Source organism: Nocardia sp. CDC153, from assembly GCF_035818515.1.
Lineage (GTDB): Bacteria > Actinomycetota > Actinomycetes > Mycobacteriales > Mycobacteriaceae > Nocardia.
The window spans coordinates 1,673,212-1,730,188 of sequence record NZ_JAYKYU010000001.1 but is presented as its reverse complement, the minus strand read 5'-3'; the positions used below and the strand labels follow the sequence as shown (position 1 = coordinate 1,730,188).

Genomic DNA, 56,977 nt, shown 5'->3' with positions numbered 1-56,977 from the left:
CTCCTCCGGCTTCCAGCCCAGCTTCTTGAAGTCCTCGCCCGCGCGGGTGCCGACCTCGGTGCCCATCTGCGTACCGCTGAATCCGACGCGCGGCACCAGATTGTCCTTGTTGCAGGAGGCCGGATCCGGGCCATTGGTGCAGACCTGGTCGTCGGAGGTGAGCAGGGCGACGCCGCCGGACTTGGCCAGCTGCGCGACCTGCGGCCCGACCGAGGGATCCGGGACGACCACGATGACGCCGTTCGCCTTCTGGTTCACCGCGTTCTGCACCTCGGTGACCGCCTTGTTGGCGTCATTGCCGAGATTGACCACCTTCAGGTCGACGCCGAGCTCCTTGGCCTTGGCCTTGGCGCCGTCGGCCTCGCCGATGAAATATTCCTGGTCGCCTTGTTTCTGGGCGTAGACGAGATTGATCGAGCCCGTGGCGTGCTGTGGGCCGGCGTTGTTCGAGCCCGAATCCTTGCCCGACGAGCAGGCGGTCGCGGCCAGAATCAGCGCTGTTCCGCAGACTATCGCGCTGGTCCATCGGCGTCGGTGGGTCCAGGACATGGGTACTCCTAGGTGATCTGCCACACAGTAGGCATCGGTGGTGATGCCGGTTACAGTAGGACTTCGGATAACTGTTGTAAATACTGTTGGCAGAAGTCATCTCGCGGAGGCTCCGGTACCTTCGCGGCAGCGGGCGAAAGGAGTGGGCACAGCCGTGTACCAGCTGACCGCGCGGGATATCAGGCGGCGCAACAGGTTCTGCGTGCTGCAGGCGGTGTACGCCGCCGCCGGGCACACCAGTCGCCAGGAGATAGCGCGGACCACCGGGCTGTCGTTCGCGACGGTCGGCAATATGATCGCCGAGCTACTCGAGGTGGGCGTCCTCGCCGAACTCGGGTACGAGGCCGCGGGTATCGGGCGGCCGCGCGCGCAGCTCGCCATCAATCCCGGGCGCGGCGTGCTGATCGGCGTGGATATCGCCGAAACCAGTATTCACGTGGATGTTTTCGATCTCGCCATGTCGGTGCTGCGCTCCGCGGAGCTGCCCGTGGACCCGGCCGCGACGGCACCGGCCGATATCGTCGAACTCATAGTGCGCGGCATCGACGAGGTGATCGGGGATGATGCCGGGAAGGTGCTCGGCATCGGGTTGAGCGTTCCGGGTCTGGTCGAACCCGAGAGCGGCACCTCGGTTTTCTCGCCGTATTGGCATTGGCACGATGTCCCGCTCAAGTCGCTGCTCGAACAGCGTTTGTCCTACCCCCTGTATCTGGACAATCCGCTGAAAGCCAGTACGGCGGCGCAGCTTTGGTTCGGGGCGGGCCGCGATGTGGACGATCTGATCGTGGTCACGCTGCGCGCGGGTGTGGGTATCGGTGTCGTCATCGACGGGATGCTCTATCGCGGTGTCACCAATAGCGCCGGCGAATGGGGCCACACCAATCTGGTTCTCGACGGCCGCCCCTGCACCTGCGGCCGCAACGGCTGCGTCGAGGCGTATGTCAGCGCGCCGGGAATTGCCGCGACCCTGCGTGAAATCGATTCCGCAAGCGCCCTGCTCGCGGCCGACGACGCCACCACCGTCGCCGCCATCGCCACGGCCGCCACCCACGGTGACGCCACCGCCCTGGCCGTCATCGACAAGACCGGCCACTACCTCGGCGTGGCCATCGCCAATCTGGTGAACCTCTTCAACCCGCGCCGCATGGTGTTCGGCGATCTGGTGGCCCGCCAGCTCGGCACCCCGCTACTCGAGGCCACCCGCCGCGCCGCCGCCCACCACGCCATGTCCGATCCCTTCGCCGCGGTAACCCTCGAACTGGACGCACTCCCCCACAACCCGTCCAGCCTCGGCGCGGCGACCTTCGCACTGGAGGGATTCCTCGCCGACAGAGAGACTTTCACCTCCGTGGCCACCCGCCGCGCCCGCCGCACCGACAGCCCGCCGCTGACCCCCGCCTAGCCGTGTACCCCGACCGGCAATCCGGTCGGGGTACGGGCCATCGTCCGCTGCAGGCTTCGTCGGCTACAGGCTGGTGGACGCCGTGGCGAACTCACCCGCGCTCGCGAGCGCGACGTCTTCCTCGACCTCGTGCTCGGTCAAGCGACGGCCGGGCTTGCCCAGACCGAACCCGGCCAGCAGGGCGGCCACCGCGAAAAAGGCCGCGCCCGTGAGGAATGCGATGCGGTAGGCACCCTCGGCGGGCAGGGAGACGACCATGCCGTTGGGCAGCTTGTGGGCCAGGGTGTCGCTGGTCAGGATGGTGACGACCAGGGCGGAGCCGATCGCGCCGCCAACGGTTCGCATGATCGAGTTGATCGAGTTGGCGATGCCGGTCTCCTGGGGCGCGACATTCGCCACGAGCAGGGCGGGCATGGCGGCGTAGGCGATCGCGATCGCGGCGTTCGCGACGATCAGTGCCGCGATGACTTCCGCGGTGGTGCTGTGCAGCAGCGCCAGGGAGATCAGGGCCAGCAGGCCGATGACGCTGGCCAGCAACAGCACGAAGCGCGCGCCGATGCGGCCGACCAGCTTTCCGGCGATCGGGCCCATGAGCACCGAGACCACCGCGCCCGGCAGCATGAACGCCACGCTGGTGCGCAGCACGGAGGCGTCAAAACCGAAGCCCGCCAACGCCCGCGGCGTCGCCACGAAGTAGGTCGAGCCCAGGAACACACTGAACATGGCGAAGCCGACGCAGAAGCTGGCCATATTGGTCACCGCGACCGGGCGGTGCGCCAGCAGCGCGGTCGCCACCAGCGGCGAGCGCAGCTTCGACTGCAGCAGCAGGAATCCGGCCAGCACGACGGCCGAGGCGATGAACAGGCCGATCACTCGCGCACTGCCCCAACCCCATTCGTGGCCCTGGGAGATCGGCAGCAGCAGGCACACCAGGCCCAGGCCGAGGACCGCGGCACCGAGGTAGTCGACGCGACCGCCCTGGCCCGCGCGGCGCGGCAGGATGGCGAAGGCCAGCACCAGGACCAGCACGGTCAGCACGACGCACAGCCAGAAGATGCGGCGGTAATCCGCGCCGCCCTGGGTCAGCAGACCCGTCGCCACCAGGGCGACACCGCTGCCCACACCCAGTGTCGAGGCGGTGACGGCCAGCGCACCGGTCAGTCGCGCGACCGGAAGTTCATGGCGCAGCACGCTGATCGCCAGCGGGAACAGGCCGAAGCTCGCGCCCTGCAGGGCGCGGCCGGCGATCAGCAGATCGATGCTGTGCGCGGTGGCGGCGAGCAGACTGCCCGCCAGCGTCACCACCAGGGTCGCCAGGATGACCGGCTTGTGTCCGTAGACGTCGCCGAGGCGGCCGAGCAGCGGGGTGAACGCGGAGGCCGCGAGCATGGTCGCGGTCGTCACCCAGCCGACGGTGGTCGCCGAGACGCCGAGCTGCAGTCCGATCTGCGGCAGCGCCGGGACGGGCAGGGTCTGTGCCATGGCCAAGAGAAACACCGTGCCGGCCATGGTCAGCACGATCGCGGTCGGCGAAGGGGTGCGCCGAGACTCGAGCGGGGAGGTCATTCGTGGGACTCTACGACTAAATCGACACAGTGTCGATTATGATTGACGCCACGTCAATTGCCGGAATGGAACTCGCATAGGGTGAGTTCATGGCGCAGAAAGGCGGACGTGAAGTGAAGACGCGAGCCACGACCGACGGACTGCGCCGCCGCGGCGCGATGTCGAAGGGCGATCAGCGCGAGGCCCAGATCCTCGACGCGACCCGGCAATTGCTCACGAAGAAGCCGATGGCCAGCCTGACCGTCGACGACATCACCAATGCGACCGGCATCTCCCGTACCAGCTTCTATTTCTATTTCCCGTCCAAGCAGGCCGTGCTCGCGCGCCTGATGGAGGACGTGAGCGACCGCTACGCCCAGACCCACGTGTGGCTGCCCTCCACCGGTCCGCAGCGCGAACTGCTGCGCACCCAACTCGCCGGTGCCGCGGAGATCTGGCAGGACAACAGCACGATCCTGGTCTGCTCGCTCGAGGGCTACGACACCAGCTACCCGCCCCTGACCGAATTCATCGCCACCATCCAGACCCGCTTCACCAGCGCCCTGGCCGCCAAGATCGAACGCGACCGCGCCGCCGGACTCGCCCCGGAGGGCATCGACTCCGCGACTCTCGCCGGTCTGGTCACGCTGATGCGCGACGGTCGACTCTCACAGCTGTCCGCCGCTCCCCCCGCCGAAGTGGCCATCGGCATCGACGATCTCGCGGAGGCGATCCTGCGGCTGATCTACGGCCGCCTCACCTGAGTCACCCCGACGAGCATGCAATCCGGCAGGCGTCTTCTCAACGTTTGCCTGCTGGATTGCATGTTCGTGGGTCAGTAGATCTGGACTAGGCAGAATTCGTGGTTTTCGGGGTCGGTCATGACGACGACTACGCCCTCGTCGTACTCGTGACGTTCCCCGGTGGCATGGCCACCCAGGGATTCCACCTGGGCGATGGCCGCGTCGATATCGTCCACCTCGATGTCCAGATGCAGGCGGACCTTGCCGCGCTTGGGTTCTCGGACCGGTTGGAAGACCAGGCGCGGTAGCGGATCGTCGCGGTGGCCGAGGTAGATCCAGCCCGGCTCGGAGGGGCCCTCGGGGCGGTCTAGCAGGGCGCTCCAGAAGCTCGCCACGCGTTTCACGTCGATGCAGTCGATTGTCACTCCGGACCAGCGGTTCGCCACGGGATCAGTGTGCGTAGTCGAAAGTGACTGTGCGCGTGGCGGGGTCGGCGGTTTCCAGGCGCACCTTCACGTGTTGGCCTTCCGGCGGGCCGCCGGTGCACTTCGCCAGGACCGGTGGGTCGGCGATGAAGATCTCGGCGGGACGGCTGCCGGTCGCCTCGCGCAGGACGACGGCGTCGAAATCGGTTCCGACACGGGGCGAGAGGATCGTCGCCTCGGTGAGGTCCACGCAGGCGCGTTCGACCTTGCCCGCCAGGGCGTCGGTGCGGCGCATGGTGTCGGCGACCGGGGTCAGGCCGTCCCGAACCCATTGCGGTACGGCGGTTTTCGCGCAGTGGGCGAGGCAGATCTCGGTGGCGTAGCGGTCGGCGAGGCGGCGCAGGGGCGCGGTGACGTGCGCGTAGGGTGCGCCGATCGCGCTGTGCTGCAAGGTGTCCGGGGCCTGGCCGTTCAGGATCGTGTACGACGCGCCGCGCAGCAGGCCCGTCGCCTCGGACATGAGGACGAGGGCGGCGGGGGAATTGGAGTCGAGATCGGCGAGCATGCGGGCCGCGGATTCGTCGGCGGGCCAGGCCACGCCGACCGCGGCGGCCGTGCGGCGCATGGAGTCGATGGCGGTGGGCGCGGGCGGCGGCATGGTGCGCAGCAAACCCACGTGGTCGGGGTTGCCGGAGCCATTGGAGTTATTGCCATCGAGCATGATTCGGGCCGCACACATGCCGGTCAGCAGGGAGACCTGTTCGTTCCAATCGTCGGCGGCGGTGCGCGGTTCGATGGCCAATTGCCAATGGTCGATTCCGGTTTGCTCGCCGTCGCGAATGACCGTTTGGGTGGGCAGGCGCAGGGTGATCGCGCCGCGGCGAATTCCGGCCTCGATGCGCAGGCGGCCGAATTCGGGGAGGGCGGCGATGGAAGGGTGGAGGCGTCCGGCGTCGGCGTCGGACTGCACACCCGCGTAATCGAGGCGGGCGCGGGAGCGGACCAGGGCGCGGGTCACCGAATAGCGCAGCGGCGCGGCGTTTTCATCGCATTCGATGGTCCACAGCGCGGCGGGGCGGTCCACCTCCGGCAGCAGGGAGGCGCGGTCCTCGGACAGCACGGGCGGGTGCAGCGGCACGGTGCCGTCGGGGAAGTAGAAGGTCTGGCCGCGGGTCAGGGATTCGCGGGCCAGGGCACCGCCGGGCGCGACGAGCGCGGCCACATCGGCGATGGCGTAGTAGAGGAGAAATCCGCTCGCGGTGCGTTCCAGGTACAGCGCCTGGTCCAGATCCATGGCACCGGGGGGATCGATGGTGACCAGCGGAATCTCCCGCCGATCGGCTCGGGCACCCGCGAACGCGTCGGCCGCGTCGCGGGCCTCCGAGACAGCCTCGGACGGGTAGTCCGGGGCCAATCCGAATTCGGTTCGGACGGCGCCGAAGTCCACCGGCGCCGAAACGATCCGTTGATGCAGTTCCACTGCGGAGGGGTGTCCCTACTCGAGGGCCATCATGGTGCCGTTCAGCTCGTTGAACGGACCGTAGACGGTGAACACGACGCGGCCGTCCGGGTACTGCGACGACAGGGCCGCCGCCGAATCCAGGGCCTCACCGAACGAGGCGGCCGACGGGTGCGGCAGGCCCGCGATAACCTGCCCGAAGTGGTTCTGCGCGACCCACTGGGTATCCGCGGGGGTGAGATCCACCTGCAACCCACCCGGCAGCGGGGTGACCGCGACCGCGGACGCGGACCCGGAACCCAGCACAACCGAAACGGAAGCGGCAGCGGCAAGAAGCGCACCCACTGCCAGTTTGCGAGCAATTCGCATTTAGACGAGACCTGCTTTCCGACGTTTGTCGAGCCCTTCGCCCGTTGCGACCGCAACGGAACTTTCCAACGCGCAACACTTTATGACGTCGATCACGTTCGGTGCCAGTTCACGGCAGATAACCCGCCCGACACGCCGAGCCGCGCCGATACACGCACGTGGGCGCGCCGCAATTCTCATCCAACCGAGGGGTCTGCGCACGCGAAGGGAGAGCGGCGTCGATCACGTCGCTCTCCCGGTCGGGTCTTCGGCTACTTTCCGCGCAGCCCCTCGGGGAACTTCGCGCTGAAGAACTTGAACCCGTAGGCGATGCCGAACAGCACCACGATGGCCAACGGCTGAATCACACCCGCCATGACTTACTTCCTCATCTTCAATCCGCCGGACGCGCCCGGGCCCGGTGCCCGCGCCGCGCCGACATCTAGCCCGCGCCGAGTGGCCCCGCCGCGTTCGTCTTGTGTTGCGCCCCGGCGATATCCGATGGCTCGGCGGGGGCCGGTGTCGCGTCCTTGCCTGCGACATTGCCCGCGTCCTTGCCCGCGCCGCGCGGCTCGAGGGCGGCGAGCGCCTCTTGGATCGCGGGCTGCGCCAGAGTCGACATGAGTTCGTGCACGGCCGCCGGGTCCAGGGTCGCGGGCTGCCCTGCTATCGCCGACTGCCCAGCCACTGCCGACTGCCCGGCCTCCGCGGCCGGCCCGGCTACCGCCGGTTGCCCGGCCTGGTTTGTGCCGCGTTCCAGAAATCGGAGTAGCTCCACGGGAAACGGGAGCACCAGTGTCGAATTCTTCTCCGCCGCAACCTGAACCACGGTTTCCAGGAATCGCAGTTGCAGTGCGGCCGGGGCCTCGGCCATATTCGCCGCGGCCTGCGCGAGTTTCTGCGAGGCCTGCAACTCACCCTCGGCGGAGATGATGCGGGCCCGCCGCTCACGTTCGGCCTCGGCCTGGCGAGACATGGAGCGCTTCAACGCATCCGGCAGCGCCACATCCTTGATCTCGACCCGATCGATGTGCACGCCCCAGCTCAGCGCCGGGTTGTCGATCATCAATTCCAGGCCCTTGTTGAGCTGTTCGCGATTGGACAGCAGATCGTCGAGTTCGCTCTTGCCGATGATGGACCGCAGCGAGGTCTGCGCGACCTGGGCGACCGCGAACAGGTAGTCCTGCACCTCGATCAGCGCCCGCGCCGGATCCACGACCCGGAAGTACACGACCGCGTCCACCCGAACGGTGACATTGTCGCGAGTGATCCCCTCCTGCGCGGGCACCGGCATGGTGACCACCCGCATGGAGATCTTCTGCATCTTGTCCACCCCCGGAATCAGCAGCCGCATGCCCGGCTCCTTGACCTCCCGAACCCGCCCCAGCCGAAACAGCACCCCCCGCTCGTACTGCGCGACCACGCGCACCCCCGAAGCCAGCGCAACCCCGCCAATAACGACGATCGCCGCCAACCACGCAATCAACAGATACAGAACATCCATTGTTCACTCCGCGAAACTATTTCCGCGCCACCGGAACTCCGATGGTGTCCCCCCATCATCCCACCCAAAGATCGCCCCGGCGAAGAGATAACAACCCCGCAACATCCCGCCCGCGAAAACCAAGCCCCGAGCACAACGCTCCAGCTGAATACGCCACCACTCCCGATCCGGCTTCCGGACTTGCCAGGAGTTCGGCGAATTCAGGGCCTTGCCCGCGCCCCCTCGCCTTCGGGGTTTCAGGGGCTCACCTCCGAGCCTTGCCCCTTTCGGGTTTCAGGGGCTTGCCCCTGAGTTTCTCCCCTCTTGGGGTTTCAGGGGTTTACCCCTGAATCTTCTTGCCCAGCTGGGCTGGGCGGACGAGTCGGTCTGTAAGCCGGATCCTGTCCCGGCGTCGAGACGCCGGTGGCGACCATCCATCTGGACACACCGTTGCCGGGTGCCTCGAGCGGTCCACCCGCAGGCTCGGGCGAGCAGCCCTCAGGCACCTGCGCAGTCGCACTCTCGCGAGTGCGACCTTCGACCTTGCTCCGGGCGGGGTTTACCTAGCCGTGCCGATCACTCGGCGCGCTGGTGCGCTCTTACCGCACCGTTTCACCCTTACCGGCGGTGCACTTCTCGCGAAGTGCGGCCCACCGGCGGTCTGTTTTCTGTGGCACTGTCCCGCGGGTCACCCCGGGTTGCCGTTAGCAACCGCCCTGCTCTCCGGAGTCCGGACTTTCCTCGGCGTAGGGCGGCGGCACTGTCCGTGCCCGTTCCCTGCGCCGCGGCCGCCCGACCGACTCGTCCGCGGCCACCAGGGTACGGTAGAGCGCCATGGAGCGTGTCGAGGTGGGGTTCCCTTCGGGTGGCGAGCAGTGTGCCGCGTGGCTGTATCTCCCGGATGGACCGCCCAAGCCGCGCCCGCTGGTGGTCATGGGTCACGGGCTGGGGGCGGACCGGGAAATGGGGTTGGACCGGTATGCCCGGCGCTTCGCGTCGGTCGGAATCGCCGCGCTGGCATTCGATTACCGGCATTTCGGGGCCAGCGGCGGTGAGCCGCGGCAGGTGATCAATATCGCCAAGCAGCGCGAGGACTGGCATTCGGCGATCGCCTTCGCCCGCACCATTCGCGGCATCGACGCGACGCGAATCGCGCTGTGGGGCAGTTCCTTCGGCGGCGGGCACGTGCTGGCCGTGGCGCCGGACGACCACTACATCGCGGCCGTGGTGGCGCAGTGCCCGTTCACCAGCGGCTGGGCCTCGGCCAAGGCGAAGGGCCCGCTGAGCCTGCTCAAGACCGGCACCATCGCCGTCACCGATCAGCTGGTGGGCCCGATCATTCGGCGGCCGATCAATGCCCGCCTGGCCGGCAAGAAACATTCCGCCGCCCTCATGAGCGCCGCCGACGTCCCCGCCGGATTCGGCCGCCTCGCCGAGGAGAGCAGCCAGTACCGGCCGAAGGTGCCCGCCCGCATCGGGCTCTCGACGCTGTTCGAGAACCCCACCAAGCACGTCAAGGACATCAAAGCCCCTGTCCTGTACGCGATCTGCGACAACGACTCGGTAGCCCCCGCCGGTCCCACCCTCAAGGCCGCCGAGCGCACCAAGCACGCCACGGTGAAGCGCTACCCCATCGGCCATTTCGACATCTACTTCGACGACTGGTTCGAGAAAGCCGTCTACGACCAAACCGAATTCCTGATGGCGACCCTCCGCCCCTGACCGGTGTGCATTTGGCCGGAATCCACAGCGGCCGAGCGGATCCGGCCAATGGCACGTCGGGCGGCGGGACAGTTCACGCCGGGCTGACGGGATATCGGAGCGGCGGGGACTTCAGAGGTAGGACGTGTCGTTGACCAGGCGGACCGAGGATCCGCCGTCTGGGTAGAACTCCGCGATGGAGAGCGACGCCAGGTCGAGGTGCAGGCGGTACAGCAGCGACGGGCCGACGCCCAGGGCGAGCTGCAACATCGTTTTGATCGGCGTGACATGGCTCACCACAAGCACATTCGCGCCCGGATACAGCGCCATCAGGTCTCGGCGCACCCCCTCGACCCGCTCCCGCACCTGATCGAAGCTCTCGCCGCCCGGCGCAGGCACCGACGGATCCCCGAGCCATCGCGCGTGCAGCTCGGGGTCGTGCTCCCGCGCCTCCTGGAAGGTCATCCCTTCCCACACACCGAAATTCGTCTCGATCAACCCCGGCAACTCCCGGACCGGCAGCCCGAGCGCCCGCCCCGCCGCCTCCGCGGTCTCCTTGGCTCGCCCCAACGGCGAGCACACGATCGCCTCGATACCGCCCTTGGCCGCGAGCATTTGCGCCGCACCGGCAGCCTGACGCCGCCCCAACTCGGTCAACGGCGGATTCCCCCGCCCCGAATACCGCCGCTGCACAGAAAGTTCCGTCTGCCCGTGGCGTAGCAGCAGCAGCCGCGTCGGCCGCCCCACCGCCCCGGTCCACCCGGGCGCGGGCGCAACGGTTTCGGCCGCGGCTTCTTCGGTGGGCTCGATCGCCTCGGTGAATCCGGCCGACTCCCCAGCGGGTTCGATCGGCTCCTCGGCGGATTCGATCAACTCCTCCAGCTCCGCCTCCATCGCGGCGATCTCCGGAGCCAGCACGGCGGGCGTGATCGATTCGGCCAGTTCCGCCTCCGCGTCCGCGAGCTCGGGCGCAAGCGCGTCACTCACATCGGGCGTGATGCTCGATCCGGCCGACTCCTCGGCGGACCCGGTCAACTCCTGCTCCGCCGCCGAGGTCTCCGACGCCAGCGCGTCGCGCACCTCGGCGACCGTGCCCGCGTCGTCCATGGCCTCATTGGCGAGCTTGTCCGCGTGCTTGTTCTCCTTGCGCGGAATCCAGGTGAAGCTCACCCGGTCGAATCCGGCCACCAGCCGCCGCGCCCGATCGGCGAGCGGAATCATGGCCTCGTGCTTGACCTTCCAGCGCCCGGACATCTGCTCCACGACCAGCTTGGAGTCCATCCGCACCGCGACCTCGCGCGCCCCCAGCTCGGCCGCGGCCTCCAAACCCGCGATCAGCCCGCGGTATTCGGCCACATTGTTGGTGGTGACCCCGAGGTACTCACGGCGCTCGGCCAGCACCCGCACATGGTCGCCATCCCACACCACCGCGCCATACCCGGCCGGCCCAGGATTCCCCCGCGACCCACCGTCAGCCTCGACGATCACCATGTCCACCAACGCATTCACCTTCCGTACTCATCCGGAACGCCGCCCAGCCCTATCGTGCCCCACCACCCTGCCGCCACCGGACCGGCCCGCCGTGCCGGGTCCAGCCCGAACCGACAAGGCGACCACCGGGAGCGATCGAGCCCACCAACGCTCGCCACCGGGCGCGGTCCAGATGGCCACCGACGCTCGCCCCGAGCTCGGTCCAGACCGCCAACGGTCACGCCGGGCGCGGGCCAGACCGCCGGGGATCGCTACGGGGCATCGCAGTGGGCGGCGGCCTCGACCACCCGTGGTCCAGGCGTCCTGCCGCGGCGGCGAGTCGGCCCTCGCCTGCAGGCGACGGGATGCCCAGCCGTGGCTGCGGCCTCAGAGGCCGGAGTGCTTGGTGCGCACCAGGATCGCGCTGCATTCGGGGCAGCGGACGACCACGTCGGGGGCGGTTTGGGAGATGCGGGAGATCTCGCCGCGGTCGAGTTCGATGCGGCAGGCGCCGCAGCGGCGGGCCTGGAGCAGGGCCGCGCCGACGCCGTACTGGGCGCGCTGCTTGTCGTAGGCGGCGAGCAGGTCGGCGGGGAAGGCGTTGGTCAGGGCGGCGCGATCGGATTCGCAGCGCTGCTGGGCCACGGCCAGGTCGGCGAGCGCCTCGTCGCGGCGGCGCTCGGCGTCGACCAGGTCGGCCTCGGCCTTGTCCAGGTTGGCGCCGGCGTGGGCGTGCGCGTCGGCGGTGGCCTCGCGCTGCTCCATCACCGCGAGCAGGTCGTCCTCGAGCACCTTGCGGCGGCGTTCCAGGCTGCCCAGTTCGTGCTGGAGTTCGGAGAGCTGCTTGGCCCCGACCGAACCGGCGGTCAGCATGCCGCGGTCGCGTTCCTCGCGCTTGCGGACGGCCTCGACCTCGCCCTCCAGCTTGCGGATGTCGCGGTCCAGGTCGTCGATCTGGATCTCGACCTTGACCGCCTCGTCCTTGCGCACGGTGCGCTCGCCCTCGAGCCGCGCGACCTCCTGCTGCTCGGGCAGCACCTTGCGGCGATGCTCGATCCGCGTCAGCTCGGCGTCGACGGCGGCGAGGTCGAGCAGCTTGGCCTGGATCGATGGTTCGGCATTCAACGCGAAGGTCTCCTGGACGCTATGGATGGATCAACTCTCGAAACTCTCAGGGGCAAGCCCCTGAAACCCCGGACTCCCAGGGCAACCCCTGAAACCCAGACTCCCAAGGGCGAGCCCCTGAAACCCAGACTCTCGGAGGCAAGCCCCCGAAACCCCAGTCTCTTGGGCGAGCCCCTGGCACCCCAGATGGTGGGAAGCCTAGGGGCGAGCCCCTGAAACCCCAGGGGTTGGACGAGTTCTCAAGACTCCCACCGTACCCGCATCGGCGGGCCCGATTCGCCAACCCGGGGTCGAGCTGGACATTCGCCCGCGACGACGGCGGGCGCCACTCGTGCGGTGTGACGGTCCCCACCGCGCCCGGCTCAGCAGCCGTCCGCCGCGCCGATCGTCCAGGGGTCGGTGCGGAGGGTCGAGACGCGGGTCTCGAGGCCGGGCAGGGCGGCGCGGACGACGCCCTCGGCTTGGGCGCACCACGGGTACTCGGTGGCCCAGTGGGCGGCGTCGATGAGGGCCGGGCCGCCCGCGCGCAGGTGCTCGTCGGCGGGGTGGTGGCGCAGGTCGGCGGTGACGTAGGCGTCCACACCGAGGCGAGAGACCTTGCCCAGGAAGGAATCTCCCGCGCCGCCGCACACCGCGACGGTGCGGATGACACGGTCCGGGTCACCGGCGGCGCGCACGCCCCAGGCGGTGGTCGGCAACCCGGCTCGGACGCGAGCGGTGAACTCCCGCAAGGTTTCCGGGGCCGCGAGCTCGCCGACGCGTCCGATGCCGAGGCCCGAGGGCAGGACTGCCCGCTCGGTGACGTGGTAGGCGGGCTCCTCGTACGGATGCGCGGCGCGCAGGGCGGCCAGCACGGCCGCGCGACGACCCGGCGGTGCGACCACTTCGAGTCGATCCTCGGCGACCTCGTGCAGCTCACCGATCGCGCCGAGGGCCGGATCGGCACCGTCGAGCGGCCGGAACTGCGAGGTGCCCGCCACGGTCCAGGCGGCGTCGGAATAGTTGCCCTCGGTCCCCGCGCCCGCCGCGAACAAGGCGGCCAGCACCGCCGCACTGTGCGTACGGGGTACCGTCACGACCCATTTGTCCAGCGCGGTAAGCGGTTTCGGATCCAGCGGCCCGGTCACGGTCAATCCGATGGCCCGCGCCAGCGCATCCGAGACACCGGGATCGGCGGAATCCGCATTGGTGTGCGCGGTGAACAGCGCGCAGCCCGAGCGGATGAGCCGGTGCAGCAGAGCGCCTTTGGGCGTGCTCGCCGCCACCGTGTCCACCCCGCGCAGCAGCAGCGGATGATGCACGACCAGCGCCTGCGCACCCCAGTCGATGGCCTCGGCCACCACGTCGGCGGTGGCGTCGACCGCGAACAGCACCCGCGACACCTTCTCGTCCGGGTCACCGCACACCAGGCCCACCGAGTCCCAGGACTCGGCCAATTTCGGCGGGTACGCCGCATCCAGCGCGTCGATGAGATCCGCCAGTCGCACGGTCGTCTCCACTACGGAACACCTCCCAACTCTCGGGGGCTCCCGGGGGCGTCCCCCGTGAAACCCCCGGTCGCCGTTGTCTTCACAAGCCGAGTTGTCTTCACAGGCCGACCTCGCGGAGCGCGGCGACCAATCGATCCACCTCGCCCGCGGGTCGCACCGCCACGCGCAGGAATCCGGTCTCCAGTCCCGGGAACGTATCACCGCGCCGCACCGCGATCCCCTTGTCCGCGAGCTTCTTTCGCAACAATTCGGCATCCGGCACCTGGATCAGCAGGAAGGGGCCGTCGGCGGGCTCGTGCACCCGCACGCCCACCTCCCGCAGCCGCGGAATCATGGCCGCCCGATCGAGCGCGATCGACTCCGCCCGACGGCCCGCCTCGGCGACCGCCGCCGGTTCACTCACCGCCGCAATGGCTTCCAGCTGCAAGGTCCCCAACGGCCAATGCGCGCGCCCATGATTCAATCGCGCCAACACCTCCGGCGCACCGAGCACGTACCCGCACCGCAGCCCCGCCAATGCCCACGTCTTGGTCAGGCTCCGGAACACCAGCACATCCGAATGGCTCTCCCCCGCAAGCGATTCCGCTTCACCGGACACCGAATCGGCGAACGCCTCGTCCACCACCAGAATCCGCCCCGGCCGCCGCAATTCCCGAATGCTCTCGGCCCCATGCAGAACCGACGTCGGATTGGTCGGATTGCCGGCCACCACAAGATCGGCCGCCTCGGGCACCCGCACCCCGTCCAACGTGTACGGCGGCTCCAAGATCACCCGGGCGACCGGCACCCCGCCCTCCCGCAACGCCAACTCCGGCTCGGTGAAGGACGGATGAATCACCGCCGCCAACGCGGACCCGAGCCGCGGCAGCATCGCGAATCCTTCCGCCACCCCCGCGAGCAGCAGCACCTCGTCCACCGACCGCCCGTGCCGCGCGGCCACCGCCTCCCGGGCCCGCCGCTCGTCCGCTTCCCCCGGATACCGCCCGAGCTCCCCCAACCGTGCGGCCAACCGCTCCCGCAACCACTCCGGCGGCGCACTCCCCTGAACATTCACCGCGAAGTCCACCATCCCCGGCCGCGCATCCACGTCCCCGTGATGCCGCAGCCTGGCATGGTCGAATCCCTCGAACCCGGTGTCATCCAGCACAGCCGTCCACCCTACGTGGCCGCGACGAACCCCCACCCGACAGAATGGCTGTCGTGGGCGAGCTGCATGTGACCTTCATCTGCACCGGCAATATCTGCCGGTCCCCGATGGCCGAGAAGATCTTCGCCGCGCACCTGGAGCGCGCCGGGCTGGCGGATCGGGTGCGGGTGAGCAGTGCCGGGACCGGGAGTTGGCATGTGGGGGACGAGGCCGACCATCGGACCAACCGGGAGCTGCGGGCGCACGGGTATCCGACCGGGCATCGGGCGGCGGTGATCGGGCCGGATCATCGGGACGCCGATCTGCTGGTCGCCTTGGATACCGGGCACGAGCGGGACCTGGCTCGGATGGGGGTGCCGTCGGATCGGCGGCGGCTGCTGCGCAGCTTCGATCCGGGGGCCGACGGGCGGTCGGTGCCGGATCCGTATTACGGGAATCAGGCCGATTTCGCGTTGGTGCGCGAGCAGATCGAGGCCGCCATGCCCGGGCTGTTGGCGTGGGTGCGCGAGCAGCTCGGGGAACCGGGCGAGGGTGTGGCATGAGCTCGAAGATCTGGTCGGTATTGCGGCGGTTGACCTTCCTGTTCCGGCCCAGCTGGCTGATTCTCGCGGTGGTGGTGGCCGGGTTCGCATACCTGTGTTTCTCGGTGCTCGCGCCGTGGCAGCTGGGCAAGAACACCCGCACCTCCGAACGCAATGACCGGATCTCGAATTCGGTGCAGGCCGACCCGGTCGACATCACGACCATGCTGAGCGGCAGCGGCAAGAACACGGAGTGGCGGCGGGTCACCGCCACCGGCTCCTACGTGCCGGACTCGACGGTTCTGGTGCGCCTGCGACATCTCGACGGACAGCCCGCCTACACGGTGCTCGCCGCCTTCCGCCTCGACGACGGCCGCACCCTGCTCGTCGACCGCGGCCAGATCGCCGCCGCCGAGGGCGGCACACACCCGCCCGCCATCGCGGCCCCGCCGACCGGCGAGCAACATCTCGAGGCCCGCATCCGCGCGTCGGAGGGCGTCATCGAGAAGAAGCCCCCCACCACGGAAGACGGCTACCGCCAGGTCTATACGACCGACACCGCCCAGGAATCCACCCTGCTCGGCTACCCCCTCACCCCCATCCCCACCGACGGCCTGGGCGGCTACCTCCAACTGGAGGCCAACCAGCCCGGCGCCTTCACCCCCGACCCCCTCCCCCAATTGGACGCGGGCCCCTACCTCTCCTACGGCCTCCAATGGCTGGCCTTCGGCGTAATGGCCCCCCTCGGCCTCGGCTACTTCATCTGGGCCGAACTCCGCGCCCGCCGCCGCGAAAAGGCCGAAGCCACGCCCGAACCCGCCGCACCGACCAGCCCCGAGCCAATCGCACCGGCCGACACCCCCGAACCCGAGTCGCCAACTCCCGCGAGGTCCGCGAAGCCCAACGACCCAGCCCCCAAACCGAAGCCGACGTCCAACGAAGCCCGCCTGGCCGACCGCTACGGCGGCACCCGCCGCTGATTCCCCACGAGCATGCAATTCAGCAGGCAAACGCCGAGAAGGTGTCTGCGTGAATGCATGTTCGTGAGCCATTGCTGTGGGGTGGAGTGGCTCGGATAGCCTCGGGCGGGTGATTAGTCGGAGGGGTACCGCGGTGGGGTTGCTGCTTGGGTTTGGGCTGGATCGGGTGCTCGGGGATCCGCGGCGGGGGCATCCGGTGGCCGGATTCGGGACTGTCGCGATGAAGGTGGAGCGGCTCACCTATCGGGACACTCGTGCTGCGGGGGTGATTCATGAAATCGTGCTGGTTGGTGCGGTCGCGGGACTTGGCCTAGGGCTGCAGCGGATCGTGGGCGGGCCGGCCACGCGACGTATTTCGGGGCGGCGCAGTGCCATTCGCGCCCGGGCGGGAGGGGCGACGACCTCGGCGCAAGCTGGATCGATGCGGCGCACGATGGTCTCGGCGCTGGGCGAGATTGCGCTGACATCAGCCGCGACCTGGACTGTGTTGGGCGGGACGACACTCGCGAAAACTGGACGCGCCATGGCGGATCGGCTCGAGGCGGGCGATATCGACGGGGCGCGAGAGCTTTTGCCCTCGCTGTGCGGGCGCGATCCCGAGGTCCTCGATGCCGACGGGCTGGCCCGGGCCGCCCTGGAGTCGATCGCGGAGAACACCTCGGATGCGACTGTGGCCCCACTTGTTTGGGGTGCGGTGGCCGGTGTGCCCGGGCTGCTGGCCTATCGCGCCGTGAACACCCTCGATGCGATGGTCGGCTACCGCAACGAGCGGTACAACCGCTTCGGTTGGGCCGCCGCCCGCACCGACGACGTGGCGAATCTAATCCCCGCCCGAGTCAGCGGCCTGATCACCGCGGCCCTCGCCCCGCTGGTTGGCGGCCGACCCGCCGACGCGTGGCGAGCCTGGCGGCGCGACGCGGCCAAACACCCCAGCCCCAATGCCGGTGTGGCCGAAGCATCGATGGCAGGCGCACTCGGCATAACCCTCGGCGGCAAAACCCAATACCGGCACGGCGTGGAATTACGCCCCACCCTCGGCGACGGCCCGGTCCCGCGCATACACGACCTCCGCCGCGCCGTGCGACTGTCCGAAGCAGTGCAGCTCGCCACAGCCCTCGCCGCCGCAGCGATCACACACCTGCGCCGCCACTGACCTCGCACGGCGACACGACCCACGCTCGGCGGCATGGACTCTCACGCGCCACACACACCCTCGCGCGGCGGCGATGCCCCTCGCGGGGCGGTACAGCCCCATCGAAAGCACCGCCTTTCACGACGGCATAGCCCTTCCGTGGCAGCACCGCCCCTCACCATTTCGGCATGCTTACCTGGTCATCCCGGCATGCTTCTCTCGTGGTTCCGGACTGCTTCTAGCCGGAACTTCACTTTCGATTCCGGCTGGAACCACGTCGGGATGGCGGGGGCATCGTCCGCTTTGGCTTAGATTCTCGAGGGAATGTCACAGTCGGGTGAGCTGTTTCGTCGGGTCTGTGGAGGCCGCCTGAGCGGGCGGGTGTGAGCGAGTGAGGGTGCGATGAGTGACGAGCGGCGGAGCGGGCCTGATCAGGCGGAACTGGCGCGGGAGTTCGAGGAGCATCGCGGGTATTTGCGGCGGGTTGCCTACAGCACGCTCGGGAGTCTCAGTGATGCCGATGATGTGGTGCAGGAGGCTTGGCTGCGGCTGGTGCGGTACTACGAGACCAGCCCGGAGGGGGCGGAGATCGAGAATCTGCGTGCCTGGCTGACCACGGTGACGGGGCGGCTGGCCCTCGATCATCTCGGCTCGGCCCGCGCCCGCCGCGAACAGTATGTGGGCGAATGGCTTCCGGAGCCGGAGATCACCAGCTGGGATGATCCGGCCGATCGCCTCTCGCAGGACGAGCGGGTCACCACCGCGCTGCTGGTGGTGCTGGAGTCGCTGTCGCCCGCCGAGCGCACCGCGTTCGTGCTGCAGGATGTGTTCGGCATGTCCGGCCCGGAGGTCGCCGAGGTGGTGGGCCGCACACCCGCGGCCGTGCGCCAATTGGCTTCGCGCGCCCGCAAACACGTCGAGAACGGCACGCCACGCTTTCCCGCCAGCCCCGACGAGCACGAGAAGGTGGTCTCCGCCTTCGCCGTGGCGTGGCGTTCCGGGGACCTGAGCGCCCTGCTCGGCCTGCTGGACTCCAATGTCACCTTCACCTCCGACGGCGGCGGCAAGGTGCAGGCCTTCCTGCATCCCCTGCACGGCGCGACCACGGTGGCCGAGACCCTGCTCGGCTTCCTCGCGCACTCCACCAAGGTCGGTGGCGCGTGGGGCCGTTCGGTGCTGGTCAATGGCCGCCCGGGCCTCGTGGTGTTCGACGGCAAGTTCACCGGCGTCTTCTCCTTCACCATCGACGACGGCCGAATCACCAAAATCGACGTGGTCCGCAACCCGGACAAGATCCACCTCCCCGACGACGCCGAACCCGACTGGCCGCTGGGCGAGACCGAAGACTGAACGCCGGACCCGGGCCCGCAACCGCTTTCCTGGCGGTTGCGGGCCCGCGCCGTCGTCAGGAGGCGATGGGCGTCACCGGTCGCAGACCGTGAGCCGCCGCCACCTCCGGCGAATACAGCTGCCCGGCGTGTACCGTAAGCCCTTGCTCCAGACCGGGATCGGACTGGCACGCGGCCCGCCAGCCGAGGTCGGCGATGGCCCGGGCATACGGCAGCGTGACATTGGTGAGCGCCACCGTCGACGTGTGCGGCACCGCACCGGGCATGTTCGCTACGCAGTAGAAGAGTGAATCCGCCACTCGGAATGTCGGTTCGGCGTGGGTGGTGGGGTGCGAGCTTTGGAAGCATCCGCCCTGGTCAATGGCGATATCGACCAGCACCGAGCCGGGACGCATGTGCGCGACCAGGCTGTCTGGCACCAGTTTCGGGGCCCGCGCGCCCGGCACCAGCACCGAGCCGATCACGAGATCCGCTGCCAGCACCGCCTTTTCGACCTCGGTCACATTGGAGCCGAGCGTCGCGATCCGCCCGCCGAACCGCGCGTCGAGTTCCCGCAGTCGCGCGATATTGGTGTCCAACACGGTGACTCGCGCCCCCATGCCGACCGCGACCGCCGCCGCATTGCTGCCCGCCACTCCGCCGCCGAGCACCACCACGTCCGCGGGCCGCACCCCGGGCACCCCGCCGAGCAACACTCCCGCACCACCCTGCGGCGACATCAGGTGATAGGCACCCACCTGACTCCCGAGCTTGCCCGCCACCTCGCTCATGGGCGCGAGCAGCGGCAGCGACCCGTCGGCCGCGCGCACGGTCTCGTAGGCGATGGCGGTGATCCCGGACCGCAGAATGGCGTCGGTGCATTCCCGCGAGGCCGCCAGGTGCAGGAAGGTGAACAGCACCTGCCCGTCCCGCATGCGCGAATACTCCTCGGCAATGGGCTCTTTCACCTTCAGCACCAACTCCGCCGCACCCCACACCTCCTCGGACGTGAGCGCGATCCGCGCCCCGGCGGCGATGTAGTCGGCGTCCCCGAATCCGGACCCGACCCCCGCGCCCACCTCGACGAGCACCTCGTGTCCGTGCCGCGTCAGCTCCCCGGCACCGGCCGGGGTGAGCGCGACCCGATACTCCTGCTCCTTGACCTCCCGTGGAACCCCGATTCTCATACCGCCCATCGTGGACCCGCGCGGCTCGGCCCGCCATGAGCGCCACGACCCGATTTCGACTCCGGCAATCGGAACGCAAACCAAGTCATGGCGCGCGATCAGCGAGTCCGAACCTCGAGCGCCAGCACCTTCCCCGGGGTCGGGATGCGCAGCAGGTGATCGCGGCCCGAGACGACGAAGCGGTGGTTCAAGTAATCGAGATGCTCGGAGAAATGTGCCCAGCCCTCCGCGTGCACGGGGACGATCAGCGCGTCACCGAGCACCACCGATACCTTGGCCGCGGTCCGGCCATTGAGGGTCAGATCGCTGTCCCCGAATCGATCGGTATTGGCGGCACCGACATTCAGAATCGCGATGTCGATGCGCTCGAACCGTTCGGCAATGCGCTCGACGTACTCGACCGAGGCATTGTCACCGGAGACGTAGACCGTCGGCAGACCGTCCGCCTGCAGCACGAACCCGGTCACCACGCCGGTGAAGGCCTCACACCCTTCCGGCCCGTGCAGGGCGGGCACACCGGTGACGGTCACCGTGCCGATCCGCACCGACTCCCAGTTCGCCAGTCCCCGAACGCCTTCCAGCCGTCGGGCGGCATCCGGCGTCGAGAGCACATGCTCGACGCTCGGCAGGAGCGCCCGCCCGGCGGCGTCCAGATTGTCCGCGTGCTGATCGTGCGAGAGCAGCACGACATCGATCGCGCCGATCTCCCCGACCGGCACCGCGGGACCGCTGAGCTTGTAGAGCGTGACCGGCCCCGGGTAATCGCCCGGCTCGTCGAACGTCGGATCGGTCAGCCAGACCAGCCCGCCGTATTCGAATCGCACGGTGGGCCCGCCGATGTGGAGGACTTCGAGGGTGGATGCGGCGGTCGAGGTGTCGATCGTGTTCGTCATGCCTCGAGTTTTCCGGTTCCGCCGAAGCACCGGTAGTGGCGCAATGGCCGATCAACGACAATATCCGGCCATAGCCAAGTCGTACCACAATCCGGTACCATTAGGAAAACCGCCATGAGAGGACGACCGCCATGACTTCCATGTCCGCGAGCGAAGCCCGCGCCAAGTTGTATCCGCTCATCGAGCAGGTCAATGACGACGCGGTCGCCATCCACATCACGAGCCGCAATGGCAACGCCGTACTCATCTCCGAGGACGAGTACAACTCCCTACGGGAGACCCTGTACCTACTGCGTTCACCCGCCAACGCGGCCCGCCTCGCCGAGGGCATCGCACAGGCCGAAGCCGGTGAGACCGTCGAGGTCGACCTGGATCAGTTGGCGAAAGGACTTGAATGAAAGTCACTTTCGTCAAGGTCGCGTTCGAGGACTTCGAACACTGGGTGAGCACCGACCGCAAGATGGCGCTGCGGATCATTCGCCTCATCGGCGACATCCAACGCGACCCGTTCGACGGCCTCGGCAAGCCCGAGCCCCTGAAGGGCGACAAGTCGGGCTATTGGTCACGGCGGATCAACGACGAGCACCGACTCGTCTACTCGGTCAGCGGCGATACGATCACCATCGTCCAGGCCCGCTACCACTACTGATCACCGATCGAGCACGCTATGGTCTGGGCCCGAACGTATCTCGACGAACCGGTCGATCTCGACGGCCGGGCCCGGACCGTCCGCATGTCGCGCCCGCACCCACCCCGCCGCTTCCGCGACCGCACCGGCACCAGCCCGCAACGGTGGCTGCTGCAGCAGCGCGTCGACCACGCCCGCCTGCTGCTCGAGTCCACCGACGACACCATCGACCGCATAGCCGCAGACTCCGGCCTGGGCACCGCCGTCAACCTCCGCCACCATTTCCACCGCCTCCTGGGCACCACCCCCGCCGCCCATCGCGCCCTCTTCCGCAGCGCCTGACCAAGATCAGGGAGCACTCCGCGCGGTGAATCGGGCGAATTTCCACGGCCACGGCTCCCTGATCTTGGTGCCCTCCCGCGGCGCGCGAGGGCGGGCGCGCTAGGTTCGGGGGCATGAGGATTTCGCTGGGCGAGCACGTGCCGCAGGTCGACGAGGACGCGTGGATCGCGCCGAACGCCACCGTCGTCGGGCGGGTGCGGCTGGAAGCCGAAGTGAGCGTCTGGTATTCGGCGGTGTTGCGCGGGGATATGGACGAGATCACCGTCGGGGCGCGCAGCAATATCCAGGACGGCTGCGTGCTGCACGCCGATCCGGGCTTCCCGTGCACGGTGGGCACGGGAGTCTCGGTGGGCCACAACGCGATTCTGCACGGCTGCACCGTGGGCGACGACGTGCTGATCGGCATGGGCGCGACGGTGTTGAACGGCGCGGTGATCGGCGCGGGCAGTCTGATCGCCGCGAATGCGCTGGTACCCGAGGGCGCGCACATTCCGCCGGGGTCGCTGGTGGCCGGTGTGCCGGGCAAGGTGCGGCGGGAGTTGAGCGAGGCCGAGCGTGATCACATTCGCCTGAATGCCGCTGCGTACCTGCACAACACGTCGCTGCACCGGCAAGGTCAAGAGGCCTGACTGAAAGGGGCTTGTGATAAGCCCCACACTGAACAAGTGACCATAACGGCCACTGCTAGCATCGGGCGAAGCATTCCCGGCGGCCCGGGCTCTGCCGCCGTTTGCCGGGTGCACGCTCGGGGCTAGCAGGAGGTTTTACGGTGTTGTACGAGCACGACAGTCTGCACCGACAGCGCATCAGCGTGGCCGATATCGCCGCACAGCCCGGGGGGATCGAGGCGTTGCAACGCCGGGTCCACGAATTACGTTCCAATGGCCGGGATTTCGCGGCCAATGCCATCGAATGGGAAATGGCCGCGCTGAACGTGCGCTGAACGACCATGGGGGATCCCCTGGGCCGCCCCGGGATCCCTTCGGGCACCGGAGCATTCCATTGGTCGGACACGGCGTGAGCCACTACCATCGCGCGATGCGATAATGCGGCTCGGCCTGTGCGCGCCTCCACAAGTGGCGCGCGCCTTGGCCGTTCACACAGTTGGCCGCCGCGCACCGGCGGCCGTTCGCCGCACTGTCGCGGTCCCCAACCCGATCGACTGGAGACTCGATGCCGTCCGTTCCCACCATTCTGCAACGCATCCTGGAGAAGCCACGGGCCGAGGGCGAACAGCTACTCGAGAGCGCGCTATCGGCCTTCCTGGACTTCGGGATCAAGCGAACCAGCATGGGGGAGATAGCGCGTCGCGCCGGGATCAGTCCGGCCACGCTGTACCGGCGCTTCGAATCCAAGAACGATCTGGTCGCCGCGGTGGGCGTGCGCGAGGCACAGCTGTTCATCGCCGAGATCGACAAGCGGGTGCAGGCGGCCACCAGCAATGGCCACGCGGTCAACGATCAGCTGGTCGAGATCTTCGTCGCGTTCATCACCCAGCTGGCCAACAACAAACTGCTGCAACGACTGTTGCGCACCGAGCCCGACACCATCCTGCCGCGCCTGACCACCCAGGCCGGTCCGGTCCTCGCGGTCGGCCGCGCCTACCTGGCCGAAAAGCTGCGCGCCCTCCAGGCTTCGGCCGACGTGCCCGCCTTCGACGCCGATCTGGTGGCGGAAGTGCTTGCCCGCCTGGGACAGTCGCTCATGTTGACGCCGGAGGGCTTGATCCCGCTCACCGACGAGACGGCGGCGCGCGAGTTCGCCCGCCGCACCATCCTGCCGATGATCGGCGTCCAATAGGAGTGAACCCCCCTGTGCCCGCCCGAGCTCAGGGGGTTCCGGCGGCCGTATCCGGTCGGCCGCCCGCATTCGGCGCCTAGACGTTTCCGGAGCCCATGGCCGCGCTCCCGAGCCCGCCCGCGGCGAGCGCACTACCCGACATGAGACCGACCGCGGCGAGAATCAGAGCCACCATTTCCAAACCTTCCCGACTGAGTTTTCGAACGACTCGAAAACTACTGCCGTCCACCGGCCCGCGACGAGACCCGAGAGCGAACTCTGGGCGACCTGTATGCCGATACCCAGCACTCTCTCAGTTCCCGATTCGACGACCATGTGGTAAGTACCGACAAGTCGTTATCCGAATGCGCAGGTAGACAGGGGAACTCGTGCATTCCGAATTCGACGACGGCGACTCCTCGGCCGTTGTACGATCGAATGCGCAACAGGATCGACAAAAGTGTTCCACCCCTGGTGAATTCGCGAATTCCCTTTACACGCTGAAGGGAATCTGACAATGTCGCACGCTCATTCGAATCAATTGCGCCTCCTGACTCCGGACCAGGAAGCCGACGTTCTCGCGGTCGTGAACGACCTGCTCACCGGCAATGCGGCCGGAGTTCCCGACTATCTCACCGACGATATCGAGGCGGTGCGCGCGCAATGCGGCATCCGCACCGTGAAAATCCCGGTCGCGCAGGATATCGAGCTCGACGCCTGCATTGCCTGGCCGCGCGGGGAAGGTCCGCATCCGCTGGTCGTCCTGCCCGCCGGATTGGATCCGAGCGGCTGGAAGATGTACGGCGGCGCGATCATTCGACTACTCATGCGGGGATATGCCGTGGTCGCCTACACCGAGCGCGGTCTGCCCGAATCCGACGGTGAGCTGACCGTCGCCGGTCCCGAGGATGTGGCCGACGGGCGTGCCGTCATCGATTGGGCATTGGCGCACGAAGAAATCAACGCCGACCGCGAGCAGGTCGGCATGGTGGGCATCTCCTACGGCTCCGGCATCAGCCAGCTGGTCGCCAATGAGCATCCGGCGGTCAAGGCCGTGGTGGCCCTGAGCACCTGGGCCGACCTGGGCCAGGCCCTCTACGACAATGGCACCCGTCACCTCGCGGCCGCCCGAGCCCTGGCCTCCATCAGCGATCGCCCCAGCGCCGAGCTGTCGAAGGTGCTCGAATCATTCGAAGCGAACACCGATATCGACGAGGTGGTGCTCGCCTACGCGCGCCCACGCTCCCCCGCACTGCTGGACGATGCGCAAAGACGGCCCGTGCCAACCTTTTTCACCACGTATTGGCACGAGACCATCTTCCCGCAGAATCAACTGCTCGAATACTTCGATCGCTACCCCGGCCCGAAACGCCTGGACATCGCGGTCGGCGACCACAGTGCGCTGGAGGTCGCGGGCCTGATGCTGGGGGTGTACACGCGCACCACCGAGGCGGCCTACGACTGGCTCGACCGCCATGTCCGCGAGATCGAGAACGGCATCGACCGCGACGGCGTCGTCCACACCGAATCCATGCACGACTTCACCACGGCGACCGCGCCGGACCTGAAATCGTGGTCGAATCCGGTGCGCCGCTACTACTTCCGCTCCCCCGCCACCGGGTCCGCCGATGGCACCCTGACCTTGGATCCGCCCGAGCAGCTGCGGCAGAGCTTCCAGGCCGGTGCCGGGCAGGTGCAGGCCGCGCGCACGCTCGTCTTCGACGGCATTCTCGAACGCCTGCTCATGCCGAACCGCCAGCGGCTCGAGGACGTCGACCGGTCCTGGGCCGCGGTCTGGCGCATCCCGCGCGTGTTCCTCAAGGCCCAGCGCATCGCGGGCATACCGCGAGTGGAACTGACCGTCACCGCCTCCGGCCGCGCCGCCACCCTGATCACCTACCTGTTCGATCACAACCCCTTCACCGGAGCCATGCGCATCATCACCCACGCCGCCGCCACGCTCGACGGGGAACCCGGCGAACCCACGACGCTGCGGGTTCCGCTGCAGGCCACCGACTATCACATTCCGGTCGGCCACCGGCTCATCGCGATCATCGGCACCGTCGATCACCTCTACGGCGCGGCCAGCGACCGCAGCGGTGCCATCATCACCCTGTCCGACGAGCACGGCCCCGCGTATCTGGATCTCCCGATCGCCCCCTGAAAACCGTTGGTACGGCGGCGCCGAGCACCGCTACAGTGCCGCCATGACACGTTTGAATCAGATTGTCGCCGTCGAGAAAGGGATCAAGTCCCGCACGTTCTCCGAACTCACCGAGGCCCATCACAAGCTGGCGAAAAACCCACTGCTGAGCGGCATTTCGCGCACCTACCGCCCCAAGGACGAGGAGGGTGAGCAGCTGCCGCCCGAGTCGACGCGGGTGCAGGTGCGTTCGGAGGAGGTGCTCGCGACCACGGCGGACATCCTGACCAAACTGTTCGACGTGGTGGCCACCAAGGATTGGGCCAATACGACGGCCACCGCCGACGTGGTGGTCGACGGGCGCACCCTGGTGAAGGACGCGCCCGTCACCTACCTGCTGTTCCTCGAGAAGCAGCTGGTGGACCTGCACACTTTCGTGCGCAAGCTGCCGGTGTTGGACGCCTCGGAGACCTGGGAGTACGACGCCTCCGCCGACTGCTACGCCACCGAGCCCGTGCAGACGGTGCGTACCAAGAAGATTCCCCGCAACCATGTCAAGGCCGAGGCCACCGACAAGCACCCCGCGCAGGTCGAGGTGTACCACGAGGATGTGGTGGTCGGGTACTGGCGCACCATCAAGTTCTCCGGCGCGCTGCCCGCCAAGCGCGTCAACGAGCTCACCGAGCGCGTCGAAAAGCTGCAGCAGGCCGTGAAATTCGCGCGCGAGGAGGCCAACAATACCGAGGTGACCCAGCGCAAGCTGGGCGGTGAGATCTTCGGATACCTGTTCGGCTGAGGATATTTGGTTGGCAGCGGCCATGGCCGCGGCTACTGTCGGTAGCGCGCCAGGAGCGCAAGCTGAAACTGAACCTGAATGTGACGGGCTCAGCGGCCCAGTGGAGGTTCGAATCCTCCTCCCGCCACACGCGGCGGGATAGCCCAACGGTAGAGGCACCGCCAGGCCCACTGACGCTCACATTTTCGCTCCAGCTTCAGCATTCGCCGCCGAACGCCGAATCGAGAGAACGGATTGTCAACGTGGAGGTTGTGGGTTCAACTCCCACCGGCTCAGCCACCCATTGGGCCGTAGCTCAAACGTAGAGCGCCACGTCAACTTCACACTAACTCCGTCCTTAAACGTGTCGGCGTGCCGCAATTGGGCGGCCCCCGAGGCCCCGGGGCAGGCTACGCCCCGGGGCTTCCTCGCCCCACCCCCTCGAGGCCGGTCGGATTCTTGGCGGAATGACGAGGAGCACCGTCGACCAGGCCTTCAGTTCTGGGCTGGAGCCGGGACGTGCAGCAGCAATTCGAAAACGAGCCAGCCGATGGCACAGAGGATTACGACGGTGAGGACGGCGGTGACGAGGGCCACCACTACCGATTGGATGCCTCGGCGGGGTGACTTCGGGCGATTCATGGCGGGGTGACCCCGATTCTTGCGCCGACGGGCGGGGTGGGTGCCGGTTGGCAGCCGCCCCGCCCGTCGCGGTGAGACTTGTTGTGCTGGAGAGGATTACGCGGGGACTTCGCTGCGGTCGCCGCTCCACAGGGTGTGGTACTTGCCCTCGGCGTCGATGCGCTCGTAGGTGTGCGCGCCGAAGAAGTCGCGCTGGCCCTGGGTCAACGCGGCCGGGAGGCGCTCGGCGCGCAGGCCGTCGTAGTAGGACAGCGAGGAGGCGAAGGCCGGGACCGGGATGCCGAGCTGGGTGGCCACCACGACCACGCGACGCCAGCTGTCGATGGCGTTCTCGATGGCCTCGCGGAAGTACGGGGCGAGAATCAGCGACGGCAGGTTCGGGTCGGCTTCGTAGGCTTCCTTGATGCGGTTGAGGAAGCGGGCGCGGATGATGCAGCCGCCGCGCCAGATGGTGGCCAGGTCGCCGGGGTGCAGGTTCCAGTTGTATTCGGCGGAACCGGCGGCGATCTGGTCGAAGCCCTGGGCGTAGGCGACGATCTTGGAGGCGTAGAGCGCCTGGCGGATGGCCTCGGTGAATTCCGCGACGTCCGTGGGCTTTTCGCCGAGCACACCCGAGGCCAGCCCCTTGGCGGCGGCACGCTGGGTGCGCGAGCCGGACAGCGCGCGGGCGAACACGGCCTCGGCGATACCGGTCACGGGGATGCCCAGATCCAGCGCGGACTTGACGGTCCAGCGGCCGGTGCCCTTCTGCTCGGCGGCGTCCACGATCACGTCGACCAGCGGCTTGCCGGTCTTGGCGTCGACCTGGTTCAAAACCTCGGCGGTGATCTCCACCAGGTAGCTCTCCAGCTCACCGGAGTTCCACTGGGTGAACACGTCGGCGATCTGCTTGGCGTCGAAGCCCAGCGCGTCGCGGAACAGGTTGTAGGCCTCGCCGATGAGCTGCATGTCGGCGTACTCGATGCCGTTGTGCACCATCTTCACGAAGTGGCCGGAGCCGTCCGGGCCGATGTGGGTGCAGCAGGGGGTGCCGTCGACCTGTGCCGCAATGGATTCCAGCATGGGACCCAGCGACTCGTAGGACTCCTTCGGCCCGCCCGGCATGATGGCCGGACCGTTGAGCGCGCCCTCCTCGCCACCGGAGATGCCCGCGCCCACGAAGTTCAGTCCGCGCGCGGCCATGGCGGCCTCGCGGCGAATGGTGTCGGTGTAGAGGGCGTTGCCGCCGTCGATGATGATGTCGCCGGGCTCCATGGCGTCGGCGAGCTCCTCGATCACCGCGTCGGTGGCGTCACCGGCCTTGACCATGATGAGCACGCGGCGCGGCTTCTCCAGCGCGGCCACGAACTCCTCGATGGTCTCGGTGCGCACGAAATCACCCTCGCCGCCGTGCGCCTCGAGCAGCGCGTCGGTCTTGCCGATGCTGCGGTTGTGCAGGGCGACGGTGTAGCCGTGCCGTGCAAAGTTGCGGGCGATATTGCTACCCATGACCGCCAGGCCGGTCACGCCGATCTGGGCGCGCGCTTCCGAGGTCGCCATGAAACAGCCTCTCTCCGTTCGACAGGTATGAATCCGCACGAAGTCTCCTCGGCGGCGGCATCCCGGAACGCGTCCACGACGCCATACCTTTTCTACCCGGTCGCTCCCCCGCCGCGCCCACGGACCCCGGACACCCGCCCCGACTCAGCTCGCCCGCGGGCCGGTTCCGGGCAGGCGGAAGCCGACCTCGGCCCCACCGCCGGGGCGGTCGGCCGCGAAGACGGTCCCCGCGTGGGCGGTGATGATGTCGTGGACGATGGCCAGGCCGAGGCCGGAGCCGGGGGTGGAGCGGGTGCGGTCGGCGCGATAGAAGCGGTCGAAGACCGCGCGCTGGTCGGCGGCGTCGATGCCGGGACCGCGGTCCAGGACCGCCAGCTCAGTGCCGCACACGCGGACTTCGACCTCGGTGTCGGGCGCGCTGAACTTGATGGCGTTGTCCAGCAGGTTGTCCACGCAACGGGCCAAGGCGCGAGGTCGAGCGGTGAGGGCGACCTCGGTCGATGCGACCGTAGCCGTATCACCCTCGCGCACGGGGGTATCCGTGATGCGAAGGCTGATGACGCGGCCGGTACGGCGGCGGAAGCGTTGTGCGCATGCCTCGGCGAGATCGGGCAGCGCCACGGGCACGGGTGACTCGTCGGTGTATTGGTCGGTCGCCAATTCGACTAGTTCGCCGATCAGCGCGTCGAGCGCCTTGGCCTCCTGTACCAGGGTCGTGAGAACCTGCGCCTCATCGGCCGGTTCGAGGCGGCCCCGGGCGCGTTGCAGCAGTTCGGCGCTGCCGCGCACCGAGGTGAGGGGTGTCCGCAGCTCGTGCCCGGCGTCCTGGACGAGGCGATGCTGTTGCGCCCGGGACAATCTCAGGGCCGCGAGCATGGCATTGAAGTCGCGGGTCAGATCGCCGACCTCGTCTCGGCCCGCGTCGGGGAGGACCGTGGAGAGGTCCCGGGTGGTCGTGATCCGTTGTGTCGCTTGGGCGAGCCGTCGCATGGGGCGCAGGATGCGGCCGATAGCGAGCCAGCCGACCACGGCCACGAGCAGCACCGCGACGGCGGTGATCGAGGCTGTGCGCCAGAGGAATTCGCGGTCCACGCGCTCGACCTCGGCGTAGTTCTGACCGACCATGATCGCGCCACCGCCGGGGCGCGCGGTGGTCAGCACACCGTAGGAGACACCGCCGACGGTGATATCGGTCTCGGCGCTACCCGTTCCCGCACGGGCGATGTCACGGTCGGATTCACTGACCGGCAAGGGATCTCGCCCCGGCGTCAGCGCGAGCACGGTGCCGTCGGGGAGCAGTAGCTGCTCGATCATGTCCGTCCGCACCGGCAGCTTCGATGCCACCGATGCCGAACCGCCCGGCGAGGTTTCCGCGGCCCCGAGTATCGCGGCCACCGTCTCGGCCCGATCCGTCAGGCTGCGGTCGACCTGGTCCGCGACCAGCGGCGACACACTCCGATACGCCGTCACCAGCGCGACCACGATCGCCACGACCGTCGCGGTGAACACCACCAGCGTGAGCCGCGCCCGCATCACACCGCCTTCACGGTGTAGCCGACATTGCGCACGGTTTGGATCAGGCGAGGCGCGCCGCCCTCCTCGGTCTTGCGGCGCAGGTAACCAATGTACACGTCCAGGGAACGGGATTCGGTGTCGAAGTCGAAACCCCAGATGTGTTCGTAGATCTGGCCTTTGGTGAGCACCACGGGCGCGTTGCGCAACAGCAGTTCGAGCACGTCGAATTCGGTGCGCGTGAGTTCCAGCGCCCGGTCGCCGCGCCACACCTCGCGGGTGGCCGGGTTCAGGCTCAGGTCGGCGATGCTCAGCACCGTGGGCTCGTCGGGCGCGCTGCGCCGCAGCAGGGCGCGCAGGCGGGCCAGCAGCTCCTCGGTGTCGAAGGGTTTGGCGAGGTAGTCGTCGGCCCCGGCGTCCAAGCCGGCGACCCGATCGCCGACCTGGCCGCGCGCGGTGAGCACCAGGATCGGCAGCCGGTCCCCGCGCCGCCGCAGGGTGCGGCACAGTGAGAGCCCGTCCAGGCGGGGCATGACCACGTCCACCACCGCCAGATCCGGGCGGTCGGTCTCGAGCAGGTCGAGCGCCTCCCGCCCGTCCCCGGCCAGGCTGACCCGGTACCCCTCGAATCGCAGCAGCTGTTCGAGGGTGCTGCGCACATTCGGATCGTCCTCGACCACGAGCACTTTCGCTGATGTCACCGGCTCAGTCTGGTCGGTGGCGGGCACGGTCACGGCGGGCCACCCGTCAGTTCGTGACCGGTGCCACGACGATCGGCGGAATGGACGCCGCACACTCCGTATCCGACACCGTGCCGGTGCGCACGAAGCGGGCCACGATGCCGGTCACGCAACCGGTCGGCTCGAGATCCGGCACGTGCCCGGTATTGGGCACCGAGAGGAAGGTGGAGTGCGCGAACTTCGCGGCCAACTGCTTGCCATTGGCGTCGGGGGTGACGGCATCCAGATCTCCCGACAGCACCAGCACCGGGACATCCGGCATGGGCGTGGTCACCTGATCGGGCCGCTGGTGGCCCGGGATGCCCGGCCAGCGCAGGCACACGTCACCGCCGTCGCGCTGGCCCGCGGCGAAGCCCTCGGCGCTGAACGCCCCGAACTCGCCCGCGGCCGCGGCCAGTCGCTGCCGGTACTGCGCTTCCCGCTCCGCCGGCGTCGCCCCGGGCGACCACAGCGGCTGATAGTCGTTGCAGGTCACCGTCATATAGATGCCGATGTTCTCGTAGGCGGGCTCTTCGGTGGTGAGCCGGACGAATTCGCTCAAGCCCGCGTCGTCACCGCGCACCGCCGCGTGCAGAGCGGCGGGCAGCATGCCCAGCGGTGTCATGGTCTGCGGGGCGGCACCGACATTGCTGGTCGCCGTTTCGAAGACCAGGGTCGCCAGCTTCGCCTCGTCCAGCACCAGCGGCCGTTTCGCCTGGACCGTCAGCGGCCGCTCCCGCAGCCGAGCCGCGACCGTGCGCAGATCGTCGACGGCCGTCGCCCCGTCGCAAAGCCGGCTGCGCTCGCAGATCCGTTGCAGCGCAAGCGATACCGCCGCCGCATTGGGACGCTGCAAGGGATCGTGGTCATGGGAGTACGCACCCGTCAACACCATCGCGGCGACGTGCTCCGGATGGCGCTGTGCGTACACCGGCATCAGATAGGTCCCATAGGAGATGCCATATGGAATGATCTTGTCGATCCCGAGTTCGGCTCGTACCGCGTCGAAGTCGTCGGCGGTGGCCGCCGTGGTGTATCCGGATATCCTGTCCCCCAGGCGATCCGCGCAGCGTCCGACGGCCTCGCGCTGCAATTCGCGAGTGCCCATCTGGAATTCGTCCGCTCCCACACCGCAATCCAGCGCGCCCGACACCCCCGTGCCCCGGGGATCGATGAGCAACACGTCGTGATCGTCGAGCAGTCCGGCGGTTACCTGGGCCGCCTCGGCGGCATGCGAGATGAGCGGCACTCCCGGCCCGCCCGGGTTCGGCACGATCGTCCCCGCCGCGGGCTGCCCGCCCGAATGCCGAATCCGCGCGTACCCCACCTCGACGGTCCCGAGGTCGGCGCGCCCGGCCACCAGCGGGCGCGAGACGGTGCCGCAGTCCACCGCATGCCCTTCCACCGTCGGACACCACGGGGTTGCCGGGGCCGAATTCCGCACTCCCGCATCGCATCCCGTGACCAGCCCGGCCGCGATGGCCGCCACCGCGACAACACTCATCCCTGATCGTATTCCGGCGCGCATCCCGCTCCCTCACCCGTGCCCGCCCGGCGTTTCCGGGCGGCTCACAGGCATCCTGCGCACCGGAATTCAAACCGTATGCAAGCGAATGACAAAAGCGTGTAAGAATCCGCGTCCACACGAATCCGCAAAAGGCGCGCGAACGCACCGGTCGCCGCGAAAACGACCGGTGCGTTCGTGTCGAACTACCGCACGAGTGACGCTACGCGCGCGGCCTGTGGTCGTTCTCCTCCTTTTCCGGCGGCAACAGCGAGCCGTACCCATGAGTCCCGGCCCGCTTCTGCGCGGTGCGGCCGTAGGTCAGACCGAGCGCGGTGGGGTTCATATTGAACAGATACGGTTCCCGCATCCAGTCGCTGGGCGAGTAGACCGCCTGCAGCATTTCGATGGCGTGCCCCGGTGCCATCCCCTGCTTGCCGACCACCACGTAGCAGGCCGACCCCGCCTGCTGGGTATAGCCGCGGAACTTCTTCCACTGCTCCATGTTCCCGCCGATGCTCAACAGCCAGCGCTGGAATTCCGGTGACGGATAGTTCTGTAGATCGATCGCGAAACCGCTGAGCGCCGCGATGTATCCGCGCTGCTGCACCTTGTCGATATCGGCCATCATGGCCTTGTAGATGTCGGGATTCGGCTTGAGCGTCTTCCCCTCATAGGTCTGGTAGTACGTGTGCACCATGAACGGCGCGTAGCTGTCCGAGTCGTAGAGCGCCAACTGGTATCCACCCACCGGCGCGGCCACGCCCGGCTTGACCACGTGCGGCGGTGGCGGTTCCACCGCCGGATTCGAGATCGCCACATTGCCATTGGCGATGATGCCGAAATTGGTGGACACGTTCCCGGGCCCGGGCGCGGTGCCGGGTGTGTAGGCGGTGTCGGCCATGACCAGGATCGCGCCATTGACATAGGCCTCCAGCGCATTCGACACCGCCTTGGCCTGGTTGCCCGAGAACACCACGCTCAGCGGCCGCAGGATGAACCGCATGACGCCCGGGTACGACATGATCGAATCGCACCACTGGTTGAACATCACGCTGTGGTTGTCGCCGTAGGACGGATTCAGGTGATCCATCGCGAATTTCGGATCGCCGCCCGCGGTGACCACCCGCACGACACGGCTGTTGGACCAGTTCTTGCCGAGTGTCTCCCACTGGGTGTGGGATTCGGCCTTGGTCGAGGTGAACACGGCCTTGTACTCGAGCTCGATGTTGGCGCTGATCTGCGACTGGTTCATCGAGTAGCTGGTCTGCACCGCCTCGTAGTAGTCCAGGCTGCCGCCCACCACGACATGGGTGACCAGATGCGTTCCCCACTTGCGGAACACCGCGAAGAATTGTTCTTGATTCTCCGGCGTAAACGTCGATGGCAGATTCTTCACATCCGGATCGTCGGCGAACTCGGGCGTCAGCCAGGACTGCGACGCATTTTCCACAGCGAGTTCCCAGGCGGTGTACTCGGCCTCGAAACCGCCGTAATAGTATGACTGGTCGGTATTTACGGTCTTGTTGTACGCCAGATCGAACTGACCGCTGAACCCGCCGTAAGACGCCTTGACTCCCGCTTTTTGCGAGAAATGCGATTGGAACTGCTCGACCGTGTTGTATACGTAGGACGTTCCCGTGGTGTGGGTCCACTCGATCGGCCGGGCATTGACCGGTACCTCATAGGTGATCCCGGTGGGCTTGAATTCCCAGGTCTTGCTAGTCGGACCAAGATTGACTATCTGCCACGTGAGCGACTTCGCGTCATAGGTTCCCAGAATATTGAATCCGCGCCCAATGGCCGAGGCGCCGGGTATCAACGACATGGTGTGTTCCTTCCGTTGTCGTCCCCCCGGCAATGGTAGGGTTTACGCGGTCGAAACACGGTGAACTCCAAAGGAATTAAAAAACATACCATTGGTCGTACAATTCCATCCGCACGTACGCCGAAAAAGGCGCGCGGGGCTTCAGCATGTAATTCGCGGAGATTCGGCGTGCGAGGTTCAGAATGAACCCAGCGCGGGCGCGACCCATCTCGAGAGATAGCTGCGAATCTCCTTGCCGCGCCGCGGCGGTCGGCCCGGATCGATGACGAACGATTGCACTATTCGCAACATGTGTTCCACGAGTTCATCCAGATCCGCCCCGGAGATTCCGGCCGCGTCCCAGTCCACGGCGAGCCGCTCCAGCAGCGACCGGCCGAAAGCCAATGCGGTATCGGAGGTTACGCCCGCCGAGAGGGCACTCGCGCGCCCCGGCCGCAGCAGCAGTCCGAGATACTTCTCCTCGGGCAGGCGTTCGAGGGTGTAGGCGAGGCCCTCCACCACCGCGGTCGCGGGATCGTGAATGCCGCTCAGCGCCGCGGCCATCGCATCCAGGTAATGCTCCGTCTGCGCGATGGCCGTCGCCGTCAAAAGCGCTTCCGCACTCGGGAAATAGCGATACACCGTCTGTCGCGTGACCCCGAGGTCGCGGGCCACCTCCGCGATGCTGAACTCCGCGATGCTGAACTCGTCGCCGGAACGGTCGATGGCTCGCCGCGCCGCGGCCACGATGCGGTCGACGGCCTCCGCGTCGTCCGCGGGTGCCGCCCCGGACCATCCATGCGTGCGCACCGGATCGCCATCCCTTCGCTCGCGATCAGTCGTGCCGAGGCTACCGTCCGGTCTTGACCATACACATGTCAGTGACTGTATGGTCGTGGTGCGCGAAAGGAAGCCCATGACCACGATCCCGCCTCGCCCCGCACAGCTCGACTCACCGCTGCTGCCCAAGATCTTCAAATACGTTGGCAGAGCGCAGGTCTGGCTCTACCGCCGCACCGGCGGCCGGATCGGCGGGAAGTGGCGCATCGGGGCCGGCTTCCGCAAACCGGTGCCGACATTGCTGCTCGAACACCGCGGCCGCAAGACCGCGACGGTCTACACGGTTCCGCTGCTCTACATCGAAGACGGTTCGGACATCGTCGTGGTGGCCTCGCAGGGCGGGCTGCCCAAGCACCCGCAGTGGTATCGAAACCTGGTCGCCCATCCGGACACCCACATTCAGATCGGCCCGCGGCGCTTCGCCGTGCACGCCGTCACCGCCGATGCCGAACAGCGTGCCCGGCTGTGGCCCCGACTCGTCGAGGCCTACGCCGACTTCGACACCTATCAGGCGTGGGCCGGACGGGAGATCCCGGTCGTGGTCCTGACACCCCGAAGCCCTTCGCACAGTTCATAAATCCCGTTTGTCCGACTCTCGGCGTTTCTCCAGCAACCACCACCGGACCGATCAGTTCCTTTGGTATGTTCGCCTCGACGTGCCACCCCCGCATCGGGCAAACGCATCGTTATCGCCCAAATGCCCCGGCGTGGGGGACGCGCACGGGCACGAACCCTGCAGTGTGGAGAAGTCGACCGAACGATCCGAACAAGGGGTGTGGGCCTTGTCCTTTCGAACAGTGCGATCCTGCAAGCTGGCGGGCGGCGCGTTCGCCGCGACCCTGGCCACCGCGGCCGGAATCCTGACGGCCACCGGAATCCTCACGGCCACGGGGGCACCCGACGCCGCGGCCGCGCCCGCCGACTGCCCCGGCCTCAATGTGATCGCCGTGCCGGGCACCTGGGAGACCTCCAAGGACGACCCGCACCAGGGCATGCTCGCCCAGGTCACCCGCGGCCTGCCGGGCTCGGTCCGCACCGACTACGTCAGCTACCCGGCCTCGGCCTTCCCGTGGGACGGCGAGATCTACGGCCGCTCCAAGCACGCCGCCGTGGATGCCGCGCGTGGCATGCTCTCGGCCATGGCATCGCGTTGTGCCGCAACGCGTTTCGCCCTCATCGGCTACAGCCAGGGCGCGGACGCGGCGGGTGATCTGGCCGCCGAGATCGGCACCGGCCTCGGTGTGGTCAAGCCCGAGCGGGTGGCCGCGGTCGGCCTGGTCTCCGATCCGCGTCGCTCCCCCACCGACGCGATCGTCGGCCCGCGCGTCGCCGGTACCGGTGCGGGCGGCGCTCGCGCGGGCGGCTTCGGCTGGCTCAGCCCCAAGGTCCGTACCTTCTGCGCCGCGGGCGATCTCTACTGCGCGCTGCCGACCGACGATCTGGCCGGCCGCTCCGCGGGCCTGCTCACCCAGCTCACCGCCCAGGACCCGCTCCAGATCCCCAGCTACCTGCTGACCTTCCAATCCATCCTCGGCGAGGCCCTCATGCCCGGCTGGTCCGCCATCATGTCGGCCCCCGCCGACGACCCGGCCGGGGAACAGTGGCTGCGCCAGGTCCAGCAATTCCTCGCTTCCGGCGTCCACCAGTCCTATCCCCGCTACGTCGTCGACGCCAACGGCACGACGGCCACCGCCTGGCTGCGCAACTGGCTCTCCGACACCGCCAACGAAACCCCCTGAAACCCACTGCGACGGTGGCGGCCCTCACGCACGGCTGCCACCGCCGACCGCTTCGGTACGCGGCCGCGCTTCGAGGGCGTTTGTCCCTTAGCGCGGCCGTTTCGCGTTGTTAGCGTCGGATCGGTCAGCTTTTCATGGCGCAGAACGTGATCCGAGGAGTCGCAATGTCCGCGAAGACCCTGAGCCCGAATCAGCAGGTGGGGTTCGCGATGGTCAATATCATCACCTTCCTGGCCGGCCTGGGCATCCTGGCCGTTCTCGATCCGCGCGACCAGCGTTTTCTGTTCACCGCGCTGGCCGTCGCGATGATCCTGACGGTCGTGAACCTCATGAAGTGGCGGGCCAGGACCACCGCCACCGACCATCTGCGGTACCCGGCGGGCAAGCTCGCCGACCAGTAGCCCGAAAAAACTGGAACGAGTTCATTTAAAACTGCCCGATCGGCATCCCTCACGAGGTAGTTTCCTGCCCAGTCCGTCAGCGGACCGGAAGGAATTGGAAGACAGTGAGCATTGGGCAAATCGTGATTCCGGCGGTGGGAGCGGTCCTGCTGGTCGCGGGACTCGTCCTGCGAACCCGGTCGAAGACACCGACACCGGCCGAGGGCGCACCCGCGGGGGCGACCCGGCTGCCCAAGAACAGCGGCACCTTCGTGGCCGTGGCCGGTGTGCTGATCCTGGCGCTCGGACTGCTCGCCAGCGTGACGAAGTCCAACACCGCCCCGGCCGCCCACGAGCCGGAGTTGGCCGTCGGCAACTGTGTGACCTCCAAGGATTACCGCGCCGCCCAGATCGGCAAGATCCATCCGACCTCCTGCGAGGATCACGCCGCGGTCTACGAGCTGGCCGCCTCGGTCACCAATGGCGCCACCTGTCCGGACGGAAAGCTCAGGGACGCGGGCTATTTCGTGCTGACCGAGGGCAACCACTCGCTGTGCTTCGCCCCCAATGTGCGCGTCGGCGACTGCTATTCCATGCAGGCCGACGTCAACCAGATCACCCCCATCGACTGCGCGGCCAAGGGCGGACCGGGCATTACCGTGCAGATCGGCGGGCGCTTCGACGGTAGCACCGACGCCAACCAGTGCCCGATCCCGGCGGGGGCGACGGTCACCCCGCAACCGGCGCGCGTGGTGTGCTGGCAGCCGGTCGCCACGCCGAGTTAGCCTCGGCCACACCACAATCGGCCGAATCATGCGATCGGGCCCCGGCGGATGATCCCGCCGGGGCCCGATTCGTCTGTGCCGCTGGGGATTACCCGGCCGCCACCGGTACGAGCACATCCTCGCCCAGCTGCGGGTAGGTCGGATACTCGATGCCGGAGATGTACTGCACCGTCCGCACCACCTGGCACGAGTAGCCGAATTCGTTGTCGTACCACAGGTACAGAATCGCGGTGTCCCCGTCGACAATGGTCGCGTTGGCATCCACGATGGACGCCGCGCGCGAGCCGATGAAGTCACTGGACACCACATCGGTGGCCGCGGTGAAGTCGAGATTGCGGCTCAGCGGGCCCGACAGCGACACCCCGCGCAGGTACTCGAGCACCTCCTCGCGGGTGGTCTCGCGCCGCAGCTGCAGATTCAGGATCGCGACCGAAACATCCGGCGTGGGAACGCGAATCGAGCTGCCGGTGATCTTGGCCGCGAAGTCCGGCATGGCCTTCTTCACCGCGGACTGCGCGCCGGTTTCGGTCAACACCAGGTTGAACGGCGCGGACCGGCCGCGCCGATCGGACCTGTGGTAGTTGTCCAGCAGGTTCTGGTCATTGGTGAACGAGTGCACGGTCTCGACATGCCCACGCACGATGCCGAATTCGTCGTCCATCGCCTTGAGCGGCGGCACGATCGCATTGGTCGTGCACGAGGCGCAGGAGTAGATGCGCGCGGACAGATCCTGATCCCGGTGATTGACGCCGTGCACGATATTCGGCACATCGCCCTTGCCGGGCGCGGTGAGCACGACCTTGGCGATGCCCGGTCGCAGGTGCTGCTCGAGGCCCGCGCGGTCGCGCCACTTGCCGGTGTTGTCGATCAGGATCGCGTCGTTGATCCCGTACTCGGTGTAGTCGACCTCCGAAGGGTCGTTGCTGTAGATGAACCGAATCGCATTGCCATTGGCGATGATCGTGGAGTTCTCGGCGTCGACCTTGATGGTGCCGTTGAACTTCCCGTGCACCGAGTCCCGCCGCAGCAGCGAGGCCCGCTTGACCAGATCCTCCTCGCCGCCCTTGCGCACCACGACGGCCCGCAGGTTCAGGCCGTTGCCGGAGCCGACCTTCTCGATGAGCAGTCGCGCCACCAGGCGGCCGATGCGGCCGAAGCCGTAGAGCACCACATCGCGGGGTCCCTGCGCCTGCGCCTTGTTGCCGTCGATGATGTCGGCCAGCACGTCGGCGGTGAACTCCGGCACCGAGAGCCCGCGCTCGTCGGCGCGGTAGGCCATGACCAGGCGACCCAGATCGATCTTGCTCGGGCCCAGGTCCAGCGCGCTGAGCACCTCGAGGAACGGCAGCGTCTCGTCGACCGACAGTTCCTCCCCCTCGATCTGCCGCGCGAACCGGTGGGTCCGCAGAATGCTGATCACCGACTTGTTCACCAGTGACCGGCTGTGCAGCAGAATCGTCACCCCCTTGTCGCGATAGAGCTTTCCGATGATCGGAATCATCGCCTCCGCCGCAGCCTCGTGAGCGTTCCAGCGGTCCAGGTGATCGGTATTCAACACATGTCCTCGGGGTTTCCGGTCGATCCGTACGAGAATCGATGCTAACCAGCGCGGCTTTATCACAAACCCCGGCTCCCCGCAGGTGAGATCCAGATCGCTCCCGGCGCGGTCTCAGGGGAACGACGGGTCACGCCACATGGACCACATGGTGGACCGGGCGCCGAGCGGAAGCTGGAACTCACCGGTGACCGAGAACCCGTAGCGCTCGTAGTACGCGACATTCTCGTATCTCGTGCAGACCAGGTACTGGCCCCGGGTCGGCGCGGTGTCGGCGCGGTCGGCCAGCAGCGCCGCCGCGTAGCCCCGGCCGCGATGGCTCGACAGCGTCCCGAGATTGGCCAGATACCAGTGCGCGGGTTCGCGCGGATGCCATTGGTCGAGCGTGCGGCGGACCGTGATGGCCGCCGGAACCCGGGTCCGCAGCGCGGGAAGCAGATCCGGCAGGGCGCGCAGGGTCTGTCCCAGGGGCTGATCCCATGCCCCCGGCGGATCCCACACGGCCACAGCGCAAATCCGGTCATCGCGATCGGTCGCGATCTGCACACCGCCCGCGGGCAGGTGGAAATGCCGCAGCGAGGCGGCGAAATACGCCGGGAGCGCGGCATGCCGCCGGGCCGGATCGGGCCAGATGGCGGCCATCAGCGGATCGTCGGCAAAGGCTTGCGCGAGCACCTCGGCACTCGCGCGCAGATCGGCCACCGTGGCTTCGCGGGTAGTGTGCACCGAAGGAATCTAACGAAAAACCTTGCGGCGGTTCCATGGTCGCGATCACAGGACCGCCGTGAGCTGCGATGGGGGCGCCGGTGGCAAAGCAGGGATGGACGCTGGTCGAGACGCTCGGGCCGGACGGGCCCAGTGTCATAGCGCGGGAACATGAACCGCGGGCGCGCACCTCGTTCGATCGGACCGTGACCGATCTGGTCGGCGCGGGCAAGGCGCCGGGGGCCGAGGCCGCCCGCCGGGTGCGCGTGCTGCTCGCGGAGCTGCGCGAGCGGCCCGGCCCGCGCAGCGCGTCGATCTCGCTGCGGTCGGGCCAGCACCTCACCGCCCGCATGCTGCCGGTGATCGGCCCGGACGCGACGCTGCACGGGGTACACCTGTGGCTGAGCCCGACGCCCGCGCCGCCGTCGGCCACTCCATTGTCGGCGTTCGGATTCGGCTGGGATGCCCGGCAGCGGATCGCGGAGATCCCGCCCGCGCTGGCCGCGGGGACACCGCGCACCCGACTGACCGCGCCGGAGGTGTTCCGCTTCCTGGAACCGAGCCCGGCCGACGCGCTCTCGCTGTTCGAAACCCTGCTCTCGCAACGGCCCGGCGCGCACTGGGACGGCGACGTGGTGGTGGCCGCGCACGGTAGGCAGGTCCCGGCCCGGCTGGTGATGACGGCCGGGCCCACCGCCGAGGACGCGCACCGATGGCGCGGAATGCTGTTCGAAACCCCAGGCGCGGAAGGGATTCGGACCGACAGCCTGGAGGCGGCCGCACTGGCGGCGATCCCCCGCATGACCTCGGTCCACCTGGCCGTGTTCGATGTCGCGAAGATGCGGATGCTGCGCTGGATCACCGATCCCATGACCGATGTCCAGTGGAAGGGACAGGTCGACCAGCGGGACACGCCGCATCCCGACGATGTGAAGCGGATCTTCGCCGCCGCGGAGGGCATCTTCACCGGCCGCGTGGAGGTCTCGACCGTGCCGGGAATCCGATTGCGGCGCAAGGGCGGCGGCTGGGTCGTCGTGGACTGCACCGGATCGCTCATGCGGACCCCGCCGGGGTCCCCGCAGCTGCTGCTCGTGCAGTTCCACGTGACCGGTTATTCCCATGAGCCCGACCCCGTCGAGCCCTCTGATCTCGGCCATCCCGGACTCGACGATCCCCGGTATCCGCGCTATCCGTTGAAGTGAGACCCACCGCGCCGCAGCCCCTTCTGTGCCTCGGACAGCCCCTTCTGTGTCTCCGACAGCACTGCTAAGCTGTGGCCACCTTTCCCGGTACCGGTCCGTGACCGGACGCCGGATGCGCTCGAACCGCCCTGCGCGGGAACGGGTTCCCTTCGCATACGCATCCGCGGGTACCGACGATCGACCAATCCCCTGTCCCACCCGCCGCGGGGGGCTCGGTGAGATGCGCGCACAACGAAGGGGGTTGTGCGCGCATCTCAGCGAGCCCGACGCCCCGACAGGCCCTCGCGCCCACCGGGATTCGGTGAAACGGCCCGCCGGATGCCACCGGCGGGCCGTCGATGCTCAACCGAGGTTCGGCAACTCCCGCACGCCGTGCGCCTTGGCGGCGTCCAGCTTCTGCGGGTTCTCGCCCAGCAGCTTCAGGATGGTCGGCGCGATCTGCGTGGTCTGCACGGACTCGTTCACCACCGCCTTCTTGGCGCCGGGTCCGAAGACGATCAGCGGCACATCGCGGTCGGCGGGGTTCGCGCCACCGTGCTCGGCGATCTTGCCCTTGCCACCGGTGTACACGGTGCCGACCTGTGCGACGCCGACCAGGTCGGGGTGGCGCGGGTCATTGGCCGGGGCGCCCAGATACGACGCCGCGTCCGCGCCCGCGTGCACATCGGTCAGGCCGGACTTGGTGTACGCCTTGGGATTTCCATTGATGTCGTTGCCGGTGCCGTTATTGGCCAGCAGCCACTGCTTGGCGAAGTCGGCGGCGGCCTGCGAGCGGTCGTTGAGCCACAGCAGCATGGCGTCGTCGTCCACGCTGAAGGCGACCAGGTCCTGGGTGGCGTTGGGGTTCTTGGCCTTCCACGCGGCATTGAGCGCCTTGATGATCGGGCCGTCGTCGATGCGGGTCAGATCGCCCGGCTTGGTGGGCGACTGGCCGTGTTTGGCGGAGACGATGACCGTGGTGGACTTGTCCGCACCCTTGGCCTTCAGCTCGGCGAGCATCCTGGCCAGCTGGCCGTCGACATAGTCCAGCGCACCGGACAGCAGCGGTCCGGGGGTCACGCCGTCGGCCTGGTAGCCACCGGTCCGGCCGTCGGAGGTCGGCAGCTTCTGGGCTACCGAGACGGACTGGAAGTTCATGCCGAAGATGGACGGCTCACCGACCTGCTTGGCGCCCGAGTGGTCCTTGCCATCGATCTCGTTGAGGACGGCCTGCACCTTGTAGCCGTCGTACTGCTGGGTGTACTTGTCGTCCTTGGTCCAGTCCTTGCCCGCGACCGGGGAATCGGAGTTGATCTCCGGGGTGAACAGGTCGTCGATGGCCTTGCCGGACTTGCCATCCAGAATCGAATAGGCCGGGTGCTTGTCCGACCAGGCGGTCAGCTTGCCCGCGTCGTGCAGGACGTCGAAGACCGAATTGACCTGCAGATACTGGTGGGGATAGACCGGCTTGCAGGTGGCGGGGTCCACGGGCATGGCCGCCGGGTTCAGCACCGTCTTCGGGTCGCCGGTCATGCCCAGGATGCTGTCGGGCAGGCCCGCCAGGCCCTGCCCCGCGTCGAGCGAGTTCTGGTTCTTGTCCATCGCCTCGATCATCGCGACCTCGGCGCCCTTCGGGGTGTGCGCGCAGTCGGTGGTACCCGCGGGCAGCAGGTCGTGATTGAAGGTGTCGTCGTAGTAGACGCCCGACTGTCCGGCCGTCGCGCCGGTGAACTGGGCGACCATGCCCGGGAACGAGTCCGACGGGTTCGTGGTCTGCGCGTGCGTGTACTGGTCGCCATTGTTCGCCAGCGCCGCCAACGCGGAATTGGGGTGCTGTCCGACATACCACGCCAGATCGGCCTGATGCATGCCGTCGACCGAGATCAGCAGCACATGCCGGTCGCCGCGCTTGCCCTGGTCATTGTCGTTCTGGCCCTGACCGTTCTGGCCCTGACCGTTGTCGTTGCCCGGGGCGGCCGCGGCGATACCGGTAGCGGTACACGCCAGCGTCAGCACGCCGACCACGGCGGCCAGCCGAATGTTCTTGCGGGACACGAATCCTCCTCATCGCGCGACGCAATGCTCTTGCGTCGCGGCGTTATTGCTAACGCGCCCGCATGGCCGATCACGGGCCGGTGATGGAATAACCGGCGAATAACGAAGGCCGGTGGGTGAATCGAGTTTTCGAATGGAAAACTTCCCGGTGGAACCGTAATTCTCCGGGCGCACCGAAAGCGGCCGCCGCGCGAATTTCTCGCTACGGCGACCGCTCGGCAATCGAGACTAGTGCGACGACAGGCCGCTGAGAATCTCGCCGATGGCCCCGCCGGCCCATCCGCCGCCGAAGGCGCTGCCGAGCACGACCGCGGCGCTCCCGGCGTCCACGGATCCGGCGCCCACGGCGTGTCCCAGGTCGGCGGCGGAACCCGGGGAGATATCGACATCGGCCAGCGGCGCGTTGGTGAGCGGAATCCCGTCTGCCGCGGCCGTTCCGAAGCTCGCGCCGAACAGCGCGCAGGCGGCCGCACCCACAAGAATGGTTCGTTTCATAAATCAGTCCTCTAATCATGCGCCGAAGCGGGTGCCCCCACTCCGCGCGCCAGAGCATATGAAACATCTCTTATTCAGATGGCCGTTTTGGACCGTTTGGTTTCCCGTCGCGCCGAATCTCACACCCGCCGCGATTCCTCATAGCCGCGGGGACCGGCCTGCGAGCCCACTCACAATCCTGTTGTGCCCCAGCGCCCGCCGACGATGGTGAGGGCGACACGCAAGACAGGTGGGGGGCACGCAAGGCTCAGAAAGGCAGATACGCATGGCAGGTCGGCATCGCGCAGCACGCAACCGCGGCAAGCTCCTCCGCGGACTCCCGGTAGCGGTGGCCCTCCCCGCCGCATTCGGCCTCACCGCCTCCGGCACCGCCACGGCCGCCGTCGCCCACTCCGCTCCGGCCACCATTGACGCCCCGGTCTCAGCCGACACCGCGATCCCCGCACCGGCCCCGCAGAGTTTCACCCCCGCGTCGGCCACCACCGCCCCGGAGATCGACCCCGCCGAATCCCTTGCGGCCACGACCATCCCGGCCACGCAGGCAACCCCGGTGGCCCCCACGACCTCCGCGGCGGACTCGGTTCCCGCGCTCGATATCAATCCGGCTTCGGTGCCGGAGGCGGACCCGGTCGCCTACGCGGCCCCGATCGCCAGCCCAATGGAAAACGCCACCTATATCGGCTCCGTCGCGGGTCAAATCATCGGCGGCGTAACGGGAGCCGTGCTGGGCGGCACCGCGGGTGGGGCGCTGGCCACCGCGCTCACCGCCGGAGCGGCCGCGCCCGTCGGCCTGATCGGCGGCGGGATTCTGGGCGGTGTGGCGGGCACCTATATCGGCTACTACGCCGGTTCCTTCGCCGGCACCTGGGTAGCCGAGCAAGCACCGCAGCTGATCCCGAACGTCCTACCCTGAGGCGACCGGCGGCATAGGCGTCCCGGTCGGGCCGCTACCGGCCCGGCGACAGGTGTCGAATATCGTGCAGGGCGAAGGGGTTTCGCCTCGACGGCGTGCCCGTGGAAGCTCGGCAAGGAGGCTGGAGGCGTGGCGGAGGGATTTGTCGAGCGCGGGTTCGAGGAGGTCCGGGACGGCTTCGCCCGGGCGCAGGCCGAGGATCCGGGTGCGGCGCAGCTGTGCGTGTATCGGCGGGGGCGCGTCGTGGTCGATCTGTGGACCGGGCAGGACCCCGAGTCCGGGAAGGCCTGGGACGCAGAGTCTCTCACCGTCCTGATGTCGGTCTCGAAGGGTATGACCGCGACCTGCGTGCACCTGCTGGTCGATCGCGGCCAGCTCGACCTCGAGGCCCCGGTCCGCGAGTACTGGCCGGAGTTCGCGGCGGCCGGCAAGACCGAGATCACGGTCGCCGACCTGCTGTCGCATCGGGGCGGACTGTCCAGCTTCGACGCCGAATCCGCCATCGGCGCACAGGAATTGACCGATTGGTCGAGGTGCGTCTCCGCCCTCGCGGCCATGACGCCGCTGTGGCAGCCGGGTACCGCGTTCTACTATCACTCGCTCACCTGGGGTTATCTGGCGGGCGAGCTCATTCGCCGGGTGTCGGGCAAGAGCGTCGGGGAGTTCCTGGCCGCGGAGATCTCCGAGCCGCTCGGGCTGAGCCTGTGGATCGGGCTGCCCGAGGACCAGGAGCACCGTGTGGTTCCGCAGTTCACCCGTCGGCATATGCCGGGCGTCGCCGATGTGGCGGCGGCGCTGACCGGTATGGGCGTCGACCTGAACGACCGGCTGGTCCGGGCGACCCTCGCCACGCTCGCGGCACGGGACGAGGGGCTCACGCTGTTGAACTCCCGGGCCGGGCACGAGGCGGAGGTTCCGTCCGGCAATGGCATCGGGAACGCGCGCTCCCTGGCCCGGATGTTCGCCGCGACCATCGGCGAGATCGACGGCATCCGGCTGCTCACCCCAGAAGCGCTCGACCGCGCCCGCCGACCGCAAACCGAGGGGCTCGAGCATCCGGTGCCGCTGAACCTCATGCCCAGAACCAACCACTTCGCCCACGGCTACGAACTCACCCGCCCCGCACAACTGCTCGGGGCGGGCGCCTTCGGGCAGGTCGGCAATGGCGGTCGAATCGCCATGGCTCACCCCGAATCCGGCGTCGCGGTCGGCTATACCTGCACCAATATGATCGGCGACGACACCGGCGGACCCGATCCACGCTGGCTGCCATGGACCGATGCGCTGCGCGCCGCGCTCGCCTGAGTCTCAGCGAGTGGCGATGATCGCCGATCCGTGGCCGAACAGGCCCTGGTTGACCGCGATGCCCGCGCGGGCGTTCTCGACCTGGCGGCCGTCGGCCTGGCCGCGCAGCTGCCAGGTGAGCTCGCAGACCTGGGCGATGGCCTGCGCGGGGATCGCCTCGCCGAAGCAGGCGAGGCCGCCACTCGGGTTGACCGGTATCCGACCGCCCAAAGTCGTTGCGCCGCTGCGGAGCAGCGATTCGGCCGCGCCGGTCTCGCACAGGCCGATGTCCTCGTACCAGTCCAGCTCCAGGGCGGTGGACAGGTCGTAGACCTCCGCGAAGGACAGGTCGTCCGGGCCGATTCCGGCCTCCTCGTAGGCGGCGTGCGCGATGGCGGAACGGAAGGCGCGCGAGGGCGGTTCGACCGCCACGGCGGAATCCGTCGCGAAATCCGGAAGGTCGAGAACGGTTTTCGGGAAGGTCGGGGTGACCGTCGAGAGCGCGCTGATGCGCACCGGGTCGGCGATGCCGTGACGACGGGCGTAATCCATCGATGTCAGCACCAGGGCCGCGCCGCCGTCGCTGGTCGCGCAAATATCCAGCAGGCGTAGCGGATCCGAGACGACGGCCGAGGCGGCGATCTCCTCGGCCGAGACCTCCTTGCGGTACCGGGCGTTCGGGTTGTTGAGGCCGTGGCGGGCGTTCTTCACCTTGACCGCGGCGAAATCGTCGAGCGTGGCGCCGTGCAGCGCCATGCGGCGGCGAGCGTACAGGGCGAAGTAGATCGGGTTGGTCGCGCCGAGCAGGTGGAAGCGCAGCCAGTCCGGGTCGTCCCGGCGTTCGCCACCGACCGGTTGGAAGAATCCCTTCGGGGTGGTGTCCGCGCCGATCACCAGCGCGACCTCGGTCAGCCCGGCCAGGATCTGGGCGCGGGCGTTCGCGATGGCCTGCGCGCCCGAGGCGCACGCGGCGTAACTGCTCGAGATCCGCGCACCCGACCAGCCCAGGGCCTGAGCGAAGGTCGCGCCCGCGACGAATCCGGGATAGCCGTTGCGGATGGTGTCCGCACCCGCGATGTATCCGACATCGAGGTGGCTCACCCCGGCGTCGGCCAGCGCCGCGCGCGCCGCGACCAGACCGTATTCGACGAAATTGCGTCCCCACTTGCCCCACGGGTGCATGCCCGCGCCGAGGACGGCGATATCGCGATTCGTCTCAGTCATTGACCGGCCTCCACATCCACACCGTGTGCTCGGCTTCCTCGTCCTCGTAGAGCGTTCCGAGGGTCAACTCCACCGGCATGCCGACGGCCAGGTCGTCCACGGTGAGCCCGCGCACCACCTGTCCGAGAATCACCATCTGCTCGACCTCGAGCTCCACGGCCGCAACCACGTACGGCTCGAAGGGGTCGGCCGAGACGTACGGCGCGGGCGGCTTGTAGCGGGCATCCGCGTACGACCAGATGCGGCCGCGCGTGGAGAACAGGTATTCGGCGAGCTCGGAGCCATCCTTGGGCCCGGCGCACCGCGGATTCCGGCAGGCCAGGTCATTGCGCGGGAAATACGGTGTGCCGCAAACCTCGCAGCGGCTGCCCTCGAGCCGCACCACTCCGTCGTCCGCAGTGAACCAGTCCGCGATGGCGGGGCGTTGTTCTTTCTGCACAGCCCCGACGGTATAGGAACACGTTCTATTTTGGGAGTGAAATCCGCTCCGCCGTTTCGCCCCCGGCGGTACGGTGAGAGCGATGGGCACCAAAGCCATTGACCCGCAGTCGATCCGCAACGTCACGATCATCGGCGATCCCGACGAGACGTCGCGGCTGGTGCACCGGGTTTACCGCCACGTCGGCGGGCCCGCGGACACGGTGCGCTGGGCGACCGACCGCATCGAGCACACCATCCGGATCGCCACCTTGCCGATCCACGCACCCCTCGCCCAGCTCGAGCGTTCGATCCGCGTGGCAGACAGCCTCATCGCGGTCGCCCACGCCGCCGCTCCCGGCCCTCGTCTCGAAACCATCCTGCGAGTGGCCGACGATCACCAGGTCGCCCGCCTGTGCCTGGTGACCGCCCTCGACCGCCCCGCCGCCGACTTCCCTCGCTGCGTCCGCACCATCGCCGACATTCGCGGCGCGACCCCCGTCACGGTCCACGTTCCGCTCGGCACCGGCCCCGAATTCGCGGGCGGCCTCGACCTGATCGCCACCTGGGACGTCGCGCCGCTGGCCGCCGAGATTCACGGCATCGGCTGGGAGACCGCCGAAGCGTGGTACCGCGGTCTCGCGAAAGCCGTACTACCCCAACCTCCCGGCGTCTCGCTTCGGTCGATCCCCGTCGAGCAGCTGCATCACCGCATTCGGTCGCTCACCCGAATCGGGGAGATCGTTCCCATCCTGTGCAGCACGGCCCCTACCGCCGACGACATCCCCTCGATATTGGACGCCATCACCCGCTATCTCCCCTCCCCGATGGATGTCTGCCAACCCGAGCACGCGCTCGACTAGAGCATTCGGCGCAGCAGGCCGTCCCGCAGGGCGACGGCGTGCCAGAGCACGGCGCACATGTGGGCGGTGAACAACGCCAGCAGCAGGTAGGCCAGCCACGTATGCGCAAGGTGCAGTCCGGCATACAGGTGCGCGTTCTCGGGGACGAGGGCGGGCAGCAGTATGCCGTTCGCCACCCGGACCGGCATGCCCGATGCCGACACCAGCGCCCAGCCGAGCAGCGGCTGCACGATGAACAGCACATACAGCGTCAGCTCCGAGGCCACGGCGGCCACGCGCTCACCTCGCCGTAGGCCCGCGCCCGGCAGGGGGCCACGGCGCAACAGTCGATTGGCCACTCGTATCGCGGCCAGGAGCAGGATCGCGAGGCCGACGGTGCGATGGATGCTCAGCAGCACACCGTAATTGCCGATCGTTCCGATCATGGCGGCACCGAGGAACAGCATGGCGACGATCAGGACCGCCATCAGCCAGTGCAGCACCCGCGCCAACCGATTGTAAGAGACCTCCTTCGACGGCTCTTTCGAATCATCCTGGGACACTGTGTAATCCGGCGGCATGTCGGCCCGTTCCGTGGGTAGCGGCTCGGCGGCGACGAATTCGTCGAGAGACTCGCTCATGCCAGTTCCTCCGCCCGCAGCGGCTGCCGGGCGGCCGACTCTCCGGCACGACGGCGGTAGGACTCGGCATACGCGGCCGAACGAGCCTGCAGCACCGGATCATCGGAGGCGGCCAGACCCTTCGGGAGCACCAGCGGATCGAAGTTCACGTCCCGCACATTGGCGGCGGTCTCGGTGGCGATGGCTGTCACCACGACGGTGCCCAGCTGGATGCGACGCCGGTCGGCAGGCCACGCCACGGTCGGATCATCGGTCGGATCGACACCTCGAATACCCACCACGGCAATCAGTTTCCATCGCACCGGCCCACGGCGAACATCGCGAGCCAGACTCGCGAAAAGCTGGTTGTCCCCGGATGCGGTCGTGGCATCGGTGGTTTCGGGTTCCAACCGCCACCGCACCGGCGTCCTGTGCCCATTCGCGTCGACGCATTCGAAGGCGTTGAGACCGTGGAAGGTCGAGGTGGCGAAACTCGCGGCGGGTGGGTTCTGTTCGATAATACCCAGGGCCGCAGCCGTTTTCGGGTGCGCGGAAAGATAGTCGCGCACCCGGGCGGGATCCGGCTTTCCGGTCGACGGGTCCGGCGCGTAGGCGGCGGTGCGATCGTGAAAGTCCTGGGCCGAGGCATCGGTGAACACGGGAATGTTCAGCAGCGCCAACCGCCACTCCTCCCCGGCGGGCAAGGCGATACGCAGCCCGAAGCCACGGCGGGCGGCGGCAGCGTCGGGCGCGAAGGGCTTGCCCCCGGCCAGGGAGAACCGACCGCTGAGCCGATAGGTCCCGGGCCGGAACACCGAAGCACCCGACAGTTCCGTTCCCGCCCCGCTGCTTTCGAACCACCCCGTCACCGCCACACCCTTGGCATGATTCCGCCGATACCCCGGCACGAACCCATTCGCCGCCTGCAACCCGTCCACAATGCGTCGCGCGGTCAGCCGAACCGGACCAACCCCGTTCTCGGCGAACAGGAATCCCCCGACGCTGACCGCGCCCGCCCCCGCGACCAAAGCCGCCCCCAACACCGCCCGCCGACTCGGCCGTAGCGGACCACTCTCTGCACCCATACATGTCTCCTCGCATCGATTCCTCGAAACGAGACCCACGATGCCCCGCACCGCCCCACACACCGAACCGACACCGCACCCACAGCGACCAGTTCACACTTCGGTAAGAATTCCGCTACGCCCCAACGACTTCGGTCGAGGCGGCCCACATCGCCGCGCCGCCTGCGCCCGCGACTCGACCGGGCCCGCAGGAATCGTCGGCTATGGCGCGGGTTCGAGGGGCCAGGAATGTAGTTGTCGCAGCAGGGCATTCTTCTTGTAGTGATGCTCTGTCATGCGGTGCAGGATGTCGTCGAGGACTTCGACCGCGGCGTCGATGTAGGGGCCCTTGTTGAGCATCACGCATTCGGCTCGCTCGCCCATTGCCGCGTCGCTGATCTCGGCCCGGGAGGGCAGACCGCTGGTCGCGAGTTGATCGAGCACTTGTGTTGCCCAGATGACCGGCAGGTGCGCTGCTTCGCACAGCCACAGGATCTCTTCCTGCAACTCGGCCAACCTTTGGTAGCCGGCTTCGACCGCGAGGTCGCCTCGGGCGATCATCACGCCGGCCCGTGGTCGGCGCATCGCGGTCAACAGCAGTTCCGGCAGGTGCTCGAACGCTCGACGCGTCTCTATCTTGAGCACCACACCCAGGTGCTCAGCACCACGGCGGGCCAACTCCTCATGCAACGCCACGACATCGGAGGGGTCCTGCACGAACGACATCTCCACGAGGTCGGCCACCTCGACGACCGTGGCGAGGTCGGCGAGGTCCTTGACGGTCAATGCCGATATCGGCAGCCGGGTGTCGGGCAGGTTGATGCCCTTGGCGGCACGCAGTTTCGAGCCGCTCGCCGCAGCGTGGTCGATACGCACTCGTAGTTCATCGCGGGTGACCGCCACGATCCGCCCACCGATGCGGCCGTCGTCGAAAAGGATCGCTTCGCCGACGCGCGCACAGTCGAAGACCTCCGGCAGGGTGCACCCGATCCGAGGGCCGTTCTCGGCGTCGACCGGTACGGGCGAACAATCACGGGTCACCGTCAGGGTCTCGCCGCGCTGCAGACGCAGGCTCTGCGCACGCTCGGGTAGGAGCCCCAGCTCGGTGGGGTCGTCGATGGGTTCGACGTGCAGGACGAGACCGCTGACCAGGTACGTGGTCTTGTCGGTGATCGCGATCATGCCCGCGGGATCGCTGTCGCGGCGACGCAACTCCATCCGACGTTTCGCCCCGCGGCTGTCGACGAAGGCGAGCATCTCTCCGTCGCGACGGCGGGCCAGCCACTCGCCGGGCACCGGCAGGGTCGGCACTCCCGGCGTGGGGGCGGGAACCGGGTGTTCGGCCGCGGTCAGCCAGGCCCGCGCCGGTGCGAGCACTCGCCCCAGATCGTCTCGGGAAGGACGCAGCTTCAGGCTGCGAGCCCCGGCCTGAATCGGACCGGTGCGCAGCTTCGGACCGGCGAGATCCATTGCGACCAAGCAGGTTCGGCCGAGGGCGGCGCTGGCGTTCCGCACGTGTGCGGCCATGGCCCGCCACGCATCAGGGTCGTCGTGAGCGCAGTTGATACGCGCGAGATTCATGCCACGCGCGACCAAGCCGTGAACCAGTTGAGGCTCGGTCGCCGCCGACGACGGCAGCGTCACCATGATCCGTGCCACGCGTGTCTCCGGCGGCGGTCCCAACAGGGTGATGGAGCGCTGCCGCAAGAGCGCGCGGCCCTCGTCGGCGCGCACCGCGACATTGTCGGGCTCCCGCCAGGTACCGTCCAGCAGCGCGACGACCGCCGCACGCACCTGCAGCAGGGCCGCCTGGACATGAGACTCGCTGCGACCCAGCGACGACAGCCCGAACGCGGCGAGCCGCACCTGCAGTCGACGCAGATCGCACTGCCGAATCGCCCAGTAGTGCACGAGATTTCGGGCGCTGCCGTGATACTCGGTGACGACCGCCGACAGCCATTGCGACCATGCGTGTTCCGCGGCATCGAGGCGGTCGAGTAGTTCGTTCAATTGGCCGAGCAGCCATCTCAGCTCTCGACACGGTGCATCACGTTCTGCGGCCACGGCATCGATCCTCGGTGAGTGCGGGTGAATGCCGACCGCGCGGATCCGGGCCGACTGTCGTGGAACTCGATTGGTTGTGCCACAACAGGATCGGATACCGACAAGGACACGGCCAGGGCACTTGGTCCCGACATGTGGCCGGTCGCCCGCGACCGCGAAGGTCGGATCGATGGGTGACGACGGCGATGCCCTTCGGGGTGTCGACAGCTGACTTTCGGCCCCTGTGCGGAGCAGGTGCGTTCAGCGATCTTGGATCTGGCGGCGCCAGCGTGGTCGCTGCCCCCCACGAAATGTTCGTGCACCCAGGAGAACCGCATGAGCGACACCACCCAGACCACCGCGCGCCGCGTCCGGAACTCGGTCATTTGGCCCGATCCCAGCCCACTGGACCCCTGGTGGCACAGCGTCATGTACCCGGAAGGCAGTCCGGCTCAGTCGGGACCTTCGGCACTGGGCGCCGGCAGCGGCCGGTAGTGGGATGGGAGATGCCCGATCCTCCAGGAGGCAGTCATGACCCGAGATCCTGTTCTCGTCGCCTACGGTTCCACACGCGGCGGCACCGCCGAGATCGCCGAGTGGATCGGTGAATCATTGCGGGCGGCTCACATTCCCGCGGACGTACGGGCGGCTCGGGAAGTGCGCTCGCTGGATGGGTTCGGTGCCGTCGTGCTTGGTGGGGCGCTCTACACCGGGCGATGGCATCGGGATGCGCGGCGCTTCGCCCGGCGATTCTCACGGCAATTGCGTGAACGGCCCGTCTGGGTATTCGCCAGCGGACCGCTCGATGCCTCGACCGACGACGGGTCGGACGGAAACGCGTTCGGCGCCAAGTCGGTACACAAGTACGCGGCTCGACTCGGGGCCCTCGACACCGCGCTGTTCGGCGGACGGCTCGAACGCACGGCCCGCGGTTTCCCGGCCTCCGCCATGGCCAAGAAGAGCGCCGGGGATTTCCGCGATCGCTCCCGAATCGAGGCCTGGGCCAAGGAAATCTCGGCCCGGGTCGGGCAATGACCTGCGGCGGTGTTCACTGTTCGCGTGCACCCGCGTCGATGGCGGTGACCGCGCGGAAGCCCGCGGCCAGGCAGTCGGTCAACTGGGCCGGATCGGGTATCGCCGCCGTGTCGGAGTTGATTCCGATATAGCAGGTGTCGACGTGCGAGATCAGGGTGATGTTGAAGGCGGTGCCGGTGGTGGGGCCGAAGGGGTAGATCCGCTCGACCTTCGCGCCCGCGAGGTAGAGCGCGACCGGGGATCCCGGGACATCGGAGGCGATGAAGTCGACATGTTTGAACATGCCGGTGAGCAGGCCGACCGGCATCCTGTTGAAGGTCGCCGCGACGGCGTTCGACAGCGGGATCGCCGGTTCGTGCCGCCAGCGCTCCACGGTGACGTCCAGGGCCCGCATGAGCTCGACGGCGGCCGTGATGTCGACGGGAACGGCGAAGCGCGCCAACGTGATCCGGTTGCCACCGAGGGGATCGGTGTCCCGCCGCAGGCTGATCGGCATCGCCACGCGCAGGTGTTCGACCTGCCGTCCGTGGCCGCTGTGGTAGCGCCGCAGGCCGATCAGCACCGCGGCCAGGAAGGCGTCGTTGACCGTACAGCCCGCCAGGTGCGCGCCGCGCCGCAGCGACGCCAACGGCACATCGAGCACCGTCAGTTGCCGCCCCAGGCTGCGTTCGACCATCAGCGGTGACAGTGTCGAAGTGATCGGGCGCGCCAGCCGGATCAGGGATTCTGCCATCGCCGCACCGTCCCGGATCGCGCCGACAGGGCTGGTGACAACGTGGCGGGCCAGCGACGGTATCGCCGCCATCCCCGCACGCACCAGGTTCGCGCCCACCGACCAATTCCACGCGACGATATCGCCGAGCACGCCGCCGCCCGAGCGCACCGGGTCGCCAACCTGCCCGTGGTCCGTCCCATCGCGGGTGAAATCGAGTATCTCCCTGGCGATTTCAATGCCGCCGACACCATCGGTGAGGCTGTGGTGCACCTTCAAGACCAGCGCGCTCCCACCCCCGTCCAGGCCACCGAGCACGGTGAACCGCCACAGCGGCCGGGCCGGATCGAACGCGGACATTACCTCGGTGCGCGCGAACTCGACCACCGCGGACAGGTCCGCGGGACTCGGCAGGGCGAGATGCCGGACATGCCAGCCCAGGTCGAAATCGGGATCGAGGGTCCAGCGGGGCGGCGTGAGGCCCCAGGGTGCCGCGACCAGCCGATGCCGGAACCTCGGCACCGCTCGCGTACCGCGATCGATCGTGCGCAGCAAACGATCCCAGTCCGGCTCGGCATCGAGCACCAGCACCGTCACGATGGTCGAACGCAGACTCGGATCCTGCTCCATGCTCCACGTGAACAGGTCCGACTGTGTCATATGCGAGTCTCGTGCACCCATCGCCGATACCATCCGTCCGCAGGCGATTTCACCTCTCTCACTGTGGCCGCTCCGCGCCCGTGATCGGCAGGGGCGAAGGTCACCCGACCGCGGACCGAGCGCCCCGGCGACCGGACATCCCCCCATCGGGTGCTGCCGGATCCGGCGGCGGGGACCTCCGGGCCGGTGGCACAGGCACTTGGTCCCTAGAGCCGACGACTCGGGTGCGGTGTGCTTCTGGACATGAGCCATCACAAGATCTACGAAGCACACCGCACTCTCGACCGCGTCGAACTCGCCAACCAATTGCGCACCCTCGCCGACGAACTCGACTCCGGCGGCGTGATCACCTACGGCAGCGGCAGCACGGCCGGAACCCTGGACCTGCCCGAGAAGCTGCGCGGCACACTGAAGATCACCCACGCGGCGCACGGTGACAGCGTCAAAATCAGTGCCCGCCTGGCCTTCCCGGACATCGAGACCACCGATGCGGCGGAGTCGGAGCCATCCGACACCGACGAAGATTGGGAAACCGACGACCCGTACGCCTGACACCGACAGGTGGAACGCGGTGAGGTCTTTCCGCAGGACCAATAGCCCTGTCGGCGCACGTCAGCACATTGGATCCTCACGAGATGAGCAGTAAGAAGACTTGCGCGAACCCCGGATGTGGACGATGAGGGCCGTGGTGTGCACCCGGTACGGTCCCCCCGAGGTGCTCGAACTCGCCGACATCGCCAAGCCGAACCCCTCCGACCACGAAGTTCGAATCAAGGTCCACGCCACGGCGGTGACGTCCAGCGACTGCCTCGTCCGCAGCTTTCACTTGCCATGGACGATGTGGATTCCGGCACGCTTCGCACTGGGCCTGACCAAGCCGCGCCATCGGGTGCCGGGCATGGTGGTGGCCGGTGAGATCGACGCGGTCGGTCCCGCGGTGACCTCGTTCGCGGTGGGGGACAAGGTCTTCGGGCTCGATCGATTCGGTTTCGGCGCGTACGCCGAGTACAAGTGCATGCCACAGGACGGCGTCCTGGCGCGCAAACCGGCGAACCTCGATTACGCCCAGGCCGCCGCCATTCCCTACGGCGGACTGCTGGCCCTGCACTTCCTGCGCAAGGGCGGGTTGAGCTTCCGCCACAAAATACTGGTGTACGGCGCTTCCGGTGCGGTCGGCAGCTCGGCGGTGCAACTGGCCGAGCATTTCGGAGCCGATGTCACCGCCGTGTGCGGACCGCAGCATCTGGAGCTGGTCAAATCACTCGGCGCGAACTCCGTGATCGACTACACCACAACAGATTTCACCGTGCAAGGCACCAGATACGACGTCATCCTCGTCGCCGTGGGAAACCGGGTCCATCCCCCGACCGCACACGAGTGCCGACGAGCCCTCACCCCACACGGGGCCTACGTGGCAGTCGACCAGGGCCACCCCTACCTCCCCGCCGCAGATCTGACACTCCTCCGCCAATTGGCCGAAGAACGCCACCTCGAACCCGTCATCGACCGCTGCTACCCCCTCGACCACATCGTCGAAGCACACGAATACGTCGAACAAGGCCACAAGGCAGGAAATGTCATCGTCACGATGACGGCCGACGCGGCGGAATGACCGCCCGCCCCAGCTTGCACCGACCTCCGATTACGCTACGGCACAACGACTTCGGTCGAGGCGGGCAGATTCGGCCGATCGGTACGCAGGGTGAGTTGGACGCGTCCGGCACCGGTCTCCGCGAGGATGACGGCGGGCGTCGAGCGCTGCCCGGCCGGAACGAAGCGGCTCACGCTGCCCGCCTGCCCGGTGTCCAGATTGCGCCAATCGACGACCGCCGTGACATCGCAGGCCAGCAGCTGTGGTCCCCACTCACCCACCGGCGAAAACCCTTGCGTAACACGCAAAACCACCGAATGCGTCGCACCCGGAGCCTCAGAATATTGGTAGAGCGGCCCGTCGAACGCAGTCCCACCCGCCGACAACAAAGCCGGGCACACACCATTCCCCAATGTCAGCACCGGACTCAAATTGAAGTCCGCCTTCGCACACGTCCGCGGCCCCACATTCGACCACCCCAGCTGGCAAGGCTCGCCCCCATCCGCCGAAGCCGGACCG

56 protein-coding genes and 1 other RNA gene (1 of these 57 cut by a window edge) are annotated in these 56,977 nt (G+C 68.0%); 26 read left to right on the top strand and 31 right to left on the bottom strand.

Annotated features, from left to right (window positions below):
- Positions 1–549 carry the 5' portion of a substrate-binding domain-containing protein gene (locus VMT65_RS07985; protein ID WP_326307306.1) on the bottom strand. Its footprint begins 501 nt before the window's first position, so 549 of the gene's 1,050 nt are visible here — the first part of the coding sequence; its start codon is at positions 547–549; its stop codon lies off the left edge, out of view.
- A 154-nt stretch (positions 550–703) separates the two neighbouring features.
- Here VMT65_RS07985 and VMT65_RS07980 point away from each other — a divergent pair, with 154 nt between their 5' ends.
- A complete protein-coding gene (locus VMT65_RS07980; protein WP_326307305.1) occupies positions 704–1,951 on the top strand; it encodes an ROK family protein in 1,248 nt (415 codons plus the stop codon).
- Positions 1,952–2,014: 63 nt separating this feature from the next.
- Here VMT65_RS07980 and VMT65_RS07975 read toward each other — a convergent pair whose 3' ends face one another.
- Positions 2,015–3,517: an MFS transporter gene (locus tag VMT65_RS07975; RefSeq protein ID WP_326307304.1), complete on the bottom strand. Its 1,503-nt coding sequence runs from the start codon at positions 3,515–3,517 to the stop codon at positions 2,015–2,017.
- A gap of 89 nt (positions 3,518–3,606) precedes the next feature.
- Between VMT65_RS07975 and VMT65_RS07970 the strand changes: the two genes are divergently transcribed.
- Positions 3,607–4,260 carry a TetR/AcrR family transcriptional regulator gene (locus tag VMT65_RS07970; RefSeq protein ID WP_326307303.1) on the top strand — a complete coding sequence of 218 codons (654 nt, stop codon included), beginning with the start codon at positions 3,607–3,609 and terminating at the stop codon, positions 4,258–4,260.
- Between the two features lie 71 nt (positions 4,261–4,331).
- On the opposite strand, the gene VMT65_RS07965 is transcribed toward VMT65_RS07970, so the two are convergent.
- The 5 genes from VMT65_RS07965 to rnpB all read right to left on the bottom strand — a co-directional run bounded on the left by VMT65_RS07965 (position 4,332) and on the right by rnpB (position 8,758).
- A complete protein-coding gene (locus tag VMT65_RS07965; RefSeq protein WP_326307302.1) occupies positions 4,332–4,685 on the bottom strand; it encodes a VOC family protein in 354 nt (117 codons plus the stop codon).
- A gap of 4 nt (positions 4,686–4,689) precedes the next feature.
- Entirely contained in the window at positions 4,690–6,144 is a 1,455-nt protein-coding gene (locus VMT65_RS07960) for an RNB domain-containing ribonuclease (protein WP_326307301.1), read from the bottom strand.
- Between the two features lie 15 nt (positions 6,145–6,159).
- A complete protein-coding gene (locus VMT65_RS07955) occupies positions 6,160–6,429 on the bottom strand; it encodes a hypothetical protein (RefSeq protein WP_326307300.1) in 270 nt (89 codons plus the stop codon).
- Between the two features lie 484 nt (positions 6,430–6,913).
- Positions 6,914–7,975, bottom strand: coding sequence for an SPFH domain-containing protein (locus VMT65_RS07950; RefSeq protein ID WP_442790187.1), 1,062 nt, complete (start codon positions 7,973–7,975; stop codon positions 6,914–6,916).
- A gap of 353 nt (positions 7,976–8,328) precedes the next feature.
- An RNA gene (gene rnpB / locus VMT65_RS07945) (RNase P RNA component class A) lies at positions 8,329–8,758 on the bottom strand.
- A 30-nt stretch (positions 8,759–8,788) separates the two neighbouring features.
- Between rnpB and VMT65_RS07940 the strand changes: the two genes are divergently transcribed.
- Positions 8,789–9,676, top strand: coding sequence for an alpha/beta hydrolase (locus tag VMT65_RS07940; RefSeq protein ID WP_326307299.1), 888 nt, complete (start codon positions 8,789–8,791; stop codon positions 9,674–9,676).
- 111 nt (positions 9,677–9,787) lie between these two features.
- Here the strand turns inward: VMT65_RS07940 and VMT65_RS07935 are convergent, their stop codons facing one another.
- The 4 genes from VMT65_RS07935 to cobC all read right to left on the bottom strand — a co-directional run bounded on the left by VMT65_RS07935 (position 9,788) and on the right by cobC (position 14,887).
- Positions 9,788–11,152, bottom strand: coding sequence for a bifunctional RNase H/acid phosphatase (locus VMT65_RS07935; protein WP_326307478.1), 1,365 nt, complete (start codon positions 11,150–11,152; stop codon positions 9,788–9,790).
- Positions 11,153–11,512: 360 nt separating this feature from the next.
- Positions 11,513–12,250, bottom strand: coding sequence for a zinc ribbon domain-containing protein (locus VMT65_RS07930; protein WP_326307298.1), 738 nt, complete (start codon positions 12,248–12,250; stop codon positions 11,513–11,515).
- A 362-nt stretch (positions 12,251–12,612) separates the two neighbouring features.
- Positions 12,613–13,749, bottom strand: a complete 1,137-nt coding sequence (locus VMT65_RS07925; protein ID WP_326307297.1) for a Nif3-like dinuclear metal center hexameric protein — start codon at positions 13,747–13,749, stop codon at positions 12,613–12,615.
- Between the two features lie 88 nt (positions 13,750–13,837).
- Entirely contained in the window at positions 13,838–14,887 is a 1,050-nt protein-coding gene (gene cobC, locus VMT65_RS07920) for an Rv2231c family pyridoxal phosphate-dependent protein CobC (protein WP_326307296.1), read from the bottom strand.
- A 44-nt stretch (positions 14,888–14,931) separates the two neighbouring features.
- On the opposite strand from cobC, the gene VMT65_RS07915 reads away from it, so the two are divergent.
- The 4 genes from VMT65_RS07915 (at position 14,932) to sigJ (ending at position 18,870) form a co-directional block, all read left to right on the top strand.
- Positions 14,932–15,429 (top strand): low molecular weight protein-tyrosine-phosphatase, encoded by a 498-nt coding sequence (locus VMT65_RS07915; protein ID WP_326307295.1) that lies wholly within the window; start codon positions 14,932–14,934, stop codon positions 15,427–15,429.
- Between the two features lie 20 nt (positions 15,430–15,449).
- The gene (locus tag VMT65_RS07910; RefSeq protein WP_326307477.1) at positions 15,450–16,388 is read left to right on the top strand and encodes an SURF1 family cytochrome oxidase biogenesis protein; all 939 of its coding nucleotides are present in this window, start codon (positions 15,450–15,452) and stop codon (positions 16,386–16,388) included.
- Between the two features lie 70 nt (positions 16,389–16,458).
- Positions 16,459–17,541: a cobalamin biosynthesis protein gene (locus VMT65_RS07905; protein WP_442790202.1), complete on the top strand. Its 1,083-nt coding sequence runs from the start codon at positions 16,459–16,461 to the stop codon at positions 17,539–17,541.
- Between the two features lie 381 nt (positions 17,542–17,922).
- A complete protein-coding gene (gene sigJ / locus VMT65_RS07900; RefSeq protein ID WP_326307293.1) occupies positions 17,923–18,870 on the top strand; it encodes an RNA polymerase sigma factor SigJ in 948 nt (315 codons plus the stop codon).
- A 55-nt stretch (positions 18,871–18,925) separates the two neighbouring features.
- Here sigJ and ald read toward each other — a convergent pair whose 3' ends face one another.
- Positions 18,926–20,035 (bottom strand): alanine dehydrogenase, encoded by a 1,110-nt coding sequence (gene ald, locus VMT65_RS07895; RefSeq protein ID WP_326307292.1) that lies wholly within the window; start codon positions 20,033–20,035, stop codon positions 18,926–18,928.
- Positions 20,036–20,133: 98 nt separating this feature from the next.
- A complete protein-coding gene (locus tag VMT65_RS07890) occupies positions 20,134–20,928 on the bottom strand; it encodes an MBL fold metallo-hydrolase (protein WP_326307291.1) in 795 nt (264 codons plus the stop codon).
- A 131-nt stretch (positions 20,929–21,059) separates the two neighbouring features.
- Here VMT65_RS07890 and VMT65_RS07885 point away from each other — a divergent pair, with 131 nt between their 5' ends.
- From VMT65_RS07885 to VMT65_RS07850, 8 genes are all read left to right on the top strand, one after another.
- Positions 21,060–21,326 carry a type II toxin-antitoxin system Phd/YefM family antitoxin gene (locus VMT65_RS07885; protein ID WP_326307290.1) on the top strand — a complete coding sequence of 89 codons (267 nt, stop codon included), beginning with the start codon at positions 21,060–21,062 and terminating at the stop codon, positions 21,324–21,326.
- Positions 21,323–21,577, top strand: coding sequence for a Txe/YoeB family addiction module toxin (locus VMT65_RS07880; RefSeq protein ID WP_326307289.1), 255 nt, complete (start codon positions 21,323–21,325; stop codon positions 21,575–21,577). Before VMT65_RS07885 ends, VMT65_RS07880 begins: the two co-directional genes overlap by 4 nt.
- Before the next feature lie 18 nt (positions 21,578–21,595).
- On the top strand, positions 21,596–21,898 hold the full coding sequence (locus tag VMT65_RS07875; protein ID WP_326307288.1) for a helix-turn-helix domain-containing protein: 303 nt from the start codon (positions 21,596–21,598) through the stop codon (positions 21,896–21,898).
- Positions 21,899–22,011: 113 nt separating this feature from the next.
- Positions 22,012–22,527, top strand: a complete 516-nt coding sequence (locus tag VMT65_RS07870) for a gamma carbonic anhydrase family protein (RefSeq protein ID WP_326307287.1) — start codon at positions 22,012–22,014, stop codon at positions 22,525–22,527.
- A 140-nt stretch (positions 22,528–22,667) separates the two neighbouring features.
- Complete coding sequence (locus VMT65_RS07865) at positions 22,668–22,841, top strand: hypothetical protein (RefSeq protein WP_326307286.1); 174 nt, start codon at positions 22,668–22,670, stop codon at positions 22,839–22,841.
- A gap of 230 nt (positions 22,842–23,071) precedes the next feature.
- Positions 23,072–23,698 carry a TetR/AcrR family transcriptional regulator gene (locus tag VMT65_RS07860; protein WP_326307285.1) on the top strand — a complete coding sequence of 209 codons (627 nt, stop codon included), beginning with the start codon at positions 23,072–23,074 and terminating at the stop codon, positions 23,696–23,698.
- A gap of 496 nt (positions 23,699–24,194) precedes the next feature.
- Positions 24,195–25,841 carry an alpha/beta fold hydrolase gene (locus tag VMT65_RS07855; RefSeq protein ID WP_326307284.1) on the top strand — a complete coding sequence of 549 codons (1,647 nt, stop codon included), beginning with the start codon at positions 24,195–24,197 and terminating at the stop codon, positions 25,839–25,841.
- 43 nt (positions 25,842–25,884) lie between these two features.
- Positions 25,885–26,616, top strand: coding sequence for a DUF7873 family protein (locus VMT65_RS07850; protein ID WP_326307283.1), 732 nt, complete (start codon positions 25,885–25,887; stop codon positions 26,614–26,616).
- 474 nt (positions 26,617–27,090) lie between these two features.
- On the opposite strand, the gene VMT65_RS07845 is transcribed toward VMT65_RS07850, so the two are convergent.
- From VMT65_RS07845 to VMT65_RS07815, 7 genes are all read right to left on the bottom strand, one after another.
- Positions 27,091–27,237: a hypothetical protein gene (locus tag VMT65_RS07845; RefSeq protein ID WP_326307282.1), complete on the bottom strand. Its 147-nt coding sequence runs from the start codon at positions 27,235–27,237 to the stop codon at positions 27,091–27,093.
- A 96-nt stretch (positions 27,238–27,333) separates the two neighbouring features.
- The gene (gndA, locus tag VMT65_RS07840) at positions 27,334–28,776 is read right to left on the bottom strand and encodes an NADP-dependent phosphogluconate dehydrogenase (RefSeq protein ID WP_326307281.1); all 1,443 of its coding nucleotides are present in this window, start codon (positions 28,774–28,776) and stop codon (positions 27,334–27,336) included.
- A gap of 144 nt (positions 28,777–28,920) precedes the next feature.
- On the bottom strand, positions 28,921–30,309 hold the full coding sequence (locus VMT65_RS07835; RefSeq protein ID WP_326307280.1) for a HAMP domain-containing sensor histidine kinase: 1,389 nt from the start codon (positions 30,307–30,309) through the stop codon (positions 28,921–28,923).
- Positions 30,309–30,989 (bottom strand): response regulator transcription factor, encoded by a 681-nt coding sequence (locus VMT65_RS07830; RefSeq protein WP_326307279.1) that lies wholly within the window; start codon positions 30,987–30,989, stop codon positions 30,309–30,311. Before VMT65_RS07830 ends, VMT65_RS07835 begins: the two co-directional genes overlap by 1 nt.
- A gap of 46 nt (positions 30,990–31,035) precedes the next feature.
- A complete protein-coding gene (locus tag VMT65_RS07825; RefSeq protein ID WP_326307278.1) occupies positions 31,036–32,511 on the bottom strand; it encodes an alpha/beta hydrolase in 1,476 nt (491 codons plus the stop codon).
- 223 nt (positions 32,512–32,734) lie between these two features.
- The gene (locus tag VMT65_RS07820; RefSeq protein WP_326307277.1) at positions 32,735–34,339 is read right to left on the bottom strand and encodes an MAC/perforin domain-containing protein; all 1,605 of its coding nucleotides are present in this window, start codon (positions 34,337–34,339) and stop codon (positions 32,735–32,737) included.
- Between the two features lie 177 nt (positions 34,340–34,516).
- Positions 34,517–35,128 (bottom strand): TetR/AcrR family transcriptional regulator, encoded by a 612-nt coding sequence (locus tag VMT65_RS07815; protein WP_326307276.1) that lies wholly within the window; start codon positions 35,126–35,128, stop codon positions 34,517–34,519.
- 106 nt (positions 35,129–35,234) lie between these two features.
- Between VMT65_RS07815 and VMT65_RS07810 the strand changes: the two genes are divergently transcribed.
- The 4 genes from VMT65_RS07810 (at position 35,235) to VMT65_RS07795 (ending at position 38,062) form a co-directional block, all read left to right on the top strand.
- Entirely contained in the window at positions 35,235–35,735 is a 501-nt protein-coding gene (locus VMT65_RS07810) for a nitroreductase family deazaflavin-dependent oxidoreductase (protein ID WP_326307275.1), read from the top strand.
- Positions 35,736–35,940: 205 nt separating this feature from the next.
- Complete coding sequence (locus tag VMT65_RS07805; protein WP_326307274.1) at positions 35,941–36,897, top strand: cutinase family protein; 957 nt, start codon at positions 35,941–35,943, stop codon at positions 36,895–36,897.
- A gap of 164 nt (positions 36,898–37,061) precedes the next feature.
- Entirely contained in the window at positions 37,062–37,298 is a 237-nt protein-coding gene (locus VMT65_RS07800; protein ID WP_326307273.1) for a hypothetical protein, read from the top strand.
- 104 nt (positions 37,299–37,402) lie between these two features.
- Positions 37,403–38,062, top strand: coding sequence for a hypothetical protein (locus tag VMT65_RS07795; protein WP_326307272.1), 660 nt, complete (start codon positions 37,403–37,405; stop codon positions 38,060–38,062).
- 88 nt (positions 38,063–38,150) lie between these two features.
- On the opposite strand, the gene VMT65_RS07790 is transcribed toward VMT65_RS07795, so the two are convergent.
- Together VMT65_RS07790 and VMT65_RS07785 are read right to left on the bottom strand one after the other, a co-directional pair.
- Entirely contained in the window at positions 38,151–39,617 is a 1,467-nt protein-coding gene (locus VMT65_RS07790; protein WP_326307271.1) for a glyceraldehyde-3-phosphate dehydrogenase, read from the bottom strand.
- A gap of 114 nt (positions 39,618–39,731) precedes the next feature.
- Positions 39,732–40,343, bottom strand: coding sequence for a GNAT family N-acetyltransferase (locus tag VMT65_RS07785; protein ID WP_326307270.1), 612 nt, complete (start codon positions 40,341–40,343; stop codon positions 39,732–39,734).
- Positions 40,344–40,423: 80 nt separating this feature from the next.
- Here VMT65_RS07785 and VMT65_RS07780 point away from each other — a divergent pair, with 80 nt between their 5' ends.
- Positions 40,424–41,524 (top strand): GAF domain-containing protein, encoded by a 1,101-nt coding sequence (locus VMT65_RS07780; RefSeq protein WP_326307269.1) that lies wholly within the window; start codon positions 40,424–40,426, stop codon positions 41,522–41,524.
- 342 nt (positions 41,525–41,866) lie between these two features.
- Here VMT65_RS07780 and VMT65_RS07775 read toward each other — a convergent pair whose 3' ends face one another.
- The gene (locus VMT65_RS07775) at positions 41,867–43,558 is read right to left on the bottom strand and encodes an alkaline phosphatase family protein (protein ID WP_326307268.1); all 1,692 of its coding nucleotides are present in this window, start codon (positions 43,556–43,558) and stop codon (positions 41,867–41,869) included.
- A gap of 228 nt (positions 43,559–43,786) precedes the next feature.
- Positions 43,787–44,053 carry a hypothetical protein gene (locus VMT65_RS07770; protein WP_326307267.1) on the bottom strand — a complete coding sequence of 89 codons (267 nt, stop codon included), beginning with the start codon at positions 44,051–44,053 and terminating at the stop codon, positions 43,787–43,789.
- Positions 44,054–44,318: 265 nt separating this feature from the next.
- On the opposite strand from VMT65_RS07770, the gene VMT65_RS07765 reads away from it, so the two are divergent.
- Positions 44,319–44,966, top strand: coding sequence for a hypothetical protein (locus tag VMT65_RS07765; protein WP_326307266.1), 648 nt, complete (start codon positions 44,319–44,321; stop codon positions 44,964–44,966).
- 129 nt (positions 44,967–45,095) lie between these two features.
- Positions 45,096–46,271 carry a serine hydrolase domain-containing protein gene (locus VMT65_RS07760; protein ID WP_326307265.1) on the top strand — a complete coding sequence of 392 codons (1,176 nt, stop codon included), beginning with the start codon at positions 45,096–45,098 and terminating at the stop codon, positions 46,269–46,271.
- Positions 46,272–46,274: 3 nt separating this feature from the next.
- On the opposite strand, the gene VMT65_RS07755 is transcribed toward VMT65_RS07760, so the two are convergent.
- On the bottom strand, positions 46,275–47,474 hold the full coding sequence (locus tag VMT65_RS07755; RefSeq protein ID WP_326307264.1) for a lipid-transfer protein: 1,200 nt from the start codon (positions 47,472–47,474) through the stop codon (positions 46,275–46,277).
- Positions 47,467–47,913 (bottom strand): Zn-ribbon domain-containing OB-fold protein, encoded by a 447-nt coding sequence (locus VMT65_RS07750; RefSeq protein WP_442790186.1) that lies wholly within the window; start codon positions 47,911–47,913, stop codon positions 47,467–47,469. Before VMT65_RS07750 ends, VMT65_RS07755 begins: the two co-directional genes overlap by 8 nt.
- A gap of 82 nt (positions 47,914–47,995) precedes the next feature.
- Between VMT65_RS07750 and VMT65_RS07745 the strand changes: the two genes are divergently transcribed.
- Complete coding sequence (locus VMT65_RS07745) at positions 47,996–48,754, top strand: hypothetical protein (protein WP_326307263.1); 759 nt, start codon at positions 47,996–47,998, stop codon at positions 48,752–48,754.
- Here VMT65_RS07745 and VMT65_RS07740 read toward each other — a convergent pair.
- The 3 genes from VMT65_RS07740 to VMT65_RS07730 form a co-directional block, all read right to left on the bottom strand.
- On the bottom strand, positions 48,751–49,374 hold the full coding sequence (locus VMT65_RS07740) for a cytochrome b (RefSeq protein WP_326307262.1): 624 nt from the start codon (positions 49,372–49,374) through the stop codon (positions 48,751–48,753). The genes VMT65_RS07745 and VMT65_RS07740 overlap by 4 nt on opposite strands.
- Entirely contained in the window at positions 49,371–50,438 is a 1,068-nt protein-coding gene (locus tag VMT65_RS07735; RefSeq protein WP_326307261.1) for a catalase family peroxidase, read from the bottom strand. Before VMT65_RS07735 ends, VMT65_RS07740 begins: the two co-directional genes overlap by 4 nt.
- A 201-nt stretch (positions 50,439–50,639) precedes the next feature.
- Positions 50,640–52,481 (bottom strand): pyruvate kinase, encoded by a 1,842-nt coding sequence (locus VMT65_RS07730; protein ID WP_326307260.1) that lies wholly within the window; start codon positions 52,479–52,481, stop codon positions 50,640–50,642.
- A 510-nt stretch (positions 52,482–52,991) separates the two neighbouring features.
- Between VMT65_RS07730 and VMT65_RS07725 the strand changes: the two genes are divergently transcribed.
- Positions 52,992–53,495 (top strand): flavodoxin domain-containing protein, encoded by a 504-nt coding sequence (locus VMT65_RS07725; protein WP_326307259.1) that lies wholly within the window; start codon positions 52,992–52,994, stop codon positions 53,493–53,495.
- A 13-nt stretch (positions 53,496–53,508) separates the two neighbouring features.
- Here VMT65_RS07725 and VMT65_RS07720 read toward each other — a convergent pair whose 3' ends face one another.
- Positions 53,509–54,867 carry a wax ester/triacylglycerol synthase domain-containing protein gene (locus VMT65_RS07720; protein ID WP_326307258.1) on the bottom strand — a complete coding sequence of 453 codons (1,359 nt, stop codon included), beginning with the start codon at positions 54,865–54,867 and terminating at the stop codon, positions 53,509–53,511.
- Between the two features lie 243 nt (positions 54,868–55,110).
- Between VMT65_RS07720 and VMT65_RS07715 the strand changes: the two genes are divergently transcribed.
- Positions 55,111–55,419: an amphi-Trp domain-containing protein gene (locus tag VMT65_RS07715; RefSeq protein WP_326307257.1), complete on the top strand. Its 309-nt coding sequence runs from the start codon at positions 55,111–55,113 to the stop codon at positions 55,417–55,419.
- Between the two features lie 124 nt (positions 55,420–55,543).
- The gene (locus VMT65_RS07710) at positions 55,544–56,479 is read left to right on the top strand and encodes an NAD(P)-dependent alcohol dehydrogenase (protein WP_326307256.1); all 936 of its coding nucleotides are present in this window, start codon (positions 55,544–55,546) and stop codon (positions 56,477–56,479) included.
- A 35-nt stretch (positions 56,480–56,514) separates the two neighbouring features.
- Here the strand turns inward: VMT65_RS07710 and VMT65_RS07705 are convergent, their stop codons facing one another.
- Complete coding sequence (locus VMT65_RS07705; RefSeq protein ID WP_326307255.1) at positions 56,515–56,739, bottom strand: hypothetical protein; 225 nt, start codon at positions 56,737–56,739, stop codon at positions 56,515–56,517.
- Positions 56,740–56,977: the final 238 nt, after the last annotated feature.

Excerpts from the sequence above, each read along its gene's own strand:
- VMT65_RS07975 (WP_326307304.1), bottom strand. The coding sequence starts at position 3,517 with ATGACCTCCCCGCTCGAGTCTCGGCGCACCCCTTCGCCGACCGCGATC.
- VMT65_RS07970 (WP_326307303.1), top strand. The coding sequence starts at position 3,607 with ATGGCGCAGAAAGGCGGACGTGAAGTGAAGACGCGAGCCACGACCGAC.
- VMT65_RS07950 (WP_442790187.1), bottom strand. The coding sequence starts at position 7,975 with ATGGATGTTCTGTATCTGTTGATTGCGTGGTTGGCGGCGATCGTCGTT.
- VMT65_RS07940 (WP_326307299.1), top strand. The coding sequence starts at position 8,789 with ATGGAGCGTGTCGAGGTGGGGTTCCCTTCGGGTGGCGAGCAGTGTGCC.
- VMT65_RS07915 (WP_326307295.1), top strand. The coding sequence starts at position 14,932 with ATGGCTGTCGTGGGCGAGCTGCATGTGACCTTCATCTGCACCGGCAAT.
- sigJ (WP_326307293.1), top strand. The coding sequence starts at position 17,923 with ATGAGTGACGAGCGGCGGAGCGGGCCTGATCAGGCGGAACTGGCGCGG.
- ald (WP_326307292.1), bottom strand. The coding sequence starts at position 20,035 with ATGAGAATCGGGGTTCCACGGGAGGTCAAGGAGCAGGAGTATCGGGTC.
- VMT65_RS07890 (WP_326307291.1), bottom strand. The coding sequence starts at position 20,928 with ATGACGAACACGATCGACACCTCGACCGCCGCATCCACCCTCGAAGTC.
- VMT65_RS07885 (WP_326307290.1), top strand. The coding sequence starts at position 21,060 with ATGACTTCCATGTCCGCGAGCGAAGCCCGCGCCAAGTTGTATCCGCTC.
- VMT65_RS07880 (WP_326307289.1), top strand. The coding sequence starts at position 21,323 with ATGAAAGTCACTTTCGTCAAGGTCGCGTTCGAGGACTTCGAACACTGG.
- VMT65_RS07875 (WP_326307288.1), top strand. The coding sequence starts at position 21,596 with ATGGTCTGGGCCCGAACGTATCTCGACGAACCGGTCGATCTCGACGGC.
- VMT65_RS07870 (WP_326307287.1), top strand. The coding sequence starts at position 22,012 with ATGAGGATTTCGCTGGGCGAGCACGTGCCGCAGGTCGACGAGGACGCG.
- VMT65_RS07860 (WP_326307285.1), top strand. The coding sequence starts at position 23,072 with ATGCCGTCCGTTCCCACCATTCTGCAACGCATCCTGGAGAAGCCACGG.
- VMT65_RS07855 (WP_326307284.1), top strand. The coding sequence starts at position 24,195 with ATGTCGCACGCTCATTCGAATCAATTGCGCCTCCTGACTCCGGACCAG.
- VMT65_RS07850 (WP_326307283.1), top strand. The coding sequence starts at position 25,885 with ATGACACGTTTGAATCAGATTGTCGCCGTCGAGAAAGGGATCAAGTCC.
- VMT65_RS07845 (WP_326307282.1), bottom strand. The coding sequence starts at position 27,237 with ATGAATCGCCCGAAGTCACCCCGCCGAGGCATCCAATCGGTAGTGGTG.
- gndA (WP_326307281.1), bottom strand. The coding sequence starts at position 28,776 with ATGGCGACCTCGGAAGCGCGCGCCCAGATCGGCGTGACCGGCCTGGCG.
- VMT65_RS07835 (WP_326307280.1), bottom strand. The coding sequence starts at position 30,309 with ATGCGGGCGCGGCTCACGCTGGTGGTGTTCACCGCGACGGTCGTGGCG.
- VMT65_RS07825 (WP_326307278.1), bottom strand. The coding sequence starts at position 32,511 with ATGAGTGTTGTCGCGGTGGCGGCCATCGCGGCCGGGCTGGTCACGGGA.
- VMT65_RS07820 (WP_326307277.1), bottom strand. The coding sequence starts at position 34,339 with ATGTCGTTGATACCCGGCGCCTCGGCCATTGGGCGCGGATTCAATATT.
- VMT65_RS07810 (WP_326307275.1), top strand. The coding sequence starts at position 35,235 with ATGACCACGATCCCGCCTCGCCCCGCACAGCTCGACTCACCGCTGCTG.
- VMT65_RS07800 (WP_326307273.1), top strand. The coding sequence starts at position 37,062 with ATGTCCGCGAAGACCCTGAGCCCGAATCAGCAGGTGGGGTTCGCGATG.
- VMT65_RS07770 (WP_326307267.1), bottom strand. The coding sequence starts at position 44,053 with ATGAAACGAACCATTCTTGTGGGTGCGGCCGCCTGCGCGCTGTTCGGC.
- VMT65_RS07765 (WP_326307266.1), top strand. The coding sequence starts at position 44,319 with ATGGCAGGTCGGCATCGCGCAGCACGCAACCGCGGCAAGCTCCTCCGC.
- VMT65_RS07755 (WP_326307264.1), bottom strand. The coding sequence starts at position 47,474 with ATGACTGAGACGAATCGCGATATCGCCGTCCTCGGCGCGGGCATGCAC.
- VMT65_RS07745 (WP_326307263.1), top strand. The coding sequence starts at position 47,996 with ATGGGCACCAAAGCCATTGACCCGCAGTCGATCCGCAACGTCACGATC.
- VMT65_RS07740 (WP_326307262.1), bottom strand. The coding sequence starts at position 49,374 with ATGAGCGAGTCTCTCGACGAATTCGTCGCCGCCGAGCCGCTACCCACG.
- VMT65_RS07735 (WP_326307261.1), bottom strand. The coding sequence starts at position 50,438 with ATGGGTGCAGAGAGTGGTCCGCTACGGCCGAGTCGGCGGGCGGTGTTG.
- VMT65_RS07725 (WP_326307259.1), top strand. The coding sequence starts at position 52,992 with ATGACCCGAGATCCTGTTCTCGTCGCCTACGGTTCCACACGCGGCGGC.
- VMT65_RS07720 (WP_326307258.1), bottom strand. The coding sequence starts at position 54,867 with ATGACACAGTCGGACCTGTTCACGTGGAGCATGGAGCAGGATCCGAGT.
- VMT65_RS07715 (WP_326307257.1), top strand. The coding sequence starts at position 55,111 with ATGAGCCATCACAAGATCTACGAAGCACACCGCACTCTCGACCGCGTC.
- VMT65_RS07710 (WP_326307256.1), top strand. The coding sequence starts at position 55,544 with ATGAGGGCCGTGGTGTGCACCCGGTACGGTCCCCCCGAGGTGCTCGAA.